The sequence below is a fragment of the Dorea amylophila genome, from assembly GCF_025567265.1.
Taxonomy (GTDB): domain Bacteria; phylum Bacillota; class Clostridia; order Lachnospirales; family Lachnospiraceae; genus Dorea_A; species Dorea_A amylophila.
Map to the genome: position 1 here is coordinate 1 of NZ_JAOQJW010000011.1, position 57,671 is coordinate 57,671.

The following is a 57,671-nucleotide window of genomic DNA, read 5'->3' on the forward strand; positions in this document are numbered from 1 at the left end:
ATCCTCCTGAATTGATATTTATTTTAACATCAATCCAAGAGGATATATAGCTCTTTTAGAGTTTACACAGAATTAATTACAGTCTCAACAATTCCTTAATTTAATGTAACTTTCTCCAACAAAAAAAGATGGACGAAATATTTTTCCTCTTCCATCCATCTATTGTCACGCGTCAAATTAATATTCCTACCTACTGTACATATACCGCAGATTAAATTTAACTTCCTTCATATTGTACCTACTCTAACGTGCTGTTTTTACGGCACGTTTTTATCTGTCCTATTGACCATTCCCCTCTTATCATTTATAGTCAATTCTGTCACTAAAAAACAAAAAAGAGAAGAAACAGCCCCGACCAAAGTTCGTTCCTTCTCCATACCATACAATGAGTGCTGCAAGCAGGTCTTACAGGATCTATGTCCTAATGTTTTACGCCTGTCTCGTAAGCAGTCATCTCAATGCAACTATTATGATAAGAAAAACTCACTGTTTTGCAAGCTGATTCGTATAAAAACCTCATCTAAATTTATTTTTGATTCCTACATGGCTAAATTTCAACCGGAATTGGAAACCTGTCCCACCTGCGGCAGTTGCGGCAACTGCCATGTTCATGCTTATTACGACCGCTCCGTAATCGATTTTCGGAAGGGTCGGAAAGTAGTGGATAGTCTCTGTGTTCTCCATTTTGTCTGTGACAGTTGTAATCATACCCATGCCATACTTCCTGACGTATTGATTCCGTATGCCTGCCATTCCCTGATGTTCATCCTGCGCGTGCTAGGAGAATGGTTTCTTGATCGATCTACGATAGAACACCTTTGTAACAGATTTTCCATCACCCCGGTTCAACTTTACAAATGGCTGAAGCTTTGGAAAAAGCATAAACAGCAGTGGCTTGGTATCCTGGTAGATTTCGAAACCTCAGATGCTGCTTTTCTGAAAAGCCTTGCGATCTCAGATTTTTATTCTGAATTTAGTATGCCTTTTATTCAGAAATTCGCCTGCAACTTTTTACAGTCACATAAGAATCCCATCGTTGAGCACCCAAAAACTGCACAATACTGCCAGTCCATATTCAAACCCGATTATTCCATCTGGTGACCACATGACCGTATATGGCGTTCCCTTTTCTGTCTGGTTATGATAAATACAAACCAGAAAAGGAGGGCTTTTCCATGCCAAAAGATATTGAAACAATCAAAAATGACGCTGCTGTTGCTCAGTTTCGCTTTGCACTTATAGCTCCTGTTGTGCAAGGGCTTTATCCTGATGCCTCAGCTACCGCTTATTACAAACGCGTCATCAAAAATCCGCTGACGCTTCCTAATGGTTCTTCCATTGACAACCTATGCTTTGATGTTCCTATGCAGTTCATTTCAGCCAAAGTTGACATTCGTTTTCTTCCGGATGACATGGATTCCGCTTTTGTTCTTTTCGAAAACGAGAAGTTTCCTCTCCACCGGACCAACCGGAATGAGAACTGCCATACGAAACGCAACAACCTTAGCGTAAAAAATATTGAGGCAGTAGGATTAAAAGAATTCTTAGGCGGTATCACTCGTATTTCTAGCTCTCCATATAGTTATGGATTCCTCAGTATCCATCCATATCAATATTTGAAGCCCTTATTTTCTAAAATTAACGACGAAAAGTCGCTTCTTAGTTTTTGCAAACGGTACGCAGATTGGCTTCTTGAAGAATATGGAGAAAATTACGGCTACGAGGAAGAAATATATAGAAAGGAAGGTTTACTTGCAGATTATAGTATTAATGAAGATTATGATTACTTTCACTATATTAATCGGTGAATACGGCGTAACATCATGGTATGGTAATGTACAGACACAGTTCGACAGCAACAACCAGCCGGTTGGAACCACCTATCACCCAGTTCTTAAAGACACATACGACAACGCATTAATGCGTAAATAGGTCTTTTATAGCCACTGCCACCATAAGGTGGCAGTGGTAATTAGTAAGATTTACAGAAATTGGGAAATTGGAATTTTTAGAGAATCTATTTTCACGATATGATAAAAAAATCATGAAATGGATTTGACGAAAAAACAAATTTCCCAATTTTTTTTCTGTAAATGTCAAATGTGCTGGAACTACTGACTAACTGGCAAATATAATACAAGTAATTTACTCTGAGCATCCACCTTTGGCGTGGGTGCTCTTTGTTTCATGAGGATATTATCGTCTCATGTCTAATCATTCAGGATACATATGATACTGAATTGAAAATTGTCGTACTGTGTGATAAAATGACAGCCATGGAACCCACGACAGGGGGTGGCATCCTCCCGAGCCAATGGACCGGTTTACCGGAATACATAGGAAGGGAGGTGGCGCTGATGACAGCTTATGAGATTCTTTCGATTTTCATTGAGATATTAGCTCTGCTGATGTCCTTTGGCAGCTTAGTTATTGCGTTGCTTGCCTTTCTCGACAAGAGAAACAAGCGAAAATAAAAATGCCTACTCTGTCGCAACCAGAGTAGGCGTCTCTATTTAGAGAAACAAGCTAACTCGGGAAACTCCACCTTTTGGAGTGGGGCTCCTAAGAGGCATCTGTTACAGCAGGTGCCTTTCTTTATGCTTAATATATCACAATAAGCGGATGATTTCAACTTCCTTTATTAGGAAATCGAATGGATACTGCTGTATAAAAAAACAAATGGTTTCGTGTACAATTTTCTTGCAGCCATTTTGGTTAAAAATATCGTGGAAAGGAGTAATTTGTCATGAAAAAACTGTATACGAAAAGAAGCCACATTTTTTTATACAGTTTTGTTTTGGGATATATATAAATATTTCACTATGTTACAAGATACACCCCATTATCCTATCAGCAACAGAGCACATACCGCAGCGTATCCTCTGTTGCTGTTCTTTTTTCACCATCGCTACCCTGTGATTCTTGGAATTAGAAAATATAAACTTTATAGGAAGGGTAGAAGCCAAGCAAACAGAAGTGTATCATTTTATCTGCTTTTGGCTAGGTAAGATAGGTTAATTAGTCAGAAAATATTTGCACTGATGGAACAGCGTGGGATGACTCAGAAAAAATTTCTAAACAGACTGAAATATCGCAAAGTACGATAAGTGATAAGAAAAGGAAAAAGACAAATCCATCAGCAGATAAAATATTAAAAATATGTGAGGTACGCAGATGGAAATATGCTTCGGATAAAGTGTGAAGAGGTAGAGGCTGCTCTGAGGACAACAGAGCAGTCACTGGCAAAGTTACATAAATTATTGGATAATAAGTCGATAGAGTATGTTGAAATGGGTCTATCCGGGGAGATGCAGGCATATTGCGATATATGGTTAAGGGGATGTTCGGAACGATTGTGCAGGGGATTTGAAGAAAGGGTATAATTGGGCTACGGCGGAGATGATGGCTACTCTATTCTTCTTACAGAAACCACAATGTCTGTTTTGAAAAAAATAAATCCGGAATGTGAGATCAGGCAGCTTGGGAACACAACATTATCAAGTGCATGGACCGTAGCAATGGCAAACGGACAGCAGCCGTCAGCACCGGAAGATTATATAGAGGTTGAAAAATAAAAGTGGGAATAGAACAAGTAATAACAAAAAGAAAAAAGATTATAGTGCCATTGTTCTTTTTAATTCTTATCTTTTTAAGCTTAATTTTTGTAAAGCTCCTTTTGAACAGGATGAACAGCTATATCGCGGAAAACGGGAAAAGCAGTATGGGAGCTGTTGTTGAACAGATACAGCAGACCTATGATCTGCAGGTGAATGGATACTACAGCCAGCTGCATTTGCTTGAGGATTCTCTTATTCAAGAGGAAGTGAGATCTATTGAACTGGATAGAAACAAGAAGTTCTTTGAGGCATGGCAGAAAGAATCTGAAAGTACACTTATATTTCTCCAGGAAAATGGAAAGGCAATCACCACTGATGGAACAAAACTTCGGGTTGATATGCCAAGTAAATGTTTGTTGGATTTGAGGAACGGATATAATATTGGAAAATTGGTTTCTCTTGATTACAACCAGAAGAAAAAAGATGGTTATCTGGTTGCAATTCCATGTCAGGAATATACGATTAATGGGGAAACTTATACGGCAATTGGAACCTTGTATGATCATTCAAAATTAGATTCCATGTTAAGTGTGAAAAGCTATAACGGGAATGCGTATCTGTTTATGCTGGATAACGACGGAAATATTACTTATACAAATCAGATAGAAGATAAATTTTTTAGGAACTATTTTTTGTTAAAGCATTTAAAAGGAGATCAGGCTATTACTGAGGAAGAGGCTGATTCTCTTCAAAAAAAGCTGGATGGCAGAGAACAGGGGGTAGAACTTCTGGGAAGTGACAAACCTTACTATCTGGGATACTGTCCGATAGAAAATAATAATACCATGCTGATCTGTATTGTAGAAAAGAGTGTTGTAGATAATGTACTGAAAGATTATCAGAAAACAATAGTGTTTGAAACAATACTCATGGCAGGTTTTATACTTTTGCTTTTTGCCGGATTATTCTGCAGTATTTCTAGACGCAGTCTTGCTGAGCAAAAAGCTGAATATGAAAAAAGAAATAATGAGATTCAGACGCAGGCAATGAAGGAAATGGAGGAGTCCAATAAAAAACTGAAAAAAGCAAAGGACATTACAACAGAAGCCTTGCAGACCGCTGAAAATGCAAATAAGGCGAAAACAGATTTCCTGTCCAATATGTCACATGATATTCGTACACCAATGAATGCAATTATCGGCATGACATCATTGATCAGACATGATGCCGGTAATAAAGCGAAAGTAATAGAGTATGCAGATAAAATAGACATTTCATCACAGCATCTGTTAGGAATCATTAATGATGTTTTGGATATGAGCAAAATTGAGGCAGGAAAAACAGTTTTTAAGTATACCGATTTTTCCATCTTGGATTTTATTACAGAACTCAATACCATATTCCATTCACAGATAGACGAAAAAAATCAGACTCTTACAATCATAAAAGAAAACATCCGGCACGAGTGGGTGAACGGAGATCAGGTTCATCTGATGCAGATTTTCAGCAACTTGGTTTCTAATGCAGTGAAGTACACGCAGGAAGGTGGAAAAATTCAGTTTCTGGTAGAAGAATGTGAGACAAAGTCATCTGTCTACGCAAAGTATCGTTTCTTAGTCAGCGATAATGGCATGGGAATGTCGGCAGATTTCAAAGATACAATTTTTGATGCTTTTACTCGTGCTGAAAGTTCTATGACGAATAAGATACAGGGAACTGGTCTTGGAATGGCTATTACCAAAAATCTGGTTGAAGCAATGGGAGGCAGCATTGATGTGGAGAGTGAACTGAGCCAGGGAAGCTGTTTTGAGGTTCTTATAGATTTGAGAATAGCAGAAGATAGATTTGTTTCTTCAGCAGAACAGGCAGAAAAGGATGAACCGGCTGGCAATGTCCTGAAAGGAATGAGGTTTCTGTGTGCAGAGGACAATGAGCTAAATGCAGAAATCCTGATGGAATTGTTAAAGATTGAGGGTGCAGAGTGTACAATCTGTGAAAATGGTAAAAGGGTCTTAGAGGCATTTGAGCAGTCTGCTTCGGGGGATTATGACATGATCCTGATGGATGTGCAGATGCCGGTTATGAATGGTTATGAGGCAACAAAAGCAATCCGAAGAAGCTCCCATGAACTGGCAATGACAATTCCGATCATTGCTATGACCGCCAATGCGTTTTCTGAGGATATTCAGCATTCTCTGGCAGCCGGTATGAATGCCCATGTTTCAAAACCGGTTGAGATGAAGGTATTGGAAAAGACGATCAGAAGCATAAAATCCGGCGGGGGGCATCGAAATGCAGGTCATTGAACAGTGATAAATGGAAAGTAAAAAGTGGAGATTGCTCCCAAAGGCTTGATGTATTTCTACAGAATACAGGATGTGCGATGGCAGCTGGCACAGGATGCTTTTTATTGTAAAAAACGGGATGAGTCTGGAAATGTAACCCATGTTTTATGTACAGTCCGTAGTATTAGCGATTCCAAGAGACGTGAAGAGAATCTTAACTTTGCAGCGGAAGCAGCAAAGCGGGAAGCTGAAATGAAAACAAGGTTTCTGGCAACGATGAGTCAGGATATTATTAATAATCGTTTTTTGGAAGAGTCGGTATTTGCTATTGCCGATGGATACTGCGTGATCAATCTCACAAAGAATGTCGTACGTGGTTCCATGTATCAGGTAATTAATGGGAAAAAATATAATCTGAATGAACAATTAGGTTTGCCGGAAAATAATTGAAAACATAAAGAGAATTTTGTGTGAATATTGTGTGTAGTGGTTGCAACTTCTCAAATCCGTATACCTATTTTTCACGTCCTGTAGGATATTATAACGTAAATGTAAAACTGGCAGGTATTTCTGCTGAATAAGACAGCAAATCCTAAAATGAATTCTTAAAAGAATTATATTGTTATATGATTTCGTAAGTGATATACTTAAACATAAGGAAAACCGTGTGAAATTACAGTTTGCTTTTTGCACGGTTTCTTTTACACATGATAGTTAGTTAAAACTAACAATAGAACGATGTGAAAGTACTTTTGACTATACAGAAAGGAATACATAATGCTAATGAATGTTTTTGAAGGTATACTGATTCCATTTGTTGGAACAATGCTGGGTGCAGCATGCGTGTTTTTTATGAGAAAAACACTTAGCAAGTTACTGCAACGTGCACTTGCAGGGTTTGCAGCAGGTATAATGGTTGCTGCTTCAATCTGGAGTCTTCTGATTCCGGCAATTAAACAATCTGAGAATATGGGAACTTTATCGTTTGTTCCGGCAGTTGTTGGGTTCTGGATTGGTATATTGTTTTTACTCGCACTTGATCATTTGATTCCGCATCTTCATGTTGGAAGTGATCAGGCAGAGGGACCGAAAAGCAAACTTGGCCGTACTACGATGATGGTGTTGGCAGTTACATTACATAATATCCCTGAAGGTATGGCAGTTGGTGTAATGTATGCAGGATTTCTTGCTGAAAATGCACAGATTACAGCAACAAGTGCACTTGCTTTATCACTTGGAATTGCTATCCAGAATTTTCCGGAAGGAGCGATTATATCCATGCCGCTTAGGGCAGAGGGTGAAAGTAAGAGAAAGGCATTTCTGGGAGGTGTACTTTCAGGAGTCGTTGAACCGATTGGAGCGGTAATGACGATTCTTGTCGCACAGCTGGTAATCCCGGTATTACCATATTTACTCAGCTTTGCAGCAGGAGCTATGTTATATGTCGTGGTTGAAGAACTAATTCCGGAAATGTCTCAGGGACAGCACTCGAATATCGGTACGCTTTTCTTTGCACTTGGATTTAGTTTGATGATGATCTTGGATGTGGCACTGGGGTAAGAGGAGAGGAATGATTCTTATGAGAATATTGATTTATGGTGCTGGTGTGATTGGAGAAAAAAGCATGAAAAATGAAGAATATAAAAAATTGTCAATTAAAGAGTTTACAAAAGCAGCAGGAAGATATGAAAGTAACCATGCTGGCATTTACGAAATGTGCAAGAAGGATTATCCGGATATTCTGGAAGAATTAGAGAAGGAGCCATTTAGAGATTTATTGGATGCAGGCTGCGGACCTGCACCAATGATTTCTTTATTAGCAGAAAAACATCCAGACCGGCATTATACAGGACTGGATCTGACTCCGGCAATGATTGAACAGGCAAAAAAGAAAAATATTCCAAATACAACATTTTTTGTGGGAGACTGTGAGAACTTTCCTTTTGAAAAGGATTCATTTGATGCAATTATTTGTTCTATGAGCTTCCATCATTATCCGGATCCACAGGCTTTTTTTGACAGTGTGAAAAGATGTCTTCGCCCAAATGGAAGATTGATACTGAGAGATGTGACGAGTGACAATAAAGTATTGGTATGGCTAATGAATACATTGGAAATGCCGTTGGCAAATATATGCGGACATGGAGATGTCCAAGTGCCAACAAGAGATGTGGTCATAAAATGTTGCAAAAAAGCAGGATTAAAAGTAGAAAAATTTGAAATTCGTAAAGGTATGCGAATGCATTGTGTTGTGAGAAAAGCTATGGAAAAGGCGATAGGAAATGAAAGATAAGTATCTTAGGGAAACACGAATGGTTGATTTTTCTAATCCGGCAATTCAAAAACTTATTCAAAATATGAAATGGAAGGAAATGGGTGAATTTGAAAGGATTAAGGCAATCTACAACTATGTAAGAGATGATGTTTTATTTGGATATAATATTGATGACGGAATTTCAGCTTCAAAAGTACTTGCAGATGGTTATGGACAATGTAATACAAAAGGAACTTTATTTATGGCACTTTTACGTGCCTGCAATATTCCATGCAGAGTACATGGCTTTACGATTGATAAAAGATTGCAGAAAGGGGCTATGACCGGGTTTGTTTATCGTAATGCTCCAAAAAGTATTTTCCATAGCTGGGTAGAAATTAATTTCGAAAATCAGTGGTACGAACTGGAAGCTTTCATTTTGGATAAAACCTACATAAAGAAGTTACAGGAACAAAATTCGGAATGTACAGGTGCATTTTGCGGTTATGGAGTAGCAGTCAAGGATTTCAGAAATCTCATTATTGAGTTTGATAGGAACAATACTTATATTCAGAGCGAGGGAATCAATCAGGATTTTGGTGTTTATGATTGTCCAGATGAACTGTTGAAGGAACATCATCAAGAAATTTCAGCCTTTAAAGCATTTGCTTATAGACATATTGGAAGACACCTCATGAATCGTAATGTCAGGAAGATTAGAGAACGATAGTTTTAAGCTTTTAGAATTAAAATTAAATTTGGAGGGTAATATGGCAGACAAAATACAAAATGCTTATGAAACATCAAAAAATATATATGACGATGTTCTTACGCAAAGAAATATTTTCAGCAAACTGTATATTAAGTTATTTTGGAGTGGCACTGACGATAATGATATAGCACGAAAAGGTTTATCATATGTTCCTGATGACTTTTCAGGAAATCTTCTTGATGTTCCGGTTGGAACTGCTGTATTTACGGAAAACAAATGGATTTCTCTGAAAACTGCACATATTACTTGTATTGATTACAGCATGGATATGCTTGAACAAGCCAGAAAAAGACTTGGTAGTCATGCGCATATCAAATGTATTCAGGGGGATGTGGGGAACCTGCAAATGGAGAATGAATCTGTTGATACTGTTGTCAGTATGAATGGTTTTCATGCATTTCCTGATAAGCAAAAAGCATTTCATGAAATATGGCGTGTTTTGAAACCAGGCGGCGATTACATTGCCTGTTTTTATATCAGGGGAAAATCGAAACGGACAGATTGGCTGGTAAAAAATATTCTTGCAAAGAAAGGGTGGTTTTCTCCACCGTTTCAGACGGAGAAAGAGCTGAGAGATATCCTTCAAAAACTATATAAAGAAACGGATATCCATGTTGACGGTTCTATGGTATATTTCCGTTGTGTGAAGTAATGCAATGATGCTGGATTTATAATAAAGTTTCAGATGTGTGAAAGGAGAAGAAATTTGAATGTAAATGAAATTGCAAGTCTTGGAAGTAATGTGAAGCCTGTGATTCAGAATGAGAATTGAAGAATGACAGAAAAATATGCCTTACTCTTTTACACTATAAAAATCGTAAGCTTTTCCGCATCCACATGGATATCACATATAGCAGCCTATCACATATTGGAGGGTTTAAGGCTCCGCCTGACAGACCGGTTTCTGAAAGCACCATTAGGAGATGTGGAAGGGCACAGTATTGGTGAAATCAAGAGCATTATGGTAGAAAAAATCGAAAATATGGAACCACCCATTGCTCATATGATTCCGGAAGGAAGCGGACATATCCTGCTTCCGGTAATCAGCTTTATCGCTTTGCTTACGCTGGACTGGAGAATTGCACGGACTTCTCTTGTAACCGTTCCATTGTCCTTGGTATTTATGACACTTACCATGATTATCAGCGGAAAAAGTTTCACTCAGTACGATGAATCCAATGCACATATGAACAGTACTATTGTGGAATACATAGAGGGCATAGAGGTTATTAAGGCATTTGGCAGGGTAGGAACCTCTTATGAGAAATATGCAAAAGCAATTTTGGATTATAAGAAATTCGTTGTGAAATGGCTGTCTTCTATCTGGATCACCATGAAAATGACATTCGCCCTGTTTCCATCGACACTGCTTGGAACTTTGCCTGTGGGACTGTATCTGACGATGCATGGTCAGTTGACCATATTGGATGTAAATTGACTTTGTTCGTATTTGGAATTATAATTTAAAGATAGAAATATAATTGATCGTGAATTCACTATAATATGGAGATGAAAGCATGGAATATCTTTCAATCAGTCAAACAGTTGAAAAATGGGGACTGTCGAAACGACGAGTGCAGGTACTTTGCTCTGAAAATAGGATTCCTGGGGTAATGCGTGTCGGCAGCTATTGGGCAATTCCGGCAGATGAGATGATGGGAAGTTGATAGGATATTATGAGAAACATGGATATCGAAATTCAGAGACTATGAAACAATACGATTTATGGTGATGATATGACGAAGGATGAATGGTACAAGCAGTTATTTGAGCGACTGGACAATTCCAAGTTCCGAAGCAGTTTCCATCTAAAGCAGAAAGATATTGATTACATAAACGAAAAAGGACTGGAGAGAATCAGACAACATGCAGAGGATTTTATCTCAAAAAGAGAAGCTCCGGCATATATAGCAAATGATGGCAAGCAGACACCAATGCGTGGTCACCCGGTATTTATTGCCCAGCATGCAACTGCAACATGTTGCAGAGAGTGCATCCGGAAGTGGCATAAAATGCAACCGGGAAAAGAACTAAGCCAAGTGCAGCAGGAATATCTTGTAGATGTAATTATGACATGGATTCAAAAAGAAATGGAGAGGCACTAGTGCAGATATTTGTAGATGCAGATGCATGTCCGGTAGTAGGTATTATCGAGACAATAGCAGAGAAATATAATATTCCAACTACATTGCTGTGTGATACGAATCATATTTTGTATTCTAATTATAGCAAAGTGATTGTAGTAGGGGCAGGAGCAGATGCAGTAGATTATAAACTGATCAGTATCTGCCATAAAGGAGATATTGTCGTATCACAGGACTATGGTGTAGCTGCAATGGCACTGGGAAAAGGTGCATATGCCATTCATCAATCGGGTAAATGGTACACGAATAACAATATTGATCAGATGCTCATGGAACGTCATTTGAATAAAAAAGCCAGAAGAAGTTCCCATAAGAATCATATCAAGGGACCGAAAAAACGAACAGAAGAAGATGATGTAAGGTTTGCACAGTCTTTTGAAAAAATGCTCATGATGGTACAGGAGAAATTTCAAAAGAATACTAAAACAATGGAGACAGGGGAGATGCAGTTATGAGAACATTAGGAAATATTCTCTGGTTTATATTTGGAGGAGTGTTAGGTGGACTGGCATGGATTTTTGCGGGATGCATATGGTGTATTACGATTATTGGAATCCCAGTGGGACTGCAATGTTTCAAATTTGCATCTCTAGCATTCTGGCCTTTTGGAAAAGAAATTGTATATGAAAATGGAATGTTCTCATTTTTGGTGAATTTAATTTGGATCCTGTTCTTTGGCTGGGAAATGGCATTGGGGAATCTGATAATTGGTTTTCTTTGGTGCATTACGATTGTTGGAATTCCATTTGGGAAGCAGTTTTTTAAAATGGCAAGACTTTCTTTCATGCCATTTGGTGCAAGTATGATAGGGTAGAGCAATAAAACAGATTAAATGGAAAAGCAAGAGGCACCGTTAAGTAGGTACCTCTTCTTTTGTGCACCTTGCGGCGCACGTTTCGAATGGGTGAAAGTCCCTAATCCGCCCTAGTAGACAGCTTAACAAACAACTGAAAATTGGAGGTATATTGATCACAATGGTGGATAACCGAACGAACTATGTAAGAGATATATCTGATTTGATTCTTGATACATATGGAAACCAGATTAAGATTTTTCCACAAAGTATTCCATTTTCAGTACGAGCAGCTGAGATCAGTGCAGAAGAAATCAGCATATTTGAGCATGATCCAAAAGGAAAAGTAGCGGCTCATATTGGCAGATGACACAGGAGGTGCTTTTAGATGAAAGGTAAAAGTGCATCGAAGATAAAACTGACATCCTATGATGAATTAGTTGGTGGAGGAGAAGAAACGAACGATATCCAACAGGTTGCACTTGAGCATTTACATTCTTTCGAGAACCATCCATTTCAAGAATAATTATATCGTAGGAGATACTGATAATTTCCGTTATTTGGAAGAGGAAGACAGATAAGAATACGAACATGGTAAAACCTACTATTCACCAGTCAGTTTAAATATTGATTTGATCTTAAGTGATGAACAGTTAAAAAATGGTTGGGATACTGATTATTTGGGTATGTATGAAAGTATGGAAGAATATCAGTCAGCGCAAGGATATAAGGTTAATCTGATACAAGATAATAATGGTGACGAGAAATTAAATGAGGGAGTTGTTTCAGAAAAAATTGCAGTATTTGTTTCAAACGGAATAAGATATACGTTAAAAGGGCGTGTATCAGTTGATACAATGAAATAAATTTATTAAATATTCTAAAATGTGAAGAGGGTATATCTGCTGAAATGGATATACCTTCTTTTTGGGTAATTAAGTTGAGGCTAAAGGATGGACTGAATCTAAAAAGTACAGTAAAATCTACATTAGAAATGTTATCGGGAAATATTCGTGGAGGGGAACTAAAGGATGAAGAATGAAATTGTATTATTTACAGATGGTGATGTTAATATAGAAGTTCAAATCAATCCTGAGCAGGAGACAGTTTGGCTGACGCAAAAACAAATGGAAGTGTTGTTTGATGTTAAGCACGCTACAGTAAGCGAACATATTTCAAATATTCTTGTTTCAGGAGAACTGGATGAGACTTCTGTCGGTTTTTCCGACAGAAGTACAGGGGGACGAAAACCCAAAATTTATAATTTGGATATGATTTTGTCTGTCGGATATCGAGTTAATTCTAAAAGAGGTATAGCTTTCAGAAAATGGGCAAATAATGTTCTTAAACAGTTTATTTTGAAAGGCTATGCAATCAATGAAAAGCGTCTTCAGGCGCTTAAGAAAACAGTTGATATTCAGTCAAGGATGCTTGCAGATGCACTTGATATAGAGGAGAAAGATGTGCTCAGAGCTGTGAATGAATACACAGATGCATTGATTCTTCTGGATCAATATGACCACCAGGCATTAAGTAAGCCAAAGGGAAGTACTCCAGTATACCGCATTACTTATGAAGAGTGTGTTCAGATGGTTGGTCAGATGAAGGATTCTTTTGAAACAGATGTATTTGGTGTAGAAAAAGAGGCTGGTAAGGTACAAGGAATTATTGCCGCAGTTTACCAGAGTGTATTCGGACAGGATGCGTATCCATCCTTGGAAGAGAAAGCGGCGAATCTATTGTATTTTATGATAAAAGATCATCCATATGCAGATGGTTGTAAAAGAATTGCCGCATCACTGTTCTTGGAATTTTTAGACAAGAACAATGCGTTGTTCTTGGATGGAGAGAAGAGACTCAGTGATGGAACGTTAGTAGCAATTACATTGATGATTGCAGAATCAAAACCAGAAGAAAAAGATGTGATGGTAAAACTGATAATGAATCTATTGAAATTATAGTGGCATTGCATCGCTTTTATATTACAACAGTATATAATGAGATGAACTAACCTTGTGCCCACTGGGCACGAAGTTGGTTCAGTCACTATGGTGTCAGGAGAAATCCTGTAGCAAGTGGGGAATGGTTCGACTCCATTCCTCATTTTTTCGTGCAGAAAAACTATTCATGATAATATTTTGTCTTTCCACCAAGAAGAATTTGTGCAAAATGAATTTACAGACAGAGACGAGCTTCGATGTTTCTTGCTGGCAGTGTCTGGAATATATAGGATACAGTAATAAAAACTGTAAAGTTGTATATGAATCCGCTATATAAGCTCTTTATTTTATCTGGCAAACTCGGCTTAAAAAATCATATTCTACCTTCGAGGGGTATGCTTTTCTTCTCAAATAGAGTACGATTAATATAAGAAGGAGGTGCGATGGATGGATCTTATCAAAATCGGAAAATACATTGCAGGCAAGCGAAAGTCCCTGGGGATGACACAAAAGCAACTGGCAGAAAAATTAGGTATGAGTGATAAGTCTGTTTCTAAATGGGAGCGAGGAGTTTGCCTTCCGGATGTATCTGTTTATAAAGAACTTTGTTCGATTCTTGGTATTAGTCTCAACGAGTTTCTGGCAGGAGAAGATATAGTCCAAGAGAACATGATTCAGAAGTCAGAAACAAATATTATTGAAGTGATCCGAGACAATATAAATAAACAGAAATGCCTGAAGGTTATGAAATGTATATTATTAGTTATAGCTATTTGTGCAGTATCAATAATCGGATTTACCATATACCGTTTGAAAAAACCGCAGAATTTCATTGCGCCTCTTGCAGAGGATAGTATAGAAATGCAGACGGCAAAACTGCTTGCTGGACCGGATGGAGCATTCATCTACAAGTTTATCACAACGGATGAATATAAAAAACTCAGATTACATATTCACCGATATGAATCAGGAAGATTAAGTAATCAGGACAAAGTTGAAATAGGATTTGAAGATATTGGTTCACCAAAAAGTGGTGAAATCGTAATGGTGCCTGATTTTGACAATTATGTAATTAAACTAATTATTTCTGGAGATGGTAGTAAGTTGTCAACCGAAATTCCTATTTTAGAAAATGTAGAAGATAGAGAATACTATGGTAGATCCGCAACTGAAATACAAAATATCGTAGATATCCGATATAATAAGCAGCAGCCACTTATTGCCTTTCTTTATGATGATGAAACAATGAGTGTTCCGGCTTTAGATGATCTTGTAAATAGCCAAACAGAGTTTATTTCAAATAACGATTATGTGTATTATGTGGCATTTGAGTTTTGTAAGTAATAGACACATACATACGGAGAAGTAATGACAATAATGGCTCTGACCAGGGGGATATGGAGCAACGATTATTTTGCGGTTAGTTCTTTGATTTGCATGGTTATGGCTATTTATTCAGGACATAAAATGCTTTCTGGGAAAAAGAAAACCAAGAAAGAATTGGCGAATGCAGAAAATGAATAATGAACCAACCTTGTGCCCACTGGGCACGAAGTTGGCACAGTCACTATGGTGTCAGGAGAAATCCTGGCATCTTTTTTATGTCTTTTTACACTTTAAAAAATAATTTAAAAAAATTTCTAAAATCATGTCCTATAAGGTGAATGACCGTCAGTATGATTAATATAATTTCGTGATCCACGGTTAGGCTTTTTGATATTTTTCCTTACAATGTTTGGGAATATGGTATTTCATAAAAGGCATATGTCAAAAATATTATTGACATATGCCTTTTATAAGGCTATTATATAAGAAAAGCGAGAAAGGAGCAGTTTATGCCGAGACCAGTAAAATGCAGAAAAGTCTGTCATTTTCCCCAAATTTTAGAATTCCTTCCGGCAGGTGATACGGAGAAAAAAGCACCCATTGTTCTGACAGTAGATGAGTATGAGACAATTCGTCTTTTGGACAAGAATGGTTATAGTCAGGAGCAGTGTGCAGTATCTATGCAGATTGCAAGAACAACGGTTCAACGAATTTATGAGATTGCCAGGAAGAAAATAGCAGATGCACTCATTGATGGACATCCACTTAGAATCGAGGGTGGGGATTTCAGAATTTGTGATGGTCAGAGCAGCAACTGTAGATTTGGAGGCTGTTACAAACAGGAAATTTACAAAAAATATGCAGAAGAAAAAGGAGAAGGTATCATGAGAATAGCAGTAACATATGAAAATGGACAGATTTTCCAGCACTTTGGACACACAGAGACATTTAAGATTTACGATGTAGAGGAAGGAAAAGTAGTACATTCAGAAGTAGTAGATACGAATGGAAGCGGACATGGCGCATTGGCAGGAGTTCTTAATGCATTGAACGCAGATGTTTTGATCTGTGGCGGAATCGGAGGCGGTGCACAGACAGCGTTAGCGGCAGCCGGTATTAAGCTTTTCGGAGGAGTTTCCGGAGATGCGGATAAAGCAGTAGAAGCTTTTATCAATGAAACACTTGATTATAATCCGGATGTTAAGTGTTCTCACCATGAGCATAACCACGGGGAAGGACATACATGTGGCGAGCATGGATGTGGAAGCCATAGCTGTCATTAAGAAGAATAGCAATAATAATACGAAGGATGTGCTAAGGTAATAGAGAAGTTACCGTAGTGCATCCTTTTTGTGTTAGTTTCCGGAAAGATAATTTGTATTTTAAGGACAATAGTTAAAGTTTGTGGATGTTGTGACAAACCTTATATATTGATTATGTCTTTTTTCTTACTTGCGTACTATGAACTTAAGAAAAAAATGTTGACGGAAAGCAGGAAGATATAATTTGGAAGGTAGATTATGATATACTGTAAACAAGATATAGTGCAAAACGTAACAGAAAGGAGTATGCACAGTGTCAGAGAAAAAGAAATTTACAGTATACGTCGGAAGTGTAGCACTATGCGTAGGTGTGGCAGTTCTGCTGCATTATGTGTCATTTACCAATCCTTATCTGCAATCCGTTTGTCATCTTTTAAGACCTTTTATTTATATAGGACTTTATCTGGTATGGGCGGTTTCTTTTCAAAAAAGGATTATCCAAAAGGAAGCCAGGCGTTGTTTAATAATGATTGCAGCGATGATAGTTTTTTGGATGCTCATTCGTATGTGTAAATTTGAAATACCGTATGAGATGCCGACAGCATTGCGCTATGCCTGGTATCTTTATTATATTCCTATGGTGTTGCTGCCCACGGTCAGTCTTTATCTGGCATTTTATATACGGCAGCCGGAGAATTATAAATTACCGGAAAGACGATGTCTGCTGTTTTGTCCGGCATTGTTTCTGATAGGGATTGTATTAACGAATGATCTGCACCAGTTAGTTTTTACTTTCCCGGAGGGGAGACTGGGGGAAGCAGCTTCCTATGAAGTAGGCGTCTATGGATATGGAGCAATGTATTATGCTATAGTCGCCTGGGATCTTGGCTGTCTGCTGGCAGCACTCTTGATTATTCTATTAAGATGCAGAAAAATTAAAAACAGGAAAATGCTTTGGATGCCTTTTGGTGCTTATGGATTGTCGGTTGTCTATGGCATCGCCTATTATCTGAATCTGCCCTTTTGGAAAATATTTTCAAGCGATATGACGGCTGCATTATGCCTTTTGTTTGCTTTGATCATTGAAAGCTGCATCCAGTGCGGATTGATCCCTTCCAATACAGGATACGCACAATTATTTGCAGCATCTACAATTTCAGCACAGATTACAGATCAGAGTGGAAAATACATTTATCAATCGCAGGATTCGGAATATATTGCGCCGGAAATCGTAAGACAGGTAGTTCAAAGCCCGATCATGTTGGAAAATGGAATCAGACTGTCGGGAAAACCAATTTTGGGAGGCTATGTCTTGTGGAAGGAAAACCTGTCGGAATTACAGGAAATCGTAAGAGAGCTTGAAGACAGGAAGGAAGAATTAAAGGATGCGAATCTGATTGAGGAAGAAAATCTGAAAACAAAAAGAGAAGTAGAAAAACTTTCTGTGAAGAATCAGCTTTATGATAAAATACAGAAACAGACGGCAAGGCAGAGTGCACTTTTGACGGAATTCATTGAAGCATATTCTATGGAAGAAGATGAGAACGAAAGGAAAAAAATATTAGGGAAGATAGTTGTGATCGGAGCCTATATAAAAAGGCGTAGTAATCTTATTTTTATTGCGGAGCAGACCGTAAAATTTCCGATCAGAGAGTTGGAGTTATGCTTCAGGGAAACGATAAAGAATCTGGAATGGAATCATGTTGAGGCAGGTTTTTCTACCGCTTTAGATGAAATACGAAGTGAAGATGCTATGCAGATTTATGATTTTTTTGAAGCGGTTATAGAAGAATCTTTGGAAGATCTGTCGGCATTTACTGTAAATCTGAAACGCAGAGAGGAGCGGATCGTCATGTCTATGAGTGTGGAATGTAAAACAGATCTGCGGGAAATTGCCGGACGATATGGAGCTTATGCGGAGCAGGATTTTGACGGAGCATGGCTGCTTTCTCTGATTCCGGGAGGAGGTAGCGGCAAATGATAAAAACATTTGAAAACTGTTCGCCGGAGTATCAGATCACGATCATTTGCTTTTTTATTTTTTTGACTTTGCTGTATATGATTCTGGTTATTTATGAAGGAACAGGAAAAAGACAAAGAAAGATGTTGCTGCAGGATAGTGCATTGCTTATAGTTATTTTCCTTATAACATCCGGCTTGTGTGCGCGGCAACGGATGTTTAAAATACCATATGTGATTTTAATTGTTATGGGAATTTGTGGTTTTTTATATGTAGGAATGAAGATCTTTGGAATTCATAAGTACCGCAAGAACTGCCTGAGGGAAAATGCAGTTCAGGAGAGTCTGGACAATTTGCCGAGCGGAATTGTTTTTTTTGATGGGAACGGAATGCCTAAACTGATGAATCGGAAAATGTATCAAATTTGTCAGAATCTGGCGGGAAGAGATATACAGAATATTACAGAACTGAAGGAAGCACTGGAACATCCTCTGAAAGAGAATGTATTTTATGATGTTGATTTGAAAGTATACTGCTTTGCGGATGGAAGCGTGTGGAAATTTTCAGAGAAAGAGATTACTACGACAGCCGGAGATCGATTCTTTCAATTTCTTGCTTCTGAAGTGTCGGAATTATATCGGAACAAAGTATTGCTGAAGGAAGAAAATCAGAAACTTCAGGAAATGTCTGTGGCTATGAAAGAACTTTCTAAGAATGTAATAACTCTGACCAGAGAAGAAGAAATGTTATCTATGAAAATGAGAGTGCATGATAATCTGGGATATAGTGTCCTGGCGGCACAGCGGATGTTGATGCGGGAATCAGAAGCAGACCGGGATATTTTCCGTTCGCAATGGAAGCAGACATTAGATTTGCTGAATAAAGATAACGAGTCTGTGGAAGGCGAACAACTGCACAGGCAGGTGCAGGAAAGAGCGAAGACTTTGGGTGTGAAAATCATTTATACAGGAGAAAAAGTCTGGGAATCTCATATTTCCGAACTGATAGATACAATACTTTTGGAGGCGCTTTCCAATTGTGTCCGCCATGCCGGGGCAAGCGAACTGTATGTAAAATCCGGCAGTGAGGAACAAGAGTGGATTATAGTAATCACAGATAATGGACAAAAAACGGAGAAGAATGTCAAAGAAGGAGGAGGATTATCCGGTATACGAAAAAGGGTGGAGCAATATGGAGGTACATTGAGAATCGGTGCGGAGTCAAAATTTTCGATAATCGTTAAGATACCAAAGGAGGTGCGGAGATGATACGGGTATTAATCGTGGAAGACCAGCGTATGGCTCGGGAAGATATGGAAAATTATATCCAGTCCAGTGGGAGATATTGTCTGGCGGCATCTATCACAAACGCAGCTATGGCAGAAACCGTATGCAGGCAGAGCAAATGTGAACTTGTCTTGATGGATGTCTGTACGGAGAATGATGAGAGTGGTCTTGTGGCAGCAGAGAAGATTAAAAGGACCATGCCTCAGATAAAAATAATTATCGTGACTTCTTTAGTAGAGTGCAGTTTTATTGACAGGGCGCGGAAAGCGGGAGTAGAAAGCTTCTGGTATAAAGATGCCGGTAAAGAGGAACTGTTGGAGGTTATGGATCGCACGATGAAAGGGGAGAGCGTGTATCCGGATGCTCCACCGGTTGTGATGATCGGAACAGCGAAAAGCTGTGATTTTACACCGGGGGAATTAGCAGTTCTGCGATTAGTGGTGGAAGGAGAATCCTATAAAAAAATTGCAGAAAGTTTGTGTATATCACCGGAGACTGTAAAATGGCATATCAAGAATATGCTGCAGAAAACGAATTTTGATTCCAAAACGAAATTGGCGGTAGCTGTTACAAAGAAAAATCTGATTATAAACGGATTTTAAAAACAGCATTTTACTACCCACATGGGGAGTGTTTAAATCGCTGAAAACCGTTATCATATATTGTGTAAAAGTGTCTTAATCCTAGGATATTATTTTTGTTGAGATGTCAGATGCTTTATAAGATACTGTCTGGAAGGGAGAAAAATAATATGAGATATATTATGAGAAAAATCTGCTTGTTCCCGGTAATGATTGCGGTCATAGTTTTTACAGGGTGTGGGCAGAAGAAAAACGAAGATCCGGTAACCGTTACATTATGGCATGTATATGGCGGACAGACAGAATCGCCATTAAACGATCTGATTGATGAATTTAATGAAACGATTGGAAAAGAGAAAAATATCCGGGTACAGGTTGGCAGTGTTACAAATACGAATACGATACATGAAAATGTGCTGGCATCCGCATTTGGAGATCCGGGGGCTTCCAAACTGCCGGATATGTTTGTTTCCTATCCCAAGACAGTTCTGGCGATGCCAGATGATACGGAGCTTGTAGATTATTATGATTATTTTACAGAAGAAGAACTGAACGAATTTATTCCGGCCTTTTTGGAAGAGGGTGTCATTCATGAAAGACTTTCCATTTTGCCGGTAGCAAAATCAACGGAAGTTATGTTTATCAATAAAACAGCATTTGATCGTTTTGCAAAAGAAACAGGAGCGAAGATGGAAGATTTAAAAACATGGGAAGGACTCTTCGCAATGGCAGAACAATATGCTGCATGGACAGATAACCAGACGCCGGACATTCCTGGTGATGGAAAGAATTTTTTCGTTCATGATTATCATTTTAACTATTTTCAGGTAGGTGTAGAATCCCTGGGTGAAAATTTCTTTAAAGGAGAAAATCTGGCTTTCGGACCGGAATTTCAAACAGTGTGGGAACCTTATGCAAAAGCGGCACTGTCCGGAGGAGTATGGCTTCGCGGCGGTTATGCGACGGAACCTTTGCGAACGGGAGATTCGATTGTATCGGTGGCTTCGTCAGCCAGCGTGTTGTATTATTCAGACGAAGTTACGTATGCGGATAATACATCGGAAAAAGTAGAGATTGTTTCCATGCCATGTCCCGTATTTGCCAGGGGAGAAACGATGGTCATGCAGCGGGGTGCCGGTATTTGTACGGTAAAATCTACACCGGAAAAAGAAAAAGCCTGTATTACGTTTCTTAAATGGCTGACGGAGGCCCAAAAGAATGTGGAATTTGTGACCAGTCTTGGATATATGCCGGTAAAGCAGGAAGCTTTCGATGTTTACCTTCCGGAGGCGATCGAGAAGTTAAGTGATCCGATGTATGTATCCCTGTATCAGGCTTTTTTAAAGACGCAGGAGAACTATACATTTTATACTGCTCCGAAATTGGATTCCTATCTGGATCTGGAAACAAAGTTTGAAGAACTTATCAGGCAAACCCTGTCAGTAAAGCGGTTGGAGTGGCAGGAACATCCGGAAAATATGGATAAACTTGTTTCAGAGACATTAGAGGATTTCAAAGCAGCATACACACAATAATGTCTGCCGGATCGGCAAAAGAGGTGGCTGACATATGGGAGAAAAGAGAATAAATTTCCGGAAGATTATAAAAGGAATAAAGAGACAAGGCATCCGTATGCAGCAAAGACTGATTGTTTATTGGTGCGTGGTGATTTTAACACTTTTTTTAGCGACAGTTCTGTTACTGAGTATTATTGGAGTTCTTCCGGGAATGGATTTTAAAGTACGGGAAATGTTGTCTGCCCAACAGAAGAATACGTTGTCAGCGATGACAGAGCAGACCGACATTATGATGGCAAGAAGTATTTCTTTATCGGAAGATATTACAAAAGAATTGAATCAATGCCTGACAGCCAATGGAAAGACATTTTCAGATTTGAATGATAATCCTCAGCTGATCATGGATTTAGAATCTGCACTGTATCCCTCCTTGAAATCTGCATTGGATGTGAAGTATTGCAGTGGAGTTTTTGTTGTATTGGATGCAACGGTAAATACGAAGACGGAATATGCAGATACATCACGCATGGGAATCTACCTGCGCCTGTCTGATTTAAAGGCAGTAAATACAAGCAAACAGCACGTAGTTTTTTTCAGGGGAAATGCTGATATTGCAAGAGCAGAGCAGGTACAGCTCCATAACCGTTGGAATTTAGAATTTGATACGTCCGCATTGCCGGGTTATGAACAGATTATGCAGTTTGATGGGAACCGGCTGGTAGAGAGCTGCCTGTGGACAGACCGGCTGGAGCTGAGTGACACATGGGAGGATGTGCAGCTTTTATATGTCCCGGTTTTAGACAGTACCGGAAAAGTACGCGGTTTGTGCGGTATGGAGATGAGTAATCTGTATTTCAGGCTGTCTTATCCTATGGTGGAAGGTTCCTGTGGAAATATAGTGACAGTACTGGCTCCTATGGACAAAAAAGGAAACATCTATCTGGATAAGGCGATGTTCGGAGATACAAAGGAAACGTATCTTTCACCATCAGGAACGATGACAGTGAAGAAAGGAAAGTATTATAATACATATTCTACCGCTTTTGGGAATTATATAGGCAGGCATGAACTGCTTGAATTGAAGAGTTGTAATGGGATGCCGCTTGCGGCACTGACATTGATATCAGAAGCGAATTATGAAAAATTAACAGCGGACAATCGAAGGGACTGGATCATCGGTACGTTGTTATTCCTGATTTTATTATTGGTTGTTTCTGTCAGTATGTCCCGTCGTTTTGTGAAGCCGATTCTTCGGAGTTTAAAAGCACTGCAGGAGGATACGCTGACAGATGAAAATTTATCAGGAATTTCAGAAGTGGATGCACTGGTTGATTTTATGCAGAAAAAAAGAAATACGGAGAAACTGGAAAATGGAGGCATTCCTCCGAATATAGAAGAAATGCTCAAGGCGTTTGCTTTGCGCGTGGAAACTCTGACTCCGTCAGAGAGGATGGTTCTTCAGTATTATGTTGATGGATATACGATACAGGAGATTGCTTCATTGCTTTATATCAGTATTGGAACAGCTAGAAAGCATAATACAAATATGAATCGAAAACTGGGAATAACTGTCAGAGAGGAATTAATGCTGTATATTGAGTTGTTTCGAAAATGCGATCAGTTAGATAAGCTGACATATAATAGAACTGAGTAAAAGAAAAAGAGTCTGTACAGGCTCTTTTTTAGTTTGACCGACGATATCGTTTACATTTTTACAAAAAAGAAATTGCGTATATATAGTAGATAGATAAAAAAGAAACACTATATATAGTATACTAATCGTTCGTATTTTGGAAAATAAGCAAAATATACGAATGGCGACCATAGTATTTGCTTTCCGTATCTGTTACGCTTTCATTACGAAATGGTGGCCGCCCGATAAAAGAAAAAAATAATGGTGATAGAGCAAGGAGGTTAACAAGGAGGTTGAAATGTGGAATATATTACGAAAAAGGATTTAATAGATTGTTCTACACCGGATGAGTTTTGCTTTTCACTATGCTGCATGGAATGTAAAACAGTATGGAAAAGCACACCAATTCGTTTTTCCAAAGCGGGGAAAAAACCGGAAAATGAAAATCGGAAGATTATTTATGATACGCTTTATGACCGGGAAAAGAATTTAGCATTTCAAAAAGCATTGAATCAGGCGAAAGAAATATTTAATATTTGTCCGATATGTAAGCGTCTTGTATGTGACCATTGCTTTTTGATCTGTGATGATCTGGATATGTGTGTGCAATGTGCCGCAAAACTTAATGAAAAAGGTACTGTTGTAGGATAAAAACGAAAAAAGAAAAACGAAAAAGAAAGGAGAACTTTACTATGAAAAAATATGAGATTTTAGGAGGAAATTTACCAGTTGTCGTATGTGAATTAGCAGCAGGAGAATCTATGATCACAGAAAGTGGAAGTATGAGCTGGATGAGCCCGAACATGAAAATGGAGACGGTTTCCGGTGGCGGAATGAAGAAAATGTTCGGCAGAATGATGTCTGGTGATTCTGCGTTTCAAAACAGATATACCGCAGAAGGTACAGACGGAATGATTGCATTTGCATCAAGTTTTCCGGGAGCAATCAAAGCGCTGGAGATTAGCAGCGGTCACTCCATGATCGTGCAGAAAAGTGCATTCCTTGCTTCAGAAGAAGGCGTGGAACTGTCCATGCATTTCCAGAAAAAATTAGGAAAAGGCATATTTGGCGGAGAAGGTTTCATTATGCAGAGATTGAGCGGAAATGGAACTGCATTTGTAGAAATTGACGGACATGCAGTGGAATATGATCTGAGTGCCGGACAGGAAATATTGATCAGTACCGGGTACTTAGCGGCAATGGAAGAAACCTGTACGATGGATATTGTAACCGTAAAAGGAGTAAAAAATATGCTGATCGGAGGAGAGGGCATTTTTAATACTGTTGTTAAAGGACCGGGAAAGGTGATCTTACAGACAATGCCAATCAGCAAGGTGGCAGAATTGCTGACTCCGTTTTTTGCAGATAAGAAGTAGTTAAAAGGGGAGAGGCTTATGAGAAAAAAGTTGAATTTGTTATTAGGATTAGTGTTTATCATCAGTATGGCAGCACTGACCGGGTGTGGAGGCTCCGGAAAAGCAGGAGAGAAGAATCCATATGAAGGAAAATGGGTAGCGGTCTCCGCTCAAACGATGGGAATATCCGTCAGTGTAGATGAAGCTTTCGGTGGTGATTTTGAATTTGAAGTGAAAAATGGAGGAAAAGTATCCTTTTCAGTCGGAGACACTACCGGAAATGGAAAATGGTCTGTCGAAGATGATCAGTTTACCTTGAGCATCGAAGGAGAAAAAATGGTGGGAACCATCGGAAAAGATATCATTTCTTTTGACGACATGCTGGAGATGGGAGTAAAGGTGATTTTTGCAAAGGATGGAACCGATGCAATGGATCCTTCGCTCTATCTGACAGAGGAGGAAAGTGCAGTCATAGGTAAGTGGGCTTCTGAAAGCGTAGAAGAACTTTTAGGAGACGGACCGCAGACTTCTATGGAAGGAGTAGACAACATCAATGATGCACTGCGTCTTGATTTCAAAAATGACCGTAATGTAACAGTTATTTATAAAGGAGAAGAGATAGGGACATTCCCATGGTCAGTTGCACTGGGGTATTGTGCGATTGAATCAGATAACCCATCTCTCTCAGTGGCGATAAATGATGATGGCACGTTGAAAGTAGATTACAGTAATGACGAAGACTACTACACATTTCATTGTGTGAAAAGTGACGGTGAATAGTTGAAACGGATGTGGAAAGCGTGAAGGGAGGGAAGATACCATGAAAAAGAAATTGTGGTGTGTGTTGTGTATCATGACATGCATGATGATGATAGCGGCATGTGGACAAAAAAAGGCTCCGGAGAAGAAAAAAACAGAGCAGGCAGAAACAAAATTTAAGGACAGGGAAAATCTTAAATTAAATTTATTTACAGTGTATTATCCGAAAGCATGGAACTATGATAAAGAAAATATGAAGAAAGATAAAGACTACGCTCGTGTTAGATTTTTTGATGGAGATACAGTAGATGAATCCGAGAATGTCATTTATATAGAAGCAACAAAGGAGGATTCCTATAAATATCGAAATAGTTTAGTTGACTTCGGCGTGGATTTAGAGACATATGCAAAAGGGAAAATGGACACTGTAACAATAGGAAATGCAGAATATACAGCAATGCCGGAAGGTAATTCCGTAGAGAAAACGTATATGTATCGCCATGAAAAGTCTGGTACATCCTATGATATCAGAGTAAAGGGACAGGAAATAGATGATTCTGACAAAGAACTGCTGGAAGGAATTGTGCTGAAATTAAAGGATGAAGGAAATAAAGACGCACCATGGCCATGGGAGGGAGAGCCTCTTGAACCTGTATTGGCAAAGCAGATGGTAGGTTCTTATACAATCGTTCCGGAATATATTCCGTTTAAAGAAGCACAGGGTGTCATGCAGATCATGGAACATCAGTTTGTAAAACAGGGCAACCAGGTATTCCATTTGCTGGAGAACAAACTGGATACTTATGAATATTCAGAAAGCGGACTCAAATTCGTTTCTTCGATGGAACTAGACGATGATTGTGAATATTTGTCCGGAGATAACAGTGGAATGTTATATCTTTCGCCGGGAATCGGAGATGTAATTGGTGTAAAAGATGGAAAAAAGGCAATGCAGACAACCGTAGATGGACATTTGAATATGCATCCATCCGGAGAATGGGGAATCAGTTTCTGGGTGAACAGTGATACTCAGAAGATTGCAAATCAAGATGGTAACCTGACGGCTGAGCCGTGGATACTGACCGGATTAAACAATGATGAAGAACGCAAGGGACCATTTTCCATGTTAGATGACGTACAGATCACGAATAGTCATATCATGGTTGCCGGCTCAATGGCTGCGGAAGATGAAGGTACAAAAATTATTGTCTATGATTATGAAGGCAATCAGCTTTTGAAACTAGGCGGAGAAGACATCAGTTCTAAGGACAAGCTCGGTTCCATTACGGGCATGGCAGAAACAGAAAATGGTTTTGTGGCTACAGATGGAAATATGCGTGAAATACAATTTTGGGCAAAAGATGGAACACACATAGGTGCAATTTCTACAGATGACATATTCGGTGTCAGCTATCCATGGCTGGAAGACATGCAGCTGTTAGATGACGGCTCTCTGTTAATTATGCTGACACAGGAACGAGACGACGGATCAGCAAATGAATTAATGTTTTTCAGATTGACAGGTTTTTAATTGAAAAAATAAAAATCGCTTGCCGGCAGAAATTTATCTGCCGGCAAGTAATTTTTTGTCAGAAAAGCCTGCTTTTTTGTTGCCTGCATTTTCAGACATATGGGACTTGTGGAGGAAGTTGGAAAATTTGCATTTTGCATTTAAAAGATATAAAATGAATGTCTACGGAAAGAAAATAAGCGAATTTATGAAGGAGTTAGCGAATGTCAAAAGACGAATATTTAATTACAGATGCGCCTCTTAAAGCGCTGACTGTTTTTGCAATGCCTATGATTTTAGGCAGCTTTTTTCAACAAGTATATAATATGGCTGATTCTATTATCGTTGGTCAGTTTGTTGGCTCATCTGCACTTGCGGCAGTCGGTGCCTGTGCTGCACTTACGAATGTCTTCATTTGTATAGCATTGGGTGCCGGTGTAGGTGCAGGTGTGCTTGTGAGCCGTTATTTTGGAGCCAGAGATTATAGTAAAATGAAAACAATTGTGTCAACATCATTGATCAGTTTCCTGATTCTAAGCATACTTCTGGGTGTCTTTGGATTTTGTTTTTCCCATTCGATGATGAGTTTATTACAGACACCTGCGGATATACTGGAGGAAGCAGTACTGTATCTCCGTGTTTATTTTGTGGGATTTCCATTTCTGTTTATGTATAACATCCTTTCAACAATGTTCACTTCGATCGGTGAATCAAAGATTCCATTGGGACTTTTGATATTTTCTTCTGTTTTGAACATTTTTATGGATCTCTGGATGGTGGCGGGACTTGGTTTGGGAGTGTTTGGTGCAGCACTTGCAACGCTCATCTCACAGGGGATTTCGGCAGTGTTTTCACTTTTGATCTTCTTTAGCAGGATGCGCCGGTATCAAAGTCATTTTGACTGGTTTGACAGGCATGAATTGTATTCCATGCTGCGGATTGCTGTACCTTCGGTTCTGCAGCAGTCTACAGTGTCAATCGGTATGATGATCGTACAGGCAGTTGTAAATCCATTCGGTACACAGGCACTTGCAGGTTATGCGGCAACGATGAGAGTAGAGAATGTTTTTTCCTTGATATTTGTATCTATCGGAAATGCAGTCTCACCGTATGTTTCCCAGAATCTAGGCGCAAAGAAAATGGATCGTATTAAAAAGGGATATCACGCGGCACTGGTGTTAGATCTGTGTTTTGCAGTCCTTGCTTTTGTAGTCATTGAAACACTGCATACGCAGATTTCTTCGTTATTCCTGGGTAAAGATGGATCCGCCTTGGCATATCAGGTGTCAGGGGATTATATGAGATGGCTCGGTTACTTTTTCATTTTCATGGGTATCAAGATGGCAACCGATGGAGTACTTCGTGGGCTTGGAATCATGCGTCCGTTTCTCATCGCCAATATGGTAAATCTTGCGATCCGCCTGGCGGTTGCTTTGATTTTTGCGCCCCGGTTTGGCATTGCATTTGTCTGGCTTGCTGTACCGGCTGGCTGGTTTGCAAATTTTCTGATTTCCTATGTGGCACTTAACGGATGTAAAGTGTTCTCACCATGAGCACAGCCATGAGGAAGGGCATACATGTGGCGGGCATGGATGCGGTATTTAAAATAAGTCAGACAACATACAGAGATAGAAAAATAAGGGCAAAAAATTCGGTTAAAGAATTTTTTGCCCTTATTTCGTCTTGCGGCATATAATTCTAAAGGATATAGAGTAGTAGGTAATTTTATACCCCACCTAATGTTATAAACTATAGCTATAAAAGGGAAAACAGATCATTTATTTTCAAAGAAATGGAGGAACTGGCAATGAAAGGTTTTAACACAGGTGACGGTTATATGGGAATGGTAGATGGTGAATATATCTTATTTGCCAGCGAAGCGGATTATTATGATTATGTGAATGATTAGAGATGTGATTAATGGTGCTTAAAATGTGTAAAGAAAATTCCCATGTGTGCTATACTTTACTCATATCACGAAAAGGGGAATACTTATATGCCAAAAGGAACAAATCAAAAGCTAAAATTATACCGTCTCGCACAGATCATGCTGGAAAATACAGATGACGAACACTATATTACCATGCCGGAAATCATGGAAGAACTGGGAAAATACGAAGTGACCGCAGATCGCAAAACAATCTATGCAGATCTGCGTGATCTGTCTGTACTCGGGATCGAGGTAGAGGGCGAACCCATCGGCAACCGCTATCATTACCGCGTAGTCAACCGCCCATTCGAACTGCCGGAATTAAAGCTTCTGGTAGATTCCATCCAGTCTTCCAAATTCATTACAGAGAAGAAGACCAACACACTGATAAAAAAGCTGGAAAAGCTGGTCAGCAAATACGATGCACAGAGGCTGCAGCGACAGGTGTATGTATCCGGAAGAATTAAGACGATGAATGAAAGCATCTATTATACTGTCGATGCAATCCACAATGCGATTTCTGAAAATAAGAAGATCAAGTTCCAGTATTTCCAGTGGAATGTGAAGAAAGAGATGGAACTGCGTCACGGAGGAGCGTGGTATCATATCAGCCCGTGGGGATTGTCCTGGGATGATGAGAATTATTATATGATCGGATATGATACAGAGGCGCAGCTGATCAAGCATTACCGGGTGGACAAGATGCTGCATATCCGGATGTCGGATGAATCCCGTGAGGGAAAAGAACACTTCAAGAAGCTGGATATGGCGGATTATGCCAAGAAGAGTTTCGGAATGTTCAGGGGAAAGGAAACGTCTGTAAAGATGCTGGTAAATAACAGCCTTGCGGGCGTGATCATTGACCGGTTCGGGAAAGATGTGATGATGATTTCGGAAGACGAGGATCATTTCCGGGTGAATGTGGACGTGCATGTGAGCAAACAGTTCCTGGGATGGGTATTCTCGCTGGGGGAAGCAGTTAAGATCATTGGACCGGATGAGGTTGTGGAGCAGATGCGGGGAGAGGCCCGGAGGCTTATGGAGCAGTATGGGGAGTAGGAAATGGATTCTGAAATAGCAAAACAAGAACACGATTGTAAACTCGCGAGAAAAATAAGTTGACAATCAAAGCGAAATACGATAAATTGTTAACCATAAACTGAAAGGAAGGTTAACAATTTAATGAACACAAAAACAAAAAAATTATCCACCGTAAGTATGGTATTATGCGGAATGTTCGCGGCGCTGGTTGCCATAGGAGCATTTATCCAGATCCCGGTTCCATATATGGATTATTTCACACTTCAGTTCTTTTTCGTATTGCTTGCAGGATTGATTCTGGGGGCTGATAAGGGAGCAATATCTGTAGGATGTTATGTATTACTGGGACTCGTCGGAGTACCGATCTTTGCAGCAGGCGGAGGAATCGGATACATATTCCGGCCAAGCTTTGGTTATCTGGTCGGATTCATTGTAAGCGCATATGTAACCGGAAAAGTATGCGAAAAGCTGAAAGCAAGTTACAAGAACTATCTGCTTGCCTGTCTTGCAGGATTTGTTGTGACATATGCAATCGGAATCGTGTATAAATTCATAATCTTGAACTTTTATGCACATACACCGGCAACGCTGGGCGTGATCTTTTTGTCCTGCTTCCCATTAGATATGCCTGGAGATTTTGTATTATGTCTGCTGGCAGCCGGTGTGGGACTTAGAATGCGAAAAAGCGGATTTTATCTGAGTTAATAAAAAAAGGGGCATGAGATTATGGCAAAAGGAATATTTGTGACGGGCACAGGCACAGATGTAGGAAAGACGTATGTCACAGCATTAATCGTGAAAAAGCTGGTGGATGCAGGAATTCATGCAGGCTATTATAAGGCTGCATTATCAGGTGCAGAGTCCATAGAAGAAAGTGACGCAGGCTATGTAAAGAAGATTGCCGGTATCATACAGGAAGACAGCAGCTTACTGTCATATCTGTATCAAAATGCGGTGTCTCCGCATCTGGCTGCCAGAATAGAAGGGAATCCGGTTGATCCGGAAACGGTAAAAGCAGATTTTGACAGGGTAAAGAAAGGGTACGATTATGTCACGGTAGAAGGAAGCGGCGGCATTGTATGTCCGATCCGCTGGGAGAAAGAGCATGAGATCCTGCTGGAAGACATTGTGAAAATGCTGCATCTGAATACGCTGGTGATCGCAGATGCCGGACTTGGCACGATCAATGCGGTTGTCCTGACGGTAGAATACATCCGCAATCATGGAATGGATGTAAAAGGAATCATTCTGAATCATTACTCGGGTGGGGCGATGCAGGAAGATAATGAGAAAATGATCGAGAGATTAACGGGAGTCCCGGTGATTGCCAGGGTAAGAGATGGTGCTAGGGAGCTTGAGGTTGATCTGGAAGTGTTGAAAAGGGTGTATGATTGATGATGAGAAGAGGAAATTGACTGCGGTTGATTTCCTTTTTGATGTATGGAAATAAAAAATAAGGTGAGAATATTATACCCCACCACATGAATTATACTATCGTATACAGTCATCGGAGAGTCTATGAGTGCAGGTCGTCTGTATGACAAGATCGGTGACACGGCATATGCGAAGGTGGTATTGGTTACACCGGTAGGAACAATCTGCAAGATCTGTAAAAAGAGTATGAAAAGTGAACAGGAGGAAACAGCCTGGATTATCCTGTGATAGATATGGAAGAAGTCGTAGAAATATGACTTCTTCTTGTGTGTTAATGGTCAGAGAAGTATAATTAATATTAGGAAATTCGAAACCATACAAATATAAATACACCGGAGAAATACCATGTTCAAAATAATTGAAGGAGATTTCAAAAATAATAAATACAGTAATGAAGAATATCTGGATAACTGGCCAATGTTATATATTCTGGAAAATGGAAAGAAAGCCTATATAGGTGAATCCAATCATGTAAAAACCAGAATGACACAGCATGCGACAAATGAAGAAAAGCGAATATTTAATAAGGTCCACTTCATATATTCCAGATTGTTTAATCAATCGGTAACCTTTGATTATGAATCCAAGTTGATTCAGTATATTGTCGCAGACGAATTATTCCAGGTTACGAATAAGAATTCCGGAATAGCAGATAAGCAGTATTATGAGAAAGAAAAATATGATGAAAAATTCGAACTGCTTTGGCGTAAGCTGCAAAAAGAAAAACTGGTCAAACATTCTCTGGAAGAAATTGAAAATTCAGATCTATTCAAATATTCTCCATATAAAGAACTGAACGACAACCAGCGGAAAGCAGTGGAAGATATACTTGCGCAGATTGAGAGTGGAAATGTGAATCGTGTAGTGGTAAATGGAATGCCGGGAAGTGGTAAGACAATTGTGGCGGTATATCTTATGAAATACCTGGCAGATAGCGAAGAATTTGCCGGGAAAAAGATTGGATTCGTTGTGCCGCAGACTTCGCTCAGAAAGACGATGAAGTTCATCTTCCGAAGTATTTATGGATTGACGCCATCACAGGTACTGTCCCCGTCTGATATCACGAAGAAAAAATATGATATCTTACTGGTCGATGAAGCACACAGACTTCATCAATATAAAAATATTTCCTATAGGGGAGCTTTCAAGAAAAGCTGCGAGCGGCTGGGTATGACGACGGATGCAGATGAACTAGACTGGATATTAGAACAATCAAAGTGTGCAGTGTTATTCTACGATTACAATCAGGTGGTTGGTCCGTCGGGCATTGATTATGAAAGATTCGAAGAAAAAATGAGAAATCCTTATAAGAAACATACAATATCGTATTTTACTCTTGCAACGCAGATGAGGGTGCAGGGCGGAAATGACTATATTGCATTCATAAAGGATCTATTGGCCGGAGCTGCTGACCGGAAGTATCATTCGAAAAAATATGATTTGAAATTATATTCCGATTTTTCAAAATTTGAGAAAGATATGTATGCCAAAGAGGAAGAAACAGGGCTTTCCCGAATGGTAGCAGGATATGCATGGCCATGGATCAGTAAAAATGACCGGAGCAAAAAGGACATAGAGATACAAGGTGTAAAACGAATGTGGAATCATTGTACAGAAGGATGGGTTCATACAGGAGAAGCAATCGATGAGGTGGGATGTATTCATTCCATTCAAGGTTATGATCTGAACTATGCGTTTGTTATTCTCGGAAATGATATTGGATATGATAAAACAACAGGACAGATCATTATCCGGTCAGAATGTTATTTTGATAAAAATGGTAAAATAACGGCATCATATGAAGAACTGAAAGAATACATCACAAATGTGTATTATGTGCTGATGACCAGAGGAATCAAAGGAACATACTTGTATATATGCGATGATGAATTAAGAGAATACTTTAGTAAATATATCGAAGAGGAAAACTAAGATGACAGAAGAAACAATTAAAGAAATACTAAAATTCAGAGATGACAGAGACTGGAAACAATTCCACAATCCGAAAGATCTGGCAATCTCCATTTCGCTGGAGGCAGCAGAGCTACTGGAAGTATTCCAGTGGAGCGGTGCGGATATCTCAAATGAAGGAAAACAGGAAAAGATAAGAGAAGAACTGGCGGATGTTGTGAATTATTGTGTCTTGATGGCAGATGCCTGCGGACTGGATCTAGATGAGATCGTGCGGGAGAAGATCAAGGTGAATGCAAAGAAGTATCCGGTGGAGAAGGCTAAGGGGAAGAGTGCGAAGTATGATAAGCTGTGATTGAACCGGAGATATAGAAAATAGTCATTGACGGACATTTATACATGAATTATTATTTTAATAACGCAATGCGTCTGGAAGGTGATTTAATGAGTCGAGGAAAAGAAGTAAAAGAATTACGGGAAAAAATGGGAATGAACAGGAGAGAGTTTAGTGATTATTATGGTATACCGTATCGCACTGTTCAAGATTGGGAAGCTGAGAAGAGAGAACTTCCGGAGTATCTTTTGCGTTTGATGAAATATCGGGCGGAAGTGGAATATATGATGAAAAGTAAGTCGTAAGACTTATTTTTTTACTGATAATATAACGCAACGCGTTAACTGTGAGGAGAGATAAAATATATATGAAGAAGGAATATGTAGGAAAGTGTTATGAAGTTGTTGAAACAGCGGATCAAGTCTTTATTGGAAATGATTTTCCAGCAGAATTAAAAGGATCTGAAGATACAAAACGATTGTGTGGTGCTAATGCAAAAGCCAAAGCAAATGCGACACAGAAAATTCCTACGTTATTGAAATGTGCAACTAACAAACGATGGCAGGAAAATTTTAAGGGGAAGCATAAAGTTGATGCAAAATATGGCTGGTATCGTTTTACAACTAGGTTTGCATTACCTATTTATAGTAGTGATTTAAAAGAGGTGGAACGATTTAATATATACAGGATAGAAATGTTAATTCGGCATGCAGCCGATGGAAATCTATATTTATATGATATGGTGAATATAAAAAAAGAAACGAGCACCCCGCTTAGGCAATAGCCGTACGGTAACAAACCCATTTCTTATATATAATATTAACCTGCTTGTTAATAAAAGTCAACTATAAAAATTAAAAAGATGATAAGTTGTGCCGCTTCACCAAGTACAGTATAATTAAAATATCATTTCAATTCAAAAACATAATGTAAGGAGCACCGCTATGTCTACACCTCATAAAGAAAAATTAATCCGAGTCCTTCAACTTTTTCAGACTACTGATGAAAAAACACCGATGAATGCTGTGCAAGTAAGTCAGAAACTGGAAGAAGAATACGGAATGGAAAATGTACACCGTACATCCATTTATGACGATGTGCGTTTGTTGCAAAGCTGCGGTTATCCGATTAAGCAGGCAGAAAATTCACATAAAGGATGGTATATGGAGAAACATTTGCTGGAAGACTGGGAAATTAAGCTGATGTTAGATTCGGTGCAACAGGCAAGGTGTGTGTCCGTTCATGAAGCAAATGAGATTCGAAATAAGCTGTTAAATCTGACGAGTCAGAGAGGACGAAGTAGATTTTCGCATATGATTATGCCGCTGCCCGGAAATGTCAGGGGTGTCGGTCAGACCGTTAGATAATGGAAAGTATAAAGCGGTATTTAAAAAGATGGACAGTGTGACATTGGTTGGCTGGTTTGTACAATATGCGAATCGATTTAAAGTCATATCACCGGAGAGTCTGAAAGGTAAAATTATAGAAAATTTAGAACAGGCACAAAGCATATATAGTGAGTAAGAAAAGTCCTACATATAATATGTGGGATTTTTTTGAAGTAAGATACATAAGTGTTGCGATATTACGACAGTAGATTTGCTAAAATGATAATAACTATGAATGATACGACGAGAAATAGATTTTATAAATGTAAATGCATGTGGAGTTTTTGAAGATGGGAGTAGATGAATGGAAGAAATAGTGACAATTTTATCAACAAGAGAATGGGCAATTGCCATATGGGGTACAGGATTCTTTGTATGGATGTTGACTCAAAGGGAAATCCGTAAAAGTTTATGGAACGTTATTAAAATCCTCTTAGGCAAAAATTTAAGATACTTTTTTCTGATAATTGCTTTATATGTGGCGGGAATAACCATGATATTTTATCAGTTACCATTCTGGAATAATATATATTTAAAAGATATTATATTATGGTTGATCTTTTCTGGAATATCATATTGTGTGAATTCTATTATAAAGGGTGATGCAGAGCATTTGAAAAGCACAGTGAAAGATAACTTTAGAGTAATAGTTATTTTCGAATATTTTATTGGAACATTTACATTTAAATTTTGGATTGAAATGTTGATTATTCCGGTAATAACAATATTAATACTTATGAATGTGGTAGCAGAATCTGAAGAAAAATACAGGAGAGTTCATAAGCTAATAGATATTGTGCTGGCATGTATTGGTTGGTATATGCTTTGGGGTGCCGCGAATGTTGGATTAAAAGAGTATAAAGAATTAAATGCAATCAATACACTGGTTAGTTTTATGATTCCAATAGTATATACAATTTTAATCTTGCCGTTGGAATTTGGACTGGAGATATATTCTGATTATGAACAAGTATTTGTCAGGATGAAATTTCGTGATAACCAAGATAAGAAGATTCAAAGGAAACATCGATGGAGAGTGATTCGAACTTGTAAATTATCACTTCGGAAAATATTGTTGTTCAGAAAAGAATATGTGAATAAAATGTATGGTTTAATGTCAGAAGAAACATTTGATAATATAATGAGAGAATTCAAAGAAGAGAGTGATAAGTAATAAAAGGTGAAAAAAGATAATGGTTATTAAGTTGCTGAATGCTTTGTGAAGGAGAGTATACTCTTTCTTGTATCCATCCACTCCCATGCAGTATAATAAATACAAGACAATATTGGAACAAGTATCACACCCTCAGGAGGCAACCGTGAACGCAATAAACGAACCCACAAAATCAACCACAACACTAGACTACTACAACAAAAACGCAAAAAAATTCATCACCGGCACCATATCCGTAGACTTCGGCACCATACAGAATCACTTCCTGGACAAACTGCATCAGGGAGCAGAAATCCTGGACTACGGCTGCGGTTCCGGCCGCGACACAAAATATTTCCTGGAGCAAGGATACAAAGTCACTGCCATAGACGGTTCACAGGAACTATGCAAACTTGCAAGCGAATATACAGGCATCCAGGTAAAACACATGCTGTTCCAGGACCTGGATGAAAAAGAAGCCTACGACGGAATCTGGGCATGCTCGTCAATCCTTCATGTTCCGGCAAATGAACTGCGAGACATTATAAAGAAGATGGCAAACGCTCTTCGAGCCCACGGAATCATTTACACATCTTTCAAGTACGGGACATTCGAAGGGGAACGAAACGGCAGATATTTTACGGATATGACAGAAGAGACATTTGCAAAATTGATTCAGGATATGGATGAATTAGAGATAGAAGAACAATGGATTACATCAGATGTACGTCCGGGGCGGGGAGAAGAAAAATGGCTCAATCTAATTTTGAGGAAAGAATAGATACATATGAGATCGAATCTACGAATGTAATGACCGGGGACAGAGACCGGAGCCGGTATCTATATTATCAACTGAAAATGAGTATGGCAGAAGCGAAGCAGATTGATATCATCGTCTCATTTCTGATGGAGTCGGGTGTGCGGATGCTCTTAAATGATATGAAGCGGGCGTTGGACCGGGACGTGAAGATCCGTATCCTGACGGGAAATTATCTGGGAATCACACAGCCGTCGGCTTTATATCTGATCAAGAGCGAGCTCGGTGACCGTGTGGATCTGCGCCTGTATAATGAAACATCACGCTCATTTCATCCAAAATCTTATATCTTTCATTATGAATCTTCGAATGAAATATACATCGGATCATCGAACATTTCCAAAAGTGCGTTAACTTCAGGAATCGAATGGAATTACAGATTCAGTGATACGCTGGACAAAAAGAATTATGAATTGTTCTATGCTACATTTGAAGATCTGTTTCTGAACCATTCGATCATTATAGATGATGAAGAATTAAAACGATATTCCAAGGCATGGAAGAAGCCGGCGGTGTCCAGGGATCTGGCGAAATATGACACAGCAGAAGATAATGAGGACAGGAATACTGAAAATGTCCGAATGTTGTACCGCCCGCGGGGAGCACAGATAGAGGCATTGTATGCGTTACAGGAAAGCCGCATGGAAGGTGCGGCGAAAGGACTTGTATATGCGGCCACCGGAATCGGAAAGACATACCTTGCTGCATTTGATTCGGCAAAATATGAACGGGTGTTATTCGTTGCACACAGAGAAGAAATCCTGAAGCAGGCGGCGGTTTCTTTCAAAAATGTGCGGAACTCGGAGGATTATGGATTCTTTGACGGAAAAGAAAAGGATACGGATAAATCCGTCATCTTCGCATCGGTGGCGACACTTGGAAGACCGGAATATTTGAATGAGACATATTTTCCGGCAGATTATTTTGACTATGTGATCATTGATGAATTCCATCATGCGGTTACAGATCAATACCGGAGAATCGTAGAGTATTTTCAGCCGCAATTCTTACTGGGATTAACAGCAACACCGGAAAGAATGGACGGAAAAAATATCTACGAAATCTGTGATTATAACGTGCCATATCAGATTTCCTTAAAAGAAGCGATCAACAAAGGAATGCTTGTACCATTTCACTATTACGGCGTGTATGATGAGACGGATTATTCCAGGCTGCGGATCGTGAAGGGGCGTTATGATGAGCAGGAGCTGAATCAGGCTTATATCGGAAATGAGAGAAGATATGATCTGATTTACAAATATTATCGAAAATATCGTTCTTTGCGTGCAATCGGATTCTGCTGTTCCAGACAGCATGCAGAAGACATGGCAAAAGAATTCTGTCAGAGAGGAATCGCATCCGCAGCAGTATACAGTGGTGAAAATGGAGCATATGCCGAGGAGCGTAACGAAGCTATCCGCAAATTGAAGAACGGAGAGATACGGGTAATTTTCTCTGTGGATATGTTCAATGAAGGTGTGGATATCGCTTCCCTGGATATGGTAATGTTCCTGCGCCCGACGGAATCTCCGGTCGTATTCCTGCAGCAGTTGGGACGAGGACTTCGTCTATATAAAGGAAAAGAATATCTGAACGTATTGGATTTTATCGGAAATTATGAGAAAGCGGGGAAGGCACCGCTGTTGTTAAGCGGAGAGCAGTCATTTAGCAAGAAAGGATCCTGCGAGTATCAGGATCTGGAATATCCGGATGATTGCATCGTAGATTTTGACATGCGTCTGATTGATCTGTTCAAGGAAATAGATAAGAAGAAATTAACACTGAAAATGCAGGTCCGGCAGGAATATTATCGTGTGAAAGAACTATTGGACGGAAAACGACCGAGCAGAATGGATTTATTCACTTATATGGATGATGAGATTTACCGGATTTGTGTCAGTGGCAGCCATGCGAAAGAAAATCCATTCCAGCATTATCTTGATTTCCTGTATGAACTGGGTGAATTGTCAGAGGATGAGCAGGAGTTATACGCGGGAATCGGACGAGAACTCATTCAGACCATCGAAACTACGGAGATGCAGAAAGTGTATAAGATGCCGATCCTTTACAGCTTTTATAATCATGGAAATATCCGGATTGCAGTTACGGATGAAGAGGTATTGGAGAGTTGGAAGGAATTCTTTGATACCGGGACGAACTGGAAGGATTTCCCGAATGTGAATGCTTATGAGGATTATAAGAAAGTGACGGATAAGCAGCATCTGAGTAAGGCGAAGCGGATGCCGATTCGATATCTGAAGGCGTCAGGGAAAGGATTCTTTGTGGAGAAGGATGGATATGCGCTGGCGTTGAGGGATGAGATTGGAGACGTTGTTGGGAATATAGCGTTTGGCGAGCAGATGGGGGATGTGCTTGGGTATAGGAGTTTGGAGTATTATCGGCGGAGGTATGAGAGGGAGTAGAAGAGAAGTGGATTAAAGCTGACGGGAAAGGTCAGCTTTTGATATAGGGAAATTTTAGAAAAATAGTAGAAAAAGTGACAAAAAGCGACAGATTTTTGAGTGTTATGTGTATTTATATATGTAAGGTATATCTATATGGTTAGATATAAAGTATATCAAAGCAGTATAGAAAAAGATTAATTAATTTGCGGGTATAAAAAGGAGACCTAAATAATATGGAAAAAAGAAAAGATATTGATATGCTTAGATTTTATGGCGGGGATATTCACCAAAAAAATAAAGAAGGGGAATATGTAATTACGAATAATCTGGTAAATCCAAAAAATAAAGAAGATATGTTATGGGGAGATAGAGATGCGTATCGTACATTAAATGCCTTGTTGTTTGAGGGAATTGAAAATGAAAAAGAGAGGATATATAAAGAGAAGCGTAAGCTAAATCCAGTCTTTATAGAATTAATTGAAAATACTCTTGAGATATATAGAGGAATTTTCGCAGTAATGTGTCGGAAAAAAGGAAAACAGTTGTCGGTTTCAAAAATCAAAAGAGTAGATCGAAAAGCATCATTAATGGCGTACCTTAAGGGATATACGGAATCGTTTGTTTCTTGCACTAAGGGGGAATATGATGATGAATTTGCTGCTAAAAATAATATAATACTTTTGGAAATAGAAAGTTTAGAAAATACCCCATATGTGGATTACCAACAGGTTGTAACAATGCAAGAGTATCGCAACTATGATGAAAAAGAAGTTTTATTTCCACCATTCCTTTCTTTAAATGTAAGCGAAATAGAGTTAACAACAAAGGATAACCATATCAAGGATATGTACGGAAAACCACCTGTGGGTAAGTATCAGTTGAAGATGGAGGAATTTCCAGATTATCGAAATGTCATAACGTCTTCCAGAGAAGAATTATTAAATAAGATACTGGATGAAAAAGATAAGGCGGTTTTATGTTTAGAACATATGAATAATAATATGTGGAAAGAAGATTATCAGAAATATGTGGAGTGGAAAAATAATTTACACAGTTATTTAAAACTTATATATTCTGATATGTGGTATGGAGAACGGGAAAAATAAAATATTTTAATTCGGAGACTAGATATGAGTAATAATGATGATAAAGACAGATGGGAAACGTTTTGCAAATTATATGATAAATTGTCTTCTAAAGAGGAAATGCGGGAGTTGTTTGAAGAGGAAATTAAATGTTTTTCGTTATATTTGAGCCATGTGAATCAAGATTATGTTTATAATGCAACATTCTTACCACAATTCAATGATGATTTCTGGAATTTTTTATGTGCGTTTAATAAGAAATATAAAATTGTAGAAGAATTATTTGATGCAGCAAAAAAATATTATAATGTCACTTTGAAAATTGACAGATATTGGATGATGACAGTAGATGAAAAGGGAAAGATTAAGAAATCCACTTTAAGTGGTGTGGATTATATCTGTGAAAAAGAAATGATGATAGAATGTAGCATTTTATATAATTTAAAACGTTATACTTTTCGAAGAAATGAGATGATTATTTTTGGAGATGAAAGCTTAAAAAAAGTGCATGAGGATTTAAAAGCGTTTTTAGAAAAGCATTCATCAAAAGACAAAGAGGAGTCTAAAAAATGAGCAGGATAACAAAAGAAGAAATTGAAAAAACTAAATGTGGCAGATTTTTATTGTCTGATGAAAATATATATCTTTCTATATATTCTTTGAATTCGTATGTATTTGAATATAATCTCTTAAATACAGAAGATCGTATCTTATATCACCGGTTACAGGACAAATTTGATGCAAGACTTATTAATGGAGTGATTACACGAGTAAGAGAACAAATTATAGAGTTATTTGATGAGGATAAATATATTGAAGCAAAAGTTTATTTTAAACCCAAGAAATTATCTGAAAATGGAGAATTGGAATTTAGACCACTTCATAGTACCGGTTTAATTACTCAGATAGCAATCGTATCGATGCTTCATTTATTTGTTTATGAAATACCTGAAGAAGAGGAAGGAGATCCCAAATTGCGGCTTTCAAATTTAAGCCGGTTAATACCATCTGACTTTTATGGAAACAGAGTTTCTGTGAAGCCAGAATATTTATTTAAACCATGGAAGCAGCAGTATCAAAAATATAATCAGAACAGTAATGATGCGTTAATGAAGTATCATACTTCGTTAGAATATAAATATGAAGTGACATTGGATTTGGAAAATTTTTTTCCAACAATTAACCCGATAATTATTTACCGTTATATTATCAATCATCTTCCTGCATATTTGAATGATGAAGAAAGAGAGATGATGAAAAGAGTATTGCAAAAGCTTTTATTTTGTAAGCTTACTACAACATTTGATGAAAAAACAGCAAGACAATACTATAAAGTAACAAAGGGGGCTGGCAATTATGACAATGTGAATAAAATAGAACAAAATGAAAAGGAATGGTGGGATTTTAAGGAAAAATCAGATAAATTTGTAAGGGGGATTCCGCAAGGACTGCCACAATCATATTTCCTTGGAAATATATATATGATATCTATTGCTGAGATTTTCAGAAAAAAATTTACTGGAGTAAGTTATTTTTACGTAGATGATTCTGTTATTTTTACAAATGATGTGAGGGAAGATAATTTTAAGGAGCAATTAAAAGAACTTAATAAACAAATTGCAGATGAAGCTAACAATTTTGAAGAAGATAGTGCAATTTATCCCGAGGGAACAGAAAAATTTTATAAGAGTAATCTGTATGGAGTTAATGTGCATTTAGACGGAAAAAGTAATTACACACGTTTAGATAATCTGGATGATAGTGAAGTGTATTTGAAGTGTATAAGTCGTGAAATGTCTCAGGCCGGAAGTGATTTTTTCAGAATGTACTCAGATGAAGAGAATAGGAACTTAGAGGAAAAATTAGATGTTTTATCTAAACAAGTAAAAGCAAAACGGGATCAGTTAGTAGAGGAGAAAAGTCAGAAAAGAGACAGCGGGAATGAAGATGCGATAGAAAAAGATGAAGATGATACGCAAAAATTTGAAAAAAGACTTACAAGATATTATAGATTTTTTGAATACAGAAAACAAAGACTTGTTGCTATGCATCAACCGGAGAATGGATCAGATGAAGATTACAAGAAAGAATTGGAAAAGATTATTTATTCAGAACTTTCGGAAGAAGATATGGAGGATGATGAGAAAATATTGCAGGCATTTATGAATTCTTACGGAGCGGATATATGGGATGCTGCAATTGGAATGTATCAGACATTTGCAGATGATAAAGAGCAGGCTGTGTTAAAGAATTACATATTAAAAATAAATGAGCTTTGCTATGGGAATGCATCAGTAGAATTTTCTTATTTAGAATGCACATATAGAGATTTGTTGAGAAATAAAGAAGAGAATGATTATTCGGTCGAAGATGAAGGAGATATATTTGAAGAGACATTAAAAAGATATATGACAGAAGAAGATTTAAGAGATACATACAATGATCCATATAAAACTTTAAAAGCTTTAGCAAGGGTGAGATTAAAAAAATATGTAAATAAGCATTACGAAGTGGCAGAAGATTATAGTTCTAAATTATTGAAAAAAACAGATGAAGAGATTCTTAAAATACTTTTGTCAGAAAATGAGAAACTTCCTTCAAGATTGAGAATTGTATGTGCAAGTACACAAAAAATTATCAGGATGGTATTGAATACTGTTTGTTCGTATTTGTTTAATGTCGAGGTATCTAATCATCCGGTTTTAACCCAAAATAGTAAAAAGGCATTAACATATGGAGAACTTAGAATTTTATCGTTTGTGCGTAATTCTTTATTTACTATAGAAGAGTTCAGAAAAAGGGAAATATTACTTGATGATAAGCAAAACAAAGATACCGCAGATTACTCTATTATGAAGGTATTAGAAATTTATCATTCTTTTGTAAAAGATCCGGTTTCAATTGATAAGTTGATAATTACACATAAATATACTTGTGATGTTTGGAAAAATGGATCAAAGTATTTGTATTTTTACACATTGCATAATCAGGAACATGCAATTGTATTAATTCAAAATATTGTAAAATTAATTCATGCAATTGATTTTTTGAAAATTTCTGCGATTGATTATTATATTTTGTTCCTTGCTTGCTATCTGCATGATATTTCCATGGTAAAGATTCCGGCTTTGGATAGTTTTTTGACTGATACGAATGAAGCAGATGAATTAGCACAAGAATTGTTAGACGAGTTTAATAAAGAACTTCAGAAGGACAATTTGGAAGAAAAGATAATAGAAAATGAAATAAAAAAGAATCAAAATTTTTATGAAGATGAATTGGATATTTTAAGCGTAAAAAAATATATGCTTGAGAGTTATAAAAAATTGGATGAGTATTTTGAAAAGAAGATTCGCGGAAGACATGCAATTGACAGTTCATCTGAAATAAGACAGAGGGCTGAAATAAAATATTTGGATATGCCGATGCGTGAATTGGTAGCAGAAGTTTCAGAAGCACATGGTGCAGATGAAAGAAATATTTATAGTATAAAATCGAATGCTTCAAGTCGGCTTATGAGTATAAAATTTGATAAAATACTTCTTCGACTTGCAGATTTGTTGGATATGAGCAGCTACAGGGTGTCGAAACCAATTCTCTATCATAATATGGAACAAATGTCGGAGGAATCAGCGTTTCATTGGATTTCGCATTTGTTAACACAGGGGTATAAATTGCGAACAAAATATGAAATTGGTTCGTCAAAATCTTCAGGGACAGATAATGAAGAAAGCTTAGAAAATATTGAGGGAGTATTGGTTCCTCAAACGATAACGGAAAAATTGATTTTAGAAATACCGGTAGATATTTCCCAAATGTCCACGATTGAATGCGAAAATCCGTGTCGAAAAGTACAAATCGGCAATATATCACGCCAGGAAATTACATTGATTTGTGGAGAAGGATGCCAAAATAAAAGCAACGAGGGTTTGGAAAATAGATGTAATTTTTTATGTCGGTGGTTTTGCGTGAAGAATGATTATCTTATTAAAGAACTTGTTGCATTAAAGGAATACCTAAATCGAAATAAGAATAATTACTTTAAGTGTGAAATAGAAATTAAAATTAAATGTAATAATAAAACGAGCATAGAGGCTAGACAGTTCGAAATATTAAATCATTATATTCAAGATAGAAAATGAGGGGAGTTATTATTATAGAGGCGGCATACTTAATTACCAGGGAAGAATAAGCAAAATTGGAAAATACAGAGAATGTAATTAGAAGAATAAAGGTGAGTTGAATATTGAAAATTAAACTAGATTATAACAAAGATATCAGGAAGTTTTTGTACAAGGTAATTTTTATTAAAATTTGATGATTTACCGGAGGATTAATTATATGATTTTAAAAAAAATTAAAATAATGAATTATAGACAATTGCAGAGTGTTGAATTGGATATGCAAGAGTCGTTGACTGTGTTGGCTGGACCGAATAACAGTGGAAAAACAACATTGATTTCTGTATTAAAAGGAATGTTTTGCGACAAGAAACTGGGGTTTAGCTATAGTGATATTCCGATTAGTTTATCATCAATGTGGTTGGATAAAACTGTACCTGTTTTTCAAGAAATCATGCTTGAGTATGATAAAGAAAAAGGTGTTCAAAAGATTATCGATGAGATGGCGGATAATGATAAATTAAGTAAAGATTATACTATAGATAACTTTCGAGCGCAGATTCAAGTAGATTATGATCCGGATAATGATAATATTCAATATTTTGCAGATTATCTTATGGACTTAGATGATACTAAGCATTCGTTCTATTTTATTTATACATATGAGCCAAGTATAACAGCTTTTGAAAAAGGATTAAATGAGCGTTATGACAGGATGGCGGCACGGGTTAGAGATATTGAAAATCCAGGTTGCATTGAGAAAGATACTAAGTTTTATTTTTTAAAAGAGGAATTACTTAGAATATACTGCAATGCAGTTGTTGAAAAATGTTACTTTTGTAATTCAAATTATAAAAATGAAAACTCGATGGAAGTAGCTGCGTTTAAAAGTTTATTCAATTTTCAAAATATACCTGCAATGCGCGAATTGGATGATAATGAATCGGATTCTTCGAAAGGAATCAGTAAAAGGGTTATTGCTTTATTGAAAGATAATGATACATGGGTTGAAGCAACAAAAAAACTTCCAGATTTGTTAATGGCCGATATAGAAGATTCTGGAGCGAAAAAAGAAATTAAAAATTCATCTATTAAATCACTCGATGATACAATACGGGACATTTCAAAAACTAGTGGGGGACATATTGGAAAACTTCAATTGGAAATGGATGTTAAAGAACAAGATGTTGAGGAGTTTATTCGACGAATTACCAGAGCAAAATATGATGTTGAAGGATTGTTATTAAATGAAGAGTCTCAAGGATTAGGATTTAGCAATTTAATTTATCTGCATATGAGGCTTGAGGAATTCTATAAGTCTATTGATAAGAATAAAGTAAATGTATTTTTTATAGAGGAACCTGAGTCTCATATGCATCCTCAAATGCAAAATGTATTTATTAGATTTCTCAAAAATTATTATGTTGACAAAAAATTACAAGGGCTTATTACAACACATTCTAATGAAATTGCAAGGATGGTTGGTCTTGATAGTCTTAGAGTAATTAGGCAAACTGAGAAATCTAAAAGTGAGTTATTTGATTTAAGTAAATTTAGAAATTCAATAAAAAAGAAAAAGATAGAGAATCTCGATGATGAATCAGAATTTCTTTTAGCAAATTTTTTTGACTGGTTTTTTGAAATAGGATATTCGGAATTGATTTTTGCAGATAAAGTTATTTTATATGAAGGGGATTCAGAACGTTTATATATCAGAAAATTAATTAAACTACCAGAATTTTCGGCTTTGAATGATAGTTATATAGCATTTATTCAAGTTGGAGGTGCATATGCTCACAATTATCTACCGATGCTTAGAATGCTTAAAATGCTTAAAATGAAAACTTTGATAATAACGGATTTGGATTATGATAAAAAATTTTTGAGTATGGAAGAAGTGAAAGCGGAAGATTCAAACACTACAAATGCAACAATAAATTATTGTTATAGAGTAGCTTATCCAGATAGAGGGGAAAAATATGTTCCTACCATTAAAGAATTATATGATTTTCAGGTTAAAGGGAAGAATATATTATACAATGGTCTGATATATCTGGCTTTTCAGGATGAAAATAGTACTGCACGGACCTTAGAAGAAGCTATGTTGAAAAAAATATTAGGGTTCGATGTATTTCATATGATAAAAAGAAGCGAGTGGAAAAAAATAAGAAAGGATAAAAAACTTACATTTTCCATACCTGATGATAAAGAGGGAGAAAAGGACAGTGAATATTCTATTCGCAAAATTGTAGAAGCAACAGCTAATAACAAAACGGATTTCATGTATTCTGTGATTTTAAGTGAGAATGAAAGCAACATGCTTCCAGATTATATAAAGAAAGGATTATTATGGCTGATGAAATAAAGAAGAATAATAAACATTTAATAAATGCTCCAGCGGGGAGTGGAAAAACTACATATATACGTAATCAACTAAAAAGCATCTGTATTAACAAACCAGAAAGTAGAATTTTATGTATTACATATACTAATCGGGCGGCAGACGAGCTTAAGAAAAATTTGGAAAGTGCCAATATTACAGTAAGTACTATTCATTCCTATATCAATGATTTGATAAGTCCATTCTATTCCCATAAAGAAGTACTGGATTTATATTGCGAGATGTATGCAGAAAAAATTAATGAGAGAATAGCAAACGTTACAAATGATGAGCATATCAAGAAAAGTAACCAGTATTATACTGAAAAATATGGAAAACTGACTGAGAAAACGGTTCATGAGAATTTATTAGAAATATCATATGGAGAAACACCGTTTACATCTTTGTATACTGGTAAATTATCTCATGATGATCTGCTTATGTTTGCAAATAAGTTAATAAAAAGGTATCCGGTTTTATTAAAAAAGATTGGAGATAAATATAACTACATTTTTATTGATGAATACCAAGATACATCAAGTTATGTACTTGATATTTTTTATGATGCAGTAAAAAATAGAGAAAATGTACAAATATATTTATTTGGAGACCGAATGCAACAAATATATAGAAATTATGATGGCTCGTTTGAAGGAAAACTAAAAGAGTTTGATACTTCTGACCGACTTGAAGTTAATTTTCGTTCAATAGGTAAAATTGTATCGATTTTAAATAATATTTATAATGACTCCTCATTTGAACAACAACCAACAGAAAGTAATGCTAATGTAGTTCCGGATATAGAGCCGCACGTGATTATTTCTTCAAATGTACCAGAAAGTATATATACACTACAAAAAAAGTTCCCTAAAATATTAGTATTGTATTTGATGAACAAAGAAAAATATGAGGAAATTGGTGCAAAAAACTTATATGATGCATATCGAGGCATGGAAGCATATACATTTGGGAGAAAATATTCTCCAACAGATATTTTGTCAGATATGTCAAATGATAATCCGGATATATTGATGAAATTTTTATTTTTATTGAATAATGTAATTGGTCTTTATATAGATAAAAATTATGGTATGGTTATTTCAATTTGCAAGAAAGAAATTAAATATTTTGATTCATCGCAATTTAAAATAAAAAAGCATGCGGATAAGAAAAGTATAAAGAATAAATTTGATAAAATTATAGAGATATACGAAAAAGATGGATGTCTGATTCGGGAGGTAATAGAAAGTCTGTTTGATAATGGATTTATACCAGAGAAAGTAAAAAATGATTTCGAAGAAAATATAGAATATCAGAAAGTATTAGATATAGAAATGAAAGAAGTTAGTAATTTGGCGAATTATCTGAGTATGCCTCACATATCTACACAGCATGGTGTAAAAGGAGAAAGTCATACTTCTGTAATTTTCGTAGCTTCTGATAACGGGAATACTCCGAATGTGAGAATGTATCCTTTTTTTGAGTTATGGTCTGAGTTAGAATTTTCTCTTCCGCAATTTGAAGAACTGTTTTATTCATATAAAAAGATAATAGAAGAAGTAGAAAAAGAACTTGGAATGAAAGTTAGTAAGCTCACAGCTAAAACACATAATAAAAATGAAAAGAATAAAACTATATTGAGTAAATATAGTAAGCAAGTTTTAGAAAAATATCAAGGGAATCTGTTATTTGAAGCATTATGCAAAGAAGATTTTATTGCGTATTTAAAGAAACCCAATGTCAAAAATGTACAGAAGATTTTTAAAATTACAGAAATTGAAGGGATATTAACTGCGTATAAATTATTTTATGTAGGATGTTCGCGAGCAAGAAAAAATTTAATTATTATGGTTGAAAAAAACAAAATTATGAATTTTAAAGAGAAATTTGTGGATAAGGCTAAAAAAATAGGATTTACGGTACTATCTTAATAGATAGTACCGTAAATTGAAAATATATTTGAAGGCATGAAATTGAAAAATTTGGACTTGTCATAAAAGGTAATAGATCTATAATTGCTATAAAAGTTACAAAATGATAAATTTTTATATGTGATGAAAATAAGAGGTGATAATAATCGAGTTAGATATTTATACAGGCGTTTTGGAATATAAAGGAATTAACTTTTCATTTGTTTTTGACAAACAAGAATTACGGTTGATTCCGCCAAAAGATAAGAAAAAGGAAATTGAACATGAATGGTTTATGCATAAAATAGGCGAAGGCGTATACGCAGGAGGAGATCATCCGCAGATGGAACGGCCATTTCTGGTGGGAGTGTGTAATGAAGATGGAAACAAAATGGTATTTATTACACAAGAAGGTACATATATTGGAAGATATAATGCTGTGCTACGTATCGAAGTTATCGCATTTTTCGTGTTGAAATATGGAGAATGTTCAATTAATAAAATGTGTTTTTTAAGTCCGGAAATTAATTGTATTCATTCAATAGGGCAATCGTTTTGCTTTGAATATGATGAAGATTTTATTGAAAAGGGAATAGTTCAATTAAGAACAAATGAGTTTTCTGCTGTTACTACAAAGGCAGAAATATTTGAATATAATTCAAAGATTGTAAAAGTAACATTTGGTGCATCAAGAACACTTAGTAGTGGTGTGACAGAAACGCCGTTAAAGTTAAGTTCATCATTGTGTTTTGAATTTGATAGTACAGAGGATTATACATTCATTTATTATTTGTGGCTAATAGCAAAACGCTTTATACAATATTTATGTTATAGAAAAAATGTTTTCTTTTCTAAAGTGGAATTGTCAACATCTTACAAAGAAAATAAACATATAAAGATTGGAGAATTATATGTTTTAGATGATTTGGAAAATCATGATGTTGAAGAAGAAGTGCTGAAAAAGGGGTGTTATATAAGACAGAATTATATTGCGGGGGCAGTAGGTCCGATACTTCAGTCAATAGCAGAAGATAGCATATATTTAAGACATTTACCGCAAAATTATGAAGAAGGACATCACATAGATGCCGCAAGATTTGTAATGATTACAGCAGCATTTGAGTGGGAATTTCGTAGGATTTTTCCAGAAGGAATAAAAAAGAAGGAAAAGAAAATTAAAGCAGAAGAAACAGTTGTACAATTATTGACGCCATTGATTGAGAATAATACTGGAGAAATTAAAAGCATTTTAAAATATTTAAAGAAATGTGTGGGAAATGATCCGTTATCGAGCAAACTTACTTTTGTTGGAATAGAACTTGGGAACATTATAGATATTTTTGGAAAGCATTTATATGCATTAAATGGTAAGAAGTTAAAATATTCTGAAATGGGGGAGCGACTGGCCGCTCAACGTAATAATTTTGCACATGGAAATTTGGATAAGGATTTTGATGAACTGGCGTTACTGGATTTGATTTATCTTGAGTTAATATTATATGCAATGCAATTAAAATTTTATGGAGTTGAAGATGTGAAAATTAAGAAGGCAATTAATGATCTTTTTCATAAGAATATTAGAATAGATGAGTAAGTGGATAAAGACCTTTGGAATGATGAGAGTGTTCATTCATAAAATTATGTTATTAAATTATAATAAGTACTTAGAAAATTTGATGAAGATGATAAGTTGAAAAAAAAGATATATTAAATTAGATATATAGGCTGAAGAGAAGAAAATAGTTCAATTTACTTAAGGAGAGTAGATATAATGGATACAAATATTGTAATGGCTTTAATATCAGCTGGGGCAGCATTGCTAGGATCCGTAATAGGTGCGAGCGCAACAATAATGGCGACTATATTAAATAAAAAAATGCAAGAAAAAGGGAAAGTAACATTATATATGAGACATGTGGCGTCCAATTCGGGAAAGAATTGGGGATATTATCAAGGAAGTAGGGGGATGTATTTTAGAGTGCCGCTTTGGGTAGATGTAATTAATGAATGCGGTATTCCCCGGATAATCAGAGATATTAATCTATATGCGTATAAAGAAGGGAAAGAAGTAAAAGAATTTACGCAGATACAAAGAATTGGAGATGGAGAAAATGCTTTTAAATTTGGAGAAAATGAAGCATATACATTAGTGATACCAGAAAGAAGTTCTAAAAGATACAATCTGGAATTTATGTTGCGAAAAAATGATATAAATACGGAAGAACAGGAATTTGATCAATTAGTAGTAATGTATTTTGATGAGAAAAATCGAAAATATGTGTATAATTTGGAAAAAATAAATATTTGTTGGAAGGTTGGAGAATTAAAAAATAGAAAGGAATGGATTCAGCTCAGAGAACTAATATAAATATTTAAGGTAGGGTAAAATATAAAAAACATTTGTAGTGATGAGAAAAGCATAGGGATTTACATTATATTTTAAAAATTGGATAAGGCTTGAATGGTAGTAAATGTCAAATCATTAGCCTAGTCTAAACTTCTCTTTTATGAGATGCTCTAAAAAATGCAAAAAACTATTAGTTGTATATTTTGAATGCATAGAATCATCTGCACAGTGATTTAGAACCACCCTATTGCTTGAATGGCTCACCTTTGCGGAAGGTGAGTCATTCATATAAATCGTCATGCGTTCGGAAGGAGCTGCCGGTGGCAGCTCCTGTAGATATGGGCTTTAGCTTGTTGAGGACATTGGAGTTTTTTGTGTTCTGAAAAATGGAGGTGTCTGAAACAATACTCCACCTGCTATGCAGGTGGAGTCATATCGTTATACAAAAAAATCACCTTTCCGTTACAATAGAGTTGTTCAGGCACTATTGCAGAAAGGAAAGATGATTTTATGGTAAATAAGAATAACGATTTGAATTACACAAAATGGATGTGCAAATATCACATCATATTCATTCCAAAGTATAGACGAAAAATAATTTATAATCAATTGAAAGTTGATATAAGAGATATTTTTCTAAAATGAATTTCTAAATCTATCACCTAATGGAAAGGGGAGATTTAGAAATTTATTTTAGAATTCTTAAAAAGAGCAGGCAGAAAAAGGCAATCAGGAAGCCATCAGAGAACTTTAATAGCGTAGAGCTATTGCAATGGAACGTTCAAGAAAATCAGCAGAAAAGTGTAAATGAAGAGCAGAGAATGACCCTGAATATGCGAAGTATTTGGAAGAAAGAAATGCAGAATATAGCAGATGGTATATTGCAAGGGGAATGGAGCAGATGGAAGCCTTGAAATCTAGGGCAGAAGTCAGAAATTATGAAGCCCAAAGTCGGCTTGCAGAACGTAAATAGTATCAGGTTAGAGCCACAGTGAAAAGCTACAGAAAAATGTATGAAGATGTATTGAATGAAGACCCTATTCAAAAGATAGATATGAAAAAATACTGGCTATGAGACGTGAAGCGTGTTGTGCAAGAAAAAAGTAAATAGAATATCTATATGATCATGATACATTAGTCACAGAATTGATGAGAATAAGTGGGAGCGATGCAATTATTATAGTAATGTTTATTGTAAGTCGAGAAGGTTGAGCGAGAGGTAGAAACAACGAGCAAAATTTGCAAAATTAACTTCTAGAAAAATCAAGATATTTTGATTTGCCGGAATTTACTCTTGCAAAGGATTAGCTGAACTGGAAATAAAACTTGCAAACTGGAACCTCGGATTCCAATTCAGCCAACGAGCAAGAAATAAGATGAATTAGGTTGGTAACTTCAATTTAAAATAACAATATAATGATTTTTTATCACATAAAGTAAATAATTATTGGTAATAAGATGAGAAATATGGTATATTAATGATGTACCAATTGTCAATTTCATTGAATAAAAAATGAGGTGTTTATGAAAGTTTGTTATGACAAGCTATGGAAGCTTTTGATTGATAAAAAAATGAAGAAAACCGATTTGATTAAGAATGCAAACATAAGTTCAAATGTACTGGCGAGAATGGGGCATGAAGAACCAGTGTCGTTGGATAGCATTGGAAAAATATGTGAATTTCTTAACTGTACAGTAGATGATTTAATTGACATTAATTATGAGGAGTAATTAACATGAAGACATTGAGTTTGTTCTCCGGGGCAGGTGGATTAGATATAGGGTTTCATAGGGCAGGGTTTGATATTATTGGATGTGTAGAAATTGAGAAGCAATATTGCGAAACATTAAAAGCTAATAGGAATAATGGTACATATTTTAATCCTGATGCAAAAATATACTGTGAAGATATTAGAAACTTTAATCCGAATGAGTTCGCAAATAAGGGAATAGAGTGTGTTATTGGCGGACCGCCTTGCCAGCCTTTCTCTGCTGCTGGAAGGAGATCTGGTGGTGTTCCAGGAATGCAAGATGATAGAGGAAAATTATTTGAAAGCTATTGTAATGTATTGGATATTTTACGACCAAGAGTTTTTGTTTTTGAAAATGTATATGGATTAAAAGGAGCTAATAATGGAGAGGCATGGAATGAAATTAATAAATCTTTCTCTGCTTTAGGATATACAATTAAGGCAGAAATACTTGATGCAGCTGATTATGGAGTTCCGCAACATAGAGAGAGACTCATTTTAGTTGGGACATTAGATACTGATTTTATTTTTCCAGAGCCAACAAATGGACCTGATTCACATACAGGAAAAGATTTGGTTTCAATTTGGGAAGCAATAAAAGATATTGAAGATGAAGCTGGTAATACGTCTGAGGATATAGGAGGACTTTATGGGCACTTGCTTCCGTTGGTTCCGGAAGGATTAAATTATTCTTTTTTTACTAAAGAAATGGGATATCCTGAACCATATTTCGCGTGGAGATCTAAATTTCATGATTTTCTGTATAAAGCAGATCGAAACAGACCATGTAGGACATTAAAAGCACAACCGGGAAAGTTTACTGGTCCATTTCATTGGAATAATAGACATTTTACAATACATGAATTAAAACGAATTCAATCATTTCCAGATGATTATAATATTACTGGAACTAATAAACAGATTATTGCACAAATAGGAAATTCTGTTCCACCTAAATTAGCGGAAGTGATAGCTGTTTCTATAAAAGAACAAATATTGCGACCAACAAATAATCTTACGTATCCTGTAAGGTCAGAGAATTTCAAATCAACATTTAGAACACGACAAAGGGAAATTAGTAAACTTTATAAAGATATTGCTCAAAAAGAGATAGAGAAAAGATTTGGAAACCAAGAAGTTTCTAAGATGTATGAATCATCAGACTTATCTAAGAGTGGAGAATTTGAACAAAAAAAAGAGACTTTTCTTTTTTTAAAAAAATATTATATTGGATATATTAATAGATATAGCAAAAAAATAACAAATAATCGTCCGTCAAAAGCGCAGGTATTAAAGTATACTTCATTACATAGAGTAGCTTCTGACTGTAAAAAAGGAAGGTTTAAAATAAAGTCTGTATCTTGTAAAGAAACTGTTGATAAAAATTACAAATTCAGGGTTAGTATTACGGGATTAGAAAAATATTTGTTAAAGATTGATACAGTTGATTTTGAGGGAGATTTAATAAATGTAGAAGAGGTATTTGCAGAATGGGATATAATTCAAAAAGAATTGGTAGATATGAGCCAATTCTATTCACTAATTGATATATATGGGCATTATGCGAACCGAGGTGATACGGTAAGAATTAAAACGGAATTGAAGAGTAAGACGGATAGCTTATTGGTGAGAGCAATAAATTATTTTGGTGATTCCAGTAACTGTGGAATATATCTTTCAAGAGATATTGTAGCTCAACAATTAGGAATACCGTTAGATAAAATTGAGATGATTATTTCAATGATGAGAGAACTTAGATTTGATGTGAGAACAACCAATACTCATCCAACAATTAGAACCGATGAAATTATATGCACTTATCCATTTCCGATGCTATCGGATCGAGTAATGTTTGATAAAGGTAAGGGGGCAGTAAACAATGGCTAAAGAAAATGAAGAAACAATAGAACTAGGAGAAAAAGAAAAACTTACGGAAATTTTATCAGAGTGTTATGAAGTGGCGGAACTTGAAAGTAAAAAGGATGATATAGGTGATTTAATAACAGCAATTGGTGAAGAGGATTCAAAGGTAATAATTGAACTTGCAAATATCAAGCATGCTTGCCGAGGTGCTGCAATAACATTGGCAATATACAAAATTTTACATCCTGAACAAGATATTAGAAGCCATAAAGTAGAGTATGAGAATGGTTTTTCGGCAAGAGGAGTAGACCATAACGTAACAGTTCCATTTTTGATTCAAAAAGGACTACCATATAATGTAGATACTCATTGGTTGAGTCAAACTCTCTCTTATTCACAACCATACATGCCAGATGTTATATTAAAAACAGTGCCCAAGAAAGTTGGACCAGATTTTATAATTACGGCTAATATGATACAAAATGCAGATTCCACTGAAAGAGTAAAGAAAATTACTATTCTGATTTTAGAAAAAATGATAGAGGAGAGAAATAAGGGGAATATTCCATTAACAAAGCCTAAAAATTTGAGTATTGATCAAATAATGGAGATTCTTCATAGACAATTCTCGACCAATTATGAGAAAAATGCACCAAGACTCCCACAAGTAGCTGTGTATGCTATTTATAAATGTTTGATGAATGATGTCGATAGGTATAGTGATTTTGAATTAAAGCCGTTGGAAAGGATGAAAACTGCAAATAGAAAGAGTGGAACAGTTGGTGATATAGATTTATGGGAAAATGGACGACCAATTGAAGCAGTTGAAATTAAATATGAAATTCCAGTGGGAATTGCACATGTAAGTGAGGCAATTCAGAAAGTTCAGACTGAATCAGTAGAGAGATATTTCATACTTTCAACAGCAAAACCCGATTCTAATGAATGGGATGAAGTTCAGAAATTGATTAGTGATTTTAGAAAATCAAATGGCTGTGAAATAATAGTGAATGGTGTATATGAAACAATAAAGTATTATTTGAGACTTTTAAAATCCACAAACGAATTTGTAAATGCATATACAGAATTACTAGCTATAGATGAAGATATAAATTATGAGCATAAAGTGGCTTGGAATGCTATATGTGCAGAAAGAGAATAAAATATATTATTTGAAAGGGGACTCGTTTGAGTGTCTTAGCTGGTCAAAGGTACAAACATTGTCCAGTTAGTGGCATTTCACTACTAAGTACTGGTCATTGTTTGTAGCAAAACTTCATAAGATGAAGCAACTTCGTTGCAGAGTACTTCGAAAAAAACTAAATATTGTTATTATTAACAGACTGAGTAGAGAGATTTACTTGGTCTTTTTCTATGAAATAACTAACAATTTATATGTGGGATATAGATTGTTTGAAGTGAATACGTTTACTGAGAATTAGGAAGAAGGTATTTGGGAATTCTTTGGAAGAAAAGAATTTCAAGAAAATAAGGAAGTAGTGACAAATGAATTTAAAAATGCATTGAAAGTTGGTTATGAACAAGGTAAAGATCAAAATATATTAAAAGAAACATATATTGATGTACTTAACGATGCATGCAAAGTTATAGATTTAGCACTTGCAGGATGTGTTGCGTGTATAGAAAATCAAATTGATATTATAGGGGCTATTCAAAAAGCAAATGCTGAAAGTGATTCAAAAGGTTTTGATGGGGTGAATGGAACTATGCCGGGAATAGTTTCAGTGTTTCAAAACAATATTAAATTTTTACAGTATGCACCATTAAAACAAGGCGGAGTTATTTTTGCAAATACAAATTCCTATATTATTTCGTTTGATTCAACTATGGAAAAATATATTCATATTGTAAGACCTGATAATATAAAACTTATTCAAAAGTTCAAAAATAAAGTATAAATAATGTAAAGTGTGATATCAACTATGCCGGGAACTAATTTTAGAAGTTTTTTATTTATATGCTGACGAAAGCGCTGCCAACAGCTACAAAAAAGTCCTGGACTATTTCGAACCAAAGCTTTGGATTGGTATGACCGCAACACCGGATAAACGAGACGACAATCTGGAAGGCAGGAACATTTACGAAATCTTTAATCATCAGATTGCATATGAGATTCGTTTGCAGGATACGATGGAGGAGGATCTGTTGTGTCCGTTCCATTATTTTGGAATCACGGATCTGGATATTATTGCGGATGCGGGAAAATCATCCGAAGAAAAGGTGGAGAACTTCCGCTATCTGACATCCGAAGAGCGTGTGGAAAATGTCATGAAACAGGCGAAATATTTCGGATATAGTGGTGACCGCGTGAAGGGGTTGATTTTCTGTAGCCGTATTGATGAGGCGAAGGAATTATCGAAGAAATTCAACGACAAGGGCTGGCGGACGCTAGTGCTGAGCGGTAGTGATTCGGAAGAAGCGAGAGCAGTAGCGATCGAACGGCTGGCAGGAGAAGAATCCGAAGATGCCTTGGACTACATCATTTCCGTAGACATATTTTCCGAAGGTGTGGACGTGCCGGAGATCAATCAGGTCATCATGCTTCGTCCGACAGAGTCGCCGATCGTGTTCATCCAGCAGCTTGGTCGTGGACTTCGAAAAGCCGAGAACAAAGAATATGTCGTTGTACTGGATTTCATCGGAAATTATCGGAATAACTTTATGATTCCGATTGCGCTGTCAGGCGACCGCAGTTATAACAAGGACAATATCCGCTGCTATGTCACGGAAGGCGGCAGAGTGATTCCGGGCGCGAGCACGATTCACTTCGATGAGATTTCCAGAAAGCGGATTTTCCAGGCGATTGATAATGCGAACTTCAGCGATATCAAATTAATCCGGGAGAA

At 36.8% G+C, this 57,671-nt stretch carries 57 protein-coding genes and 3 pseudogenes (1 of these 60 running past the window's edge); 59 read left to right on the top strand and 1 reads right to left on the bottom strand.

The genetic code is table 11. From position 1 onward, the window contains the following. Positions 1 to 516 precede the first annotated feature (516 nt). Entirely contained in the window at positions 517 to 714 is a 198-nt protein-coding gene (locus OCV72_RS08120) for a hypothetical protein (RefSeq protein WP_055283055.1), read from the bottom strand. Here OCV72_RS08120 and OCV72_RS16885 point away from each other — a divergent pair. From OCV72_RS16885 to OCV72_RS16790, 59 genes and pseudogenes are all read left to right on the top strand, one after another. Continuing rightward, entirely contained in the window at positions 634 to 1,101 is a 468-nt protein-coding gene (locus tag OCV72_RS16885) for a DUF6431 domain-containing protein (RefSeq protein WP_416810553.1), read from the top strand. The genes OCV72_RS08120 and OCV72_RS16885 overlap by 81 nt on opposite strands. Before the next feature lie 74 nt (positions 1,102 to 1,175). Then, positions 1,176 to 1,808 carry a hypothetical protein gene (locus tag OCV72_RS08125; RefSeq protein ID WP_055283057.1) on the top strand — a complete coding sequence of 211 codons (633 nt, stop codon included), beginning with the start codon at positions 1,176 to 1,178 and terminating at the stop codon, positions 1,806 to 1,808. A gap of 549 nt (positions 1,809 to 2,357) precedes the next feature. Then, positions 2,358 to 2,474, top strand: a complete 117-nt coding sequence (locus OCV72_RS08130) for a putative holin-like toxin (protein ID WP_242827114.1) — start codon at positions 2,358 to 2,360, stop codon at positions 2,472 to 2,474. A gap of 708 nt (positions 2,475 to 3,182) precedes the next feature. After that, positions 3,183 to 3,383 carry a DUF6061 family protein gene (locus OCV72_RS08135; protein WP_242827115.1) on the top strand — a complete coding sequence of 67 codons (201 nt, stop codon included), beginning with the start codon at positions 3,183 to 3,185 and terminating at the stop codon, positions 3,381 to 3,383. Continuing rightward, positions 3,384 to 3,575, top strand: coding sequence for a hypothetical protein (locus OCV72_RS08140; RefSeq protein WP_081021032.1), 192 nt, complete (start codon positions 3,384 to 3,386; stop codon positions 3,573 to 3,575). A gap of 146 nt (positions 3,576 to 3,721) precedes the next feature. Continuing rightward, entirely contained in the window at positions 3,722 to 5,863 is a 2,142-nt protein-coding gene (locus tag OCV72_RS08145; RefSeq protein ID WP_055283207.1) for an ATP-binding protein, read from the top strand. Between the two features lie 48 nt (positions 5,864 to 5,911). After that, positions 5,912 to 6,292: a hypothetical protein gene (locus OCV72_RS08150; protein WP_055283059.1), complete on the top strand. Its 381-nt coding sequence runs from the start codon at positions 5,912 to 5,914 to the stop codon at positions 6,290 to 6,292. Positions 6,293 to 6,619: 327 nt separating this feature from the next. After that, positions 6,620 to 7,402, top strand: coding sequence for a ZIP family metal transporter (locus OCV72_RS08155; RefSeq protein ID WP_055283061.1), 783 nt, complete (start codon positions 6,620 to 6,622; stop codon positions 7,400 to 7,402). 64 nt (positions 7,403 to 7,466) lie between these two features. Beyond that, positions 7,467 to 8,135 carry a class I SAM-dependent methyltransferase gene (locus tag OCV72_RS08160; protein ID WP_055283209.1) on the top strand — a complete coding sequence of 223 codons (669 nt, stop codon included), beginning with the start codon at positions 7,467 to 7,469 and terminating at the stop codon, positions 8,133 to 8,135. Next, positions 8,125 to 8,826, top strand: coding sequence for a transglutaminase-like domain-containing protein (locus OCV72_RS08165; protein ID WP_015527132.1), 702 nt, complete (start codon positions 8,125 to 8,127; stop codon positions 8,824 to 8,826). The genes OCV72_RS08160 and OCV72_RS08165 overlap by 11 nt, the downstream gene beginning before the upstream one ends. Then, complete coding sequence (locus OCV72_RS08170; protein WP_226853253.1) at positions 8,801 to 9,520, top strand: class I SAM-dependent methyltransferase; 720 nt, start codon at positions 8,801 to 8,803, stop codon at positions 9,518 to 9,520. Before OCV72_RS08165 ends, OCV72_RS08170 begins: the two co-directional genes overlap by 26 nt. A 123-nt stretch (positions 9,521 to 9,643) precedes the next feature. Beyond that, positions 9,644 to 10,306, top strand: coding sequence for an ABC transporter transmembrane domain-containing protein (locus OCV72_RS08175; RefSeq protein ID WP_055283065.1), 663 nt, complete (start codon positions 9,644 to 9,646; stop codon positions 10,304 to 10,306). Between the two features lie 79 nt (positions 10,307 to 10,385). Beyond that, positions 10,386 to 10,535 carry a MerR family transcriptional regulator gene (locus tag OCV72_RS08180; RefSeq protein ID WP_155515216.1) on the top strand — a complete coding sequence of 50 codons (150 nt, stop codon included), beginning with the start codon at positions 10,386 to 10,388 and terminating at the stop codon, positions 10,533 to 10,535. Positions 10,536 to 10,604: 69 nt separating this feature from the next. Then, positions 10,605 to 10,973: a DUF4186 domain-containing protein gene (locus tag OCV72_RS08185; RefSeq protein ID WP_055283067.1), complete on the top strand. Its 369-nt coding sequence runs from the start codon at positions 10,605 to 10,607 to the stop codon at positions 10,971 to 10,973. Continuing rightward, positions 10,973 to 11,467 (top strand): YaiI/YqxD family protein, encoded by a 495-nt coding sequence (locus OCV72_RS08190; RefSeq protein WP_055283069.1) that lies wholly within the window; start codon positions 10,973 to 10,975, stop codon positions 11,465 to 11,467. The genes OCV72_RS08185 and OCV72_RS08190 overlap by 1 nt, the downstream gene beginning before the upstream one ends. Continuing rightward, a complete protein-coding gene (locus tag OCV72_RS08195) occupies positions 11,464 to 11,826 on the top strand; it encodes a YccF domain-containing protein (protein WP_055283071.1) in 363 nt (120 codons plus the stop codon). Before OCV72_RS08190 ends, OCV72_RS08195 begins: the two co-directional genes overlap by 4 nt. Before the next feature lie 160 nt (positions 11,827 to 11,986). Beyond that, positions 11,987 to 12,175 (top strand): ParA family protein, encoded by a 189-nt coding sequence (locus OCV72_RS08200; RefSeq protein WP_055283073.1) that lies wholly within the window; start codon positions 11,987 to 11,989, stop codon positions 12,173 to 12,175. A gap of 18 nt (positions 12,176 to 12,193) precedes the next feature. Then, positions 12,194 to 12,331: a hypothetical protein gene (locus OCV72_RS08205; RefSeq protein WP_155515217.1), complete on the top strand. Its 138-nt coding sequence runs from the start codon at positions 12,194 to 12,196 to the stop codon at positions 12,329 to 12,331. Between the two features lie 154 nt (positions 12,332 to 12,485). Next, positions 12,486 to 12,671 carry a hypothetical protein gene (locus OCV72_RS08210; protein WP_055283075.1) on the top strand — a complete coding sequence of 62 codons (186 nt, stop codon included), beginning with the start codon at positions 12,486 to 12,488 and terminating at the stop codon, positions 12,669 to 12,671. Positions 12,672 to 12,836: 165 nt separating this feature from the next. Next, positions 12,837 to 13,766, top strand: a complete 930-nt coding sequence (rhuM, locus tag OCV72_RS08215) for a RhuM family protein (protein ID WP_055283077.1) — start codon at positions 12,837 to 12,839, stop codon at positions 13,764 to 13,766. 426 nt (positions 13,767 to 14,192) lie between these two features. Next, positions 14,193 to 15,089 carry a helix-turn-helix domain-containing protein gene (locus OCV72_RS08220; RefSeq protein ID WP_055283078.1) on the top strand — a complete coding sequence of 299 codons (897 nt, stop codon included), beginning with the start codon at positions 14,193 to 14,195 and terminating at the stop codon, positions 15,087 to 15,089. A gap of 24 nt (positions 15,090 to 15,113) precedes the next feature. Then, on the top strand, positions 15,114 to 15,269 hold the full coding sequence (locus tag OCV72_RS08225; RefSeq protein WP_155515218.1) for a DUF6219 family protein: 156 nt from the start codon (positions 15,114 to 15,116) through the stop codon (positions 15,267 to 15,269). Between the two features lie 311 nt (positions 15,270 to 15,580). After that, positions 15,581 to 16,354 carry a DUF134 domain-containing protein gene (locus tag OCV72_RS08230; RefSeq protein ID WP_055283080.1) on the top strand — a complete coding sequence of 258 codons (774 nt, stop codon included), beginning with the start codon at positions 15,581 to 15,583 and terminating at the stop codon, positions 16,352 to 16,354. A 370-nt stretch (positions 16,355 to 16,724) separates the two neighbouring features. Then, positions 16,725 to 18,314 carry a histidine kinase N-terminal 7TM domain-containing protein gene (locus tag OCV72_RS08235; protein WP_242859242.1) on the top strand — a complete coding sequence of 530 codons (1,590 nt, stop codon included), beginning with the start codon at positions 16,725 to 16,727 and terminating at the stop codon, positions 18,312 to 18,314. Further along, positions 18,311 to 19,561 (top strand): sensor histidine kinase, encoded by a 1,251-nt coding sequence (locus tag OCV72_RS08240; RefSeq protein ID WP_055283084.1) that lies wholly within the window; start codon positions 18,311 to 18,313, stop codon positions 19,559 to 19,561. The genes OCV72_RS08235 and OCV72_RS08240 overlap by 4 nt, the downstream gene beginning before the upstream one ends. Beyond that, positions 19,558 to 20,181 carry a response regulator transcription factor gene (locus OCV72_RS08245; protein WP_055283085.1) on the top strand — a complete coding sequence of 208 codons (624 nt, stop codon included), beginning with the start codon at positions 19,558 to 19,560 and terminating at the stop codon, positions 20,179 to 20,181. The genes OCV72_RS08240 and OCV72_RS08245 overlap by 4 nt, the downstream gene beginning before the upstream one ends. 149 nt (positions 20,182 to 20,330) lie before the next feature. Then, complete coding sequence (locus tag OCV72_RS08250) at positions 20,331 to 21,695, top strand: extracellular solute-binding protein (protein ID WP_242859237.1); 1,365 nt, start codon at positions 20,331 to 20,333, stop codon at positions 21,693 to 21,695. 34 nt (positions 21,696 to 21,729) lie between these two features. Next, positions 21,730 to 23,331, top strand: coding sequence for a helix-turn-helix transcriptional regulator (locus tag OCV72_RS08255; protein WP_055283087.1), 1,602 nt, complete (start codon positions 21,730 to 21,732; stop codon positions 23,329 to 23,331). Between the two features lie 279 nt (positions 23,332 to 23,610). Beyond that, entirely contained in the window at positions 23,611 to 23,961 is a 351-nt protein-coding gene (locus OCV72_RS08260; RefSeq protein WP_055283089.1) for a hypothetical protein, read from the top strand. Between the two features lie 41 nt (positions 23,962 to 24,002). Further along, positions 24,003 to 24,686 carry a TIGR00266 family protein gene (locus OCV72_RS08265; RefSeq protein WP_055283091.1) on the top strand — a complete coding sequence of 228 codons (684 nt, stop codon included), beginning with the start codon at positions 24,003 to 24,005 and terminating at the stop codon, positions 24,684 to 24,686. A gap of 18 nt (positions 24,687 to 24,704) precedes the next feature. Continuing rightward, a complete protein-coding gene (locus OCV72_RS08270; RefSeq protein WP_055283093.1) occupies positions 24,705 to 25,445 on the top strand; it encodes a hypothetical protein in 741 nt (246 codons plus the stop codon). A 40-nt stretch (positions 25,446 to 25,485) separates the two neighbouring features. Further along, positions 25,486 to 26,955, top strand: coding sequence for a hypothetical protein (locus OCV72_RS08275; RefSeq protein ID WP_055283095.1), 1,470 nt, complete (start codon positions 25,486 to 25,488; stop codon positions 26,953 to 26,955). 203 nt (positions 26,956 to 27,158) lie between these two features. Next, a complete protein-coding gene (locus OCV72_RS08280; RefSeq protein ID WP_055283097.1) occupies positions 27,159 to 28,487 on the top strand; it encodes an MATE family efflux transporter in 1,329 nt (442 codons plus the stop codon). Between the two features lie 443 nt (positions 28,488 to 28,930). Then, positions 28,931 to 29,923, top strand: a complete 993-nt coding sequence (locus tag OCV72_RS08285; RefSeq protein WP_055283099.1) for a helix-turn-helix transcriptional regulator — start codon at positions 28,931 to 28,933, stop codon at positions 29,921 to 29,923. A 123-nt stretch (positions 29,924 to 30,046) separates the two neighbouring features. Next, entirely contained in the window at positions 30,047 to 30,610 is a 564-nt protein-coding gene (locus OCV72_RS08290) for a biotin transporter BioY (RefSeq protein WP_006426874.1), read from the top strand. 21 nt (positions 30,611 to 30,631) lie between these two features. Next, positions 30,632 to 31,300: a dethiobiotin synthase gene (bioD, locus tag OCV72_RS08295; protein WP_055283101.1), complete on the top strand. Its 669-nt coding sequence runs from the start codon at positions 30,632 to 30,634 to the stop codon at positions 31,298 to 31,300. A gap of 102 nt (positions 31,301 to 31,402) precedes the next feature. After that, positions 31,403 to 31,567 (top strand): annotated as a pseudogene (locus OCV72_RS08300) (HIRAN domain-containing protein); the annotation flags it as partial. A 117-nt stretch (positions 31,568 to 31,684) separates the two neighbouring features. Then, positions 31,685 to 33,271: a DNA/RNA helicase domain-containing protein gene (locus OCV72_RS08305; RefSeq protein ID WP_055283104.1), complete on the top strand. Its 1,587-nt coding sequence runs from the start codon at positions 31,685 to 31,687 to the stop codon at positions 33,269 to 33,271. A gap of 1 nt (position 33,272) precedes the next feature. After that, a complete protein-coding gene (locus OCV72_RS08310) occupies positions 33,273 to 33,605 on the top strand; it encodes a nucleotide pyrophosphohydrolase (RefSeq protein WP_006426869.1) in 333 nt (110 codons plus the stop codon). A 44-nt stretch (positions 33,606 to 33,649) separates the two neighbouring features. Continuing rightward, positions 33,650 to 33,889: a helix-turn-helix domain-containing protein gene (locus OCV72_RS08315; RefSeq protein WP_242859238.1), complete on the top strand. Its 240-nt coding sequence runs from the start codon at positions 33,650 to 33,652 to the stop codon at positions 33,887 to 33,889. A gap of 62 nt (positions 33,890 to 33,951) precedes the next feature. Beyond that, entirely contained in the window at positions 33,952 to 34,368 is a 417-nt protein-coding gene (locus OCV72_RS08320) for a hypothetical protein (RefSeq protein WP_055283109.1), read from the top strand. A gap of 232 nt (positions 34,369 to 34,600) precedes the next feature. Then, positions 34,601 to 34,951: a hypothetical protein gene (locus OCV72_RS08325; RefSeq protein WP_155515219.1), complete on the top strand. Its 351-nt coding sequence runs from the start codon at positions 34,601 to 34,603 to the stop codon at positions 34,949 to 34,951. A 28-nt stretch (positions 34,952 to 34,979) separates the two neighbouring features. Beyond that, positions 34,980 to 35,108 (top strand): hypothetical protein, encoded by a 129-nt coding sequence (locus tag OCV72_RS16920; RefSeq protein WP_443831027.1) that lies wholly within the window; start codon positions 34,980 to 34,982, stop codon positions 35,106 to 35,108. A gap of 168 nt (positions 35,109 to 35,276) precedes the next feature. Further along, positions 35,277 to 36,146 carry a hypothetical protein gene (locus OCV72_RS08330; protein WP_242859239.1) on the top strand — a complete coding sequence of 290 codons (870 nt, stop codon included), beginning with the start codon at positions 35,277 to 35,279 and terminating at the stop codon, positions 36,144 to 36,146. Between the two features lie 145 nt (positions 36,147 to 36,291). Further along, complete coding sequence (locus OCV72_RS08335; protein WP_242859240.1) at positions 36,292 to 36,906, top strand: class I SAM-dependent methyltransferase; 615 nt, start codon at positions 36,292 to 36,294, stop codon at positions 36,904 to 36,906. Then, positions 36,876 to 39,365, top strand: a complete 2,490-nt coding sequence (locus tag OCV72_RS08340) for a DEAD/DEAH box helicase family protein (protein WP_055283113.1) — start codon at positions 36,876 to 36,878, stop codon at positions 39,363 to 39,365. The genes OCV72_RS08335 and OCV72_RS08340 overlap by 31 nt, the downstream gene beginning before the upstream one ends. A 215-nt stretch (positions 39,366 to 39,580) precedes the next feature. Then, positions 39,581 to 40,453 carry a hypothetical protein gene (locus tag OCV72_RS08345; RefSeq protein WP_055283116.1) on the top strand — a complete coding sequence of 291 codons (873 nt, stop codon included), beginning with the start codon at positions 39,581 to 39,583 and terminating at the stop codon, positions 40,451 to 40,453. Positions 40,454 to 40,477: 24 nt separating this feature from the next. Continuing rightward, positions 40,478 to 41,005, top strand: a complete 528-nt coding sequence (locus OCV72_RS08350) for a hypothetical protein (RefSeq protein ID WP_055283117.1) — start codon at positions 40,478 to 40,480, stop codon at positions 41,003 to 41,005. Continuing rightward, positions 41,002 to 44,574 (top strand): HD domain-containing protein, encoded by a 3,573-nt coding sequence (locus tag OCV72_RS08355; protein ID WP_055283118.1) that lies wholly within the window; start codon positions 41,002 to 41,004, stop codon positions 44,572 to 44,574. Before OCV72_RS08350 ends, OCV72_RS08355 begins: the two co-directional genes overlap by 4 nt. Positions 44,575 to 44,773: 199 nt before the next feature. Next, positions 44,774 to 46,918, top strand: a complete 2,145-nt coding sequence (locus OCV72_RS08360) for an AAA family ATPase (protein WP_055283119.1) — start codon at positions 44,774 to 44,776, stop codon at positions 46,916 to 46,918. Next, positions 46,903 to 48,864 carry a UvrD-helicase domain-containing protein gene (locus OCV72_RS08365; protein WP_055283120.1) on the top strand — a complete coding sequence of 654 codons (1,962 nt, stop codon included), beginning with the start codon at positions 46,903 to 46,905 and terminating at the stop codon, positions 48,862 to 48,864. Before OCV72_RS08360 ends, OCV72_RS08365 begins: the two co-directional genes overlap by 16 nt. Before the next feature lie 136 nt (positions 48,865 to 49,000). Beyond that, positions 49,001 to 50,437: a hypothetical protein gene (locus tag OCV72_RS08370; RefSeq protein WP_055283122.1), complete on the top strand. Its 1,437-nt coding sequence runs from the start codon at positions 49,001 to 49,003 to the stop codon at positions 50,435 to 50,437. Between the two features lie 177 nt (positions 50,438 to 50,614). Further along, positions 50,615 to 51,211 carry a hypothetical protein gene (locus OCV72_RS08375; RefSeq protein ID WP_055283123.1) on the top strand — a complete coding sequence of 199 codons (597 nt, stop codon included), beginning with the start codon at positions 50,615 to 50,617 and terminating at the stop codon, positions 51,209 to 51,211. A gap of 489 nt (positions 51,212 to 51,700) precedes the next feature. Then, positions 51,701 to 51,823: pseudogene (locus tag OCV72_RS08380) on the top strand (transposase); the annotation flags it as partial. An 891-nt stretch (positions 51,824 to 52,714) separates the two neighbouring features. After that, positions 52,715 to 52,921, top strand: coding sequence for a helix-turn-helix domain-containing protein (locus OCV72_RS08385; RefSeq protein WP_055283127.1), 207 nt, complete (start codon positions 52,715 to 52,717; stop codon positions 52,919 to 52,921). 5 nt (positions 52,922 to 52,926) lie between these two features. Next, positions 52,927 to 54,828: a DNA cytosine methyltransferase gene (locus OCV72_RS08390; RefSeq protein ID WP_055283129.1), complete on the top strand. Its 1,902-nt coding sequence runs from the start codon at positions 52,927 to 52,929 to the stop codon at positions 54,826 to 54,828. Beyond that, positions 54,821 to 55,966, top strand: a complete 1,146-nt coding sequence (locus OCV72_RS08395; RefSeq protein ID WP_055283131.1) for a restriction endonuclease, SacI family — start codon at positions 54,821 to 54,823, stop codon at positions 55,964 to 55,966. Before OCV72_RS08390 ends, OCV72_RS08395 begins: the two co-directional genes overlap by 8 nt. Positions 55,967 to 56,303: 337 nt before the next feature. After that, the gene (locus OCV72_RS08400; RefSeq protein WP_055283133.1) at positions 56,304 to 56,723 is read left to right on the top strand and encodes a hypothetical protein; all 420 of its coding nucleotides are present in this window, start codon (positions 56,304 to 56,306) and stop codon (positions 56,721 to 56,723) included. A 61-nt stretch (positions 56,724 to 56,784) separates the two neighbouring features. Beyond that, positions 56,785 to 57,671, top strand: a pseudogene (locus OCV72_RS16790) (DUF3427 domain-containing protein) (its annotated part continues 1,074 nt past the right edge of the window); the annotation flags it as partial.

Bases quoted from the DNA above. Each gene is read 5' to 3' on its own strand.
- OCV72_RS08385 (WP_055283127.1), top strand. From the start codon at position 52,715: ATGAAAGTTTGTTATGACAAGCTATGGAAGCTTTTGATTGATAAAAAA.
- OCV72_RS08345 (WP_055283116.1), top strand. From the start codon at position 39,581: ATGGAAAAAAGAAAAGATATTGATATGCTTAGATTTTATGGCGGGGAT.
- OCV72_RS08325 (WP_155515219.1), top strand. From the start codon at position 34,601: ATGAATGCTGTGCAAGTAAGTCAGAAACTGGAAGAAGAATACGGAATG.
- bioD (WP_055283101.1), top strand. From the start codon at position 30,632: ATGGCAAAAGGAATATTTGTGACGGGCACAGGCACAGATGTAGGAAAG.
- OCV72_RS08185 (WP_055283067.1), top strand. From the start codon at position 10,605: ATGACGAAGGATGAATGGTACAAGCAGTTATTTGAGCGACTGGACAAT.
- OCV72_RS08390 (WP_055283129.1), top strand. From the start codon at position 52,927: ATGAAGACATTGAGTTTGTTCTCCGGGGCAGGTGGATTAGATATAGGG.
- OCV72_RS08220 (WP_055283078.1), top strand. From the start codon at position 14,193: ATGGATCTTATCAAAATCGGAAAATACATTGCAGGCAAGCGAAAGTCC.
- OCV72_RS08340 (WP_055283113.1), top strand. From the start codon at position 36,876: ATGGCTCAATCTAATTTTGAGGAAAGAATAGATACATATGAGATCGAA.
- OCV72_RS08125 (WP_055283057.1), top strand. From the start codon at position 1,176: ATGCCAAAAGATATTGAAACAATCAAAAATGACGCTGCTGTTGCTCAG.
- OCV72_RS08265 (WP_055283091.1), top strand. From the start codon at position 24,003: ATGAAAAAATATGAGATTTTAGGAGGAAATTTACCAGTTGTCGTATGT.
- OCV72_RS08200 (WP_055283073.1), top strand. From the start codon at position 11,987: ATGGTGGATAACCGAACGAACTATGTAAGAGATATATCTGATTTGATT.
- OCV72_RS08395 (WP_055283131.1), top strand. From the start codon at position 54,821: ATGGCTAAAGAAAATGAAGAAACAATAGAACTAGGAGAAAAAGAAAAA.
- OCV72_RS08150 (WP_055283059.1), top strand. From the start codon at position 5,912: ATGTATTTCTACAGAATACAGGATGTGCGATGGCAGCTGGCACAGGAT.
- OCV72_RS08305 (WP_055283104.1), top strand. From the start codon at position 31,685: ATGTTCAAAATAATTGAAGGAGATTTCAAAAATAATAAATACAGTAAT.
- OCV72_RS16920 (WP_443831027.1), top strand. From the start codon at position 34,980: ATGGACAGTGTGACATTGGTTGGCTGGTTTGTACAATATGCGAATCGA.
- OCV72_RS08250 (WP_242859237.1), top strand. From the start codon at position 20,331: ATGAGATATATTATGAGAAAAATCTGCTTGTTCCCGGTAATGATTGCG.
- OCV72_RS08330 (WP_242859239.1), top strand. From the start codon at position 35,277: ATGGAAGAAATAGTGACAATTTTATCAACAAGAGAATGGGCAATTGCC.
- OCV72_RS08350 (WP_055283117.1), top strand. From the start codon at position 40,478: ATGAGTAATAATGATGATAAAGACAGATGGGAAACGTTTTGCAAATTA.
- OCV72_RS08170 (WP_226853253.1), top strand. From the start codon at position 8,801: ATGTCAGGAAGATTAGAGAACGATAGTTTTAAGCTTTTAGAATTAAAA.
- OCV72_RS08175 (WP_055283065.1), top strand. From the start codon at position 9,644: ATGACAGAAAAATATGCCTTACTCTTTTACACTATAAAAATCGTAAGC.
- OCV72_RS08225 (WP_155515218.1), top strand. From the start codon at position 15,114: ATGACAATAATGGCTCTGACCAGGGGGATATGGAGCAACGATTATTTT.
- OCV72_RS08230 (WP_055283080.1), top strand. From the start codon at position 15,581: ATGCCGAGACCAGTAAAATGCAGAAAAGTCTGTCATTTTCCCCAAATT.
- OCV72_RS08120 (WP_055283055.1), bottom strand. From the start codon at position 714: ATGGGTATGATTACAACTGTCACAGACAAAATGGAGAACACAGAGACT.
- OCV72_RS08245 (WP_055283085.1), top strand. From the start codon at position 19,558: ATGATACGGGTATTAATCGTGGAAGACCAGCGTATGGCTCGGGAAGAT.
- OCV72_RS08355 (WP_055283118.1), top strand. From the start codon at position 41,002: ATGAGCAGGATAACAAAAGAAGAAATTGAAAAAACTAAATGTGGCAGA.
- OCV72_RS08205 (WP_155515217.1), top strand. From the start codon at position 12,194: ATGAAAGGTAAAAGTGCATCGAAGATAAAACTGACATCCTATGATGAA.
- OCV72_RS08165 (WP_015527132.1), top strand. From the start codon at position 8,125: ATGAAAGATAAGTATCTTAGGGAAACACGAATGGTTGATTTTTCTAAT.
- OCV72_RS08240 (WP_055283084.1), top strand. From the start codon at position 18,311: ATGATAAAAACATTTGAAAACTGTTCGCCGGAGTATCAGATCACGATC.
- OCV72_RS08290 (WP_006426874.1), top strand. From the start codon at position 30,047: ATGAACACAAAAACAAAAAAATTATCCACCGTAAGTATGGTATTATGC.
- OCV72_RS08320 (WP_055283109.1), top strand. From the start codon at position 33,952: ATGAAGAAGGAATATGTAGGAAAGTGTTATGAAGTTGTTGAAACAGCG.
- OCV72_RS08360 (WP_055283119.1), top strand. From the start codon at position 44,774: ATGATTTTAAAAAAAATTAAAATAATGAATTATAGACAATTGCAGAGT.
- OCV72_RS08270 (WP_055283093.1), top strand. From the start codon at position 24,705: ATGAGAAAAAAGTTGAATTTGTTATTAGGATTAGTGTTTATCATCAGT.
- OCV72_RS08145 (WP_055283207.1), top strand. From the start codon at position 3,722: ATGGGAGCTGTTGTTGAACAGATACAGCAGACCTATGATCTGCAGGTG.
- OCV72_RS08155 (WP_055283061.1), top strand. From the start codon at position 6,620: ATGCTAATGAATGTTTTTGAAGGTATACTGATTCCATTTGTTGGAACA.
- OCV72_RS08375 (WP_055283123.1), top strand. From the start codon at position 50,615: ATGGATACAAATATTGTAATGGCTTTAATATCAGCTGGGGCAGCATTG.
- OCV72_RS08195 (WP_055283071.1), top strand. From the start codon at position 11,464: ATGAGAACATTAGGAAATATTCTCTGGTTTATATTTGGAGGAGTGTTA.
- OCV72_RS08160 (WP_055283209.1), top strand. From the start codon at position 7,467: ATGAAAAATGAAGAATATAAAAAATTGTCAATTAAAGAGTTTACAAAA.
- OCV72_RS08365 (WP_055283120.1), top strand. From the start codon at position 46,903: ATGGCTGATGAAATAAAGAAGAATAATAAACATTTAATAAATGCTCCA.
- rhuM (WP_055283077.1), top strand. From the start codon at position 12,837: ATGAAGAATGAAATTGTATTATTTACAGATGGTGATGTTAATATAGAA.
- OCV72_RS08285 (WP_055283099.1), top strand. From the start codon at position 28,931: ATGCCAAAAGGAACAAATCAAAAGCTAAAATTATACCGTCTCGCACAG.
- OCV72_RS08255 (WP_055283087.1), top strand. From the start codon at position 21,730: ATGGGAGAAAAGAGAATAAATTTCCGGAAGATTATAAAAGGAATAAAG.
- OCV72_RS08310 (WP_006426869.1), top strand. From the start codon at position 33,273: ATGACAGAAGAAACAATTAAAGAAATACTAAAATTCAGAGATGACAGA.
- OCV72_RS08130 (WP_242827114.1), top strand. From the start codon at position 2,358: ATGACAGCTTATGAGATTCTTTCGATTTTCATTGAGATATTAGCTCTG.
- OCV72_RS08135 (WP_242827115.1), top strand. From the start codon at position 3,183: ATGCTTCGGATAAAGTGTGAAGAGGTAGAGGCTGCTCTGAGGACAACA.
- OCV72_RS08315 (WP_242859238.1), top strand. From the start codon at position 33,650: ATGAATTATTATTTTAATAACGCAATGCGTCTGGAAGGTGATTTAATG.
- OCV72_RS08275 (WP_055283095.1), top strand. From the start codon at position 25,486: ATGAAAAAGAAATTGTGGTGTGTGTTGTGTATCATGACATGCATGATG.
- OCV72_RS08180 (WP_155515216.1), top strand. From the start codon at position 10,386: ATGGAATATCTTTCAATCAGTCAAACAGTTGAAAAATGGGGACTGTCG.
- OCV72_RS08280 (WP_055283097.1), top strand. From the start codon at position 27,159: ATGTCAAAAGACGAATATTTAATTACAGATGCGCCTCTTAAAGCGCTG.